The 56113-nt window shown below is 72.3% G+C and carries 52 protein-coding genes (2 of these 52 cut by a window edge); 25 read left to right on the forward strand and 27 right to left on the reverse strand.

The features are described 5' to 3' along the window. From ACT01A_RS09815 to ACT01A_RS09835, 5 genes are all read left to right on the forward strand, one after another. Nucleotides 1-1825: the 3' portion of a hypothetical protein gene (locus ACT01A_RS09815; RefSeq protein ID WP_445152065.1), read on the forward strand. The gene continues 68 nt to the left of window position 1, outside the view; only the last 1825 of its 1893 coding nucleotides appear in the window; its start codon lies beyond the left edge, outside the window; the stop codon is at nt 1823-1825. A 23-nt stretch (nt 1826-1848) separates the two neighbouring features. Beyond that, nucleotides 1849-2301, forward strand: coding sequence for a hypothetical protein (locus ACT01A_RS09820; RefSeq protein WP_445152066.1), 453 nt, complete (start codon nt 1849-1851; stop codon nt 2299-2301). A gap of 22 nt (nt 2302-2323) precedes the next feature. After that, nucleotides 2324-4486, forward strand: coding sequence for a DEAD/DEAH box helicase (locus tag ACT01A_RS09825; RefSeq protein WP_445152067.1), 2163 nt, complete (start codon nt 2324-2326; stop codon nt 4484-4486). Nucleotides 4487-4563: 77 nt separating this feature from the next. Beyond that, on the forward strand, nt 4564-5775 hold the full coding sequence (locus ACT01A_RS09830) for a class I SAM-dependent methyltransferase (protein WP_445152068.1): 1212 nt from the start codon (nt 4564-4566) through the stop codon (nt 5773-5775). Then, entirely contained in the window at nt 5775-6806 is a 1032-nt protein-coding gene (locus ACT01A_RS09835; RefSeq protein ID WP_445152069.1) for an AbrB family transcriptional regulator, read from the forward strand. Before ACT01A_RS09830 ends, ACT01A_RS09835 begins: the two co-directional genes overlap by 1 nt. Here ACT01A_RS09835 and ACT01A_RS09840 read toward each other — a convergent pair. Continuing rightward, entirely contained in the window at nt 6803-7264 is a 462-nt protein-coding gene (locus ACT01A_RS09840) for an Lrp/AsnC family transcriptional regulator (protein ID WP_445152070.1), read from the reverse strand. The genes ACT01A_RS09835 and ACT01A_RS09840 overlap by 4 nt on opposite strands. 67 nt (nt 7265-7331) lie before the next feature. Here ACT01A_RS09840 and ACT01A_RS09845 point away from each other — a divergent pair, with 67 nt between their 5' ends. Then, a complete protein-coding gene (locus ACT01A_RS09845) occupies nt 7332-8195 on the forward strand; it encodes an EamA family transporter (RefSeq protein ID WP_445152071.1) in 864 nt (287 codons plus the stop codon). On the opposite strand, the gene ACT01A_RS09850 is transcribed toward ACT01A_RS09845, so the two are convergent. Then, nucleotides 8126-8941: a helix-turn-helix transcriptional regulator gene (locus ACT01A_RS09850; protein ID WP_445152072.1), complete on the reverse strand. Its 816-nt coding sequence runs from the start codon at nt 8939-8941 to the stop codon at nt 8126-8128. The genes ACT01A_RS09845 and ACT01A_RS09850 overlap by 70 nt on opposite strands. Before the next feature lie 82 nt (nt 8942-9023). Here ACT01A_RS09850 and ACT01A_RS09855 point away from each other — a divergent pair, with 82 nt between their 5' ends. Next, a complete protein-coding gene (locus ACT01A_RS09855) occupies nt 9024-9842 on the forward strand; it encodes an SDR family NAD(P)-dependent oxidoreductase (RefSeq protein WP_445152073.1) in 819 nt (272 codons plus the stop codon). A 5-nt stretch (nt 9843-9847) separates the two neighbouring features. On the opposite strand, the gene ACT01A_RS09860 is transcribed toward ACT01A_RS09855, so the two are convergent. Beyond that, nucleotides 9848-10243 carry an ATP-binding protein gene (locus ACT01A_RS09860; protein ID WP_445152074.1) on the reverse strand — a complete coding sequence of 132 codons (396 nt, stop codon included), beginning with the start codon at nt 10241-10243 and terminating at the stop codon, nt 9848-9850. 59 nt (nt 10244-10302) lie between these two features. Next, a complete protein-coding gene (locus ACT01A_RS09865; RefSeq protein WP_445152075.1) occupies nt 10303-12159 on the reverse strand; it encodes a beta-propeller domain-containing protein in 1857 nt (618 codons plus the stop codon). 97 nt (nt 12160-12256) lie between these two features. Here ACT01A_RS09865 and ACT01A_RS09870 point away from each other — a divergent pair, with 97 nt between their 5' ends. From ACT01A_RS09870 to ACT01A_RS09880, 3 genes are read left to right on the forward strand one after another with little or no spacing between them, the layout of a single operon-like run. Continuing rightward, nucleotides 12257-14209 carry a glycerophosphodiester phosphodiesterase family protein gene (locus ACT01A_RS09870; RefSeq protein ID WP_445152076.1) on the forward strand — a complete coding sequence of 651 codons (1953 nt, stop codon included), beginning with the start codon at nt 12257-12259 and terminating at the stop codon, nt 14207-14209. A 21-nt stretch (nt 14210-14230) separates the two neighbouring features. Further along, complete coding sequence (gene atzF / locus ACT01A_RS09875; RefSeq protein ID WP_445152818.1) at nt 14231-16087, forward strand: allophanate hydrolase; 1857 nt, start codon at nt 14231-14233, stop codon at nt 16085-16087. 31 nt (nt 16088-16118) lie between these two features. Next, nucleotides 16119-16436, forward strand: a complete 318-nt coding sequence (locus tag ACT01A_RS09880) for a hypothetical protein (RefSeq protein ID WP_445152077.1) — start codon at nt 16119-16121, stop codon at nt 16434-16436. Here ACT01A_RS09880 and ACT01A_RS09885 read toward each other — a convergent pair. Further along, nucleotides 16433-17026: a TetR/AcrR family transcriptional regulator gene (locus tag ACT01A_RS09885; protein WP_445152078.1), complete on the reverse strand. Its 594-nt coding sequence runs from the start codon at nt 17024-17026 to the stop codon at nt 16433-16435. The genes ACT01A_RS09880 and ACT01A_RS09885 overlap by 4 nt on opposite strands. 143 nt (nt 17027-17169) lie before the next feature. Between ACT01A_RS09885 and ACT01A_RS09890 the strand changes: the two genes are divergently transcribed. From ACT01A_RS09890 to ACT01A_RS09905, 4 genes are all read left to right on the forward strand, one after another. Next, the gene (locus ACT01A_RS09890; protein ID WP_445152079.1) at nt 17170-18639 is read left to right on the forward strand and encodes an MFS transporter; all 1470 of its coding nucleotides are present in this window, start codon (nt 17170-17172) and stop codon (nt 18637-18639) included. Between the two features lie 63 nt (nt 18640-18702). Then, nucleotides 18703-19482, forward strand: coding sequence for a hypothetical protein (locus ACT01A_RS09895; protein ID WP_445152080.1), 780 nt, complete (start codon nt 18703-18705; stop codon nt 19480-19482). Between the two features lie 33 nt (nt 19483-19515). Further along, nucleotides 19516-19854, forward strand: coding sequence for a TraR/DksA family transcriptional regulator (locus tag ACT01A_RS09900; RefSeq protein WP_445152081.1), 339 nt, complete (start codon nt 19516-19518; stop codon nt 19852-19854). Nucleotides 19855-19881: 27 nt separating this feature from the next. Next, nucleotides 19882-20172: a hypothetical protein gene (locus ACT01A_RS09905; RefSeq protein ID WP_445152082.1), complete on the forward strand. Its 291-nt coding sequence runs from the start codon at nt 19882-19884 to the stop codon at nt 20170-20172. Nucleotides 20173-20184: 12 nt separating this feature from the next. On the opposite strand, the gene ACT01A_RS09910 is transcribed toward ACT01A_RS09905, so the two are convergent. The 11 genes from ACT01A_RS09910 to cdd all read right to left on the reverse strand — a co-directional run bounded on the left by ACT01A_RS09910 (nt 20185) and on the right by cdd (nt 32616). Continuing rightward, complete coding sequence (locus tag ACT01A_RS09910) at nt 20185-20964, reverse strand: aldehyde dehydrogenase family protein (protein WP_445152083.1); 780 nt, start codon at nt 20962-20964, stop codon at nt 20185-20187. A 6-nt stretch (nt 20965-20970) separates the two neighbouring features. Further along, nucleotides 20971-22473 carry an aldehyde dehydrogenase family protein gene (locus tag ACT01A_RS09915; protein WP_445152084.1) on the reverse strand — a complete coding sequence of 501 codons (1503 nt, stop codon included), beginning with the start codon at nt 22471-22473 and terminating at the stop codon, nt 20971-20973. Between the two features lie 6 nt (nt 22474-22479). Further along, a complete protein-coding gene (gene deoC, locus ACT01A_RS09920) occupies nt 22480-23376 on the reverse strand; it encodes a deoxyribose-phosphate aldolase (RefSeq protein WP_445152085.1) in 897 nt (298 codons plus the stop codon). A gap of 17 nt (nt 23377-23393) precedes the next feature. Continuing rightward, the gene (locus ACT01A_RS09925; protein ID WP_445152086.1) at nt 23394-24632 is read right to left on the reverse strand and encodes an ABC transporter permease; all 1239 of its coding nucleotides are present in this window, start codon (nt 24630-24632) and stop codon (nt 23394-23396) included. Next, nucleotides 24629-25876 carry an ABC transporter permease gene (locus tag ACT01A_RS09930; RefSeq protein WP_445152087.1) on the reverse strand — a complete coding sequence of 416 codons (1248 nt, stop codon included), beginning with the start codon at nt 25874-25876 and terminating at the stop codon, nt 24629-24631. Before ACT01A_RS09930 ends, ACT01A_RS09925 begins: the two co-directional genes overlap by 4 nt. Beyond that, nucleotides 25873-27417 (reverse strand): ABC transporter ATP-binding protein, encoded by a 1545-nt coding sequence (locus ACT01A_RS09935; protein ID WP_445152088.1) that lies wholly within the window; start codon nt 27415-27417, stop codon nt 25873-25875. The genes ACT01A_RS09930 and ACT01A_RS09935 overlap by 4 nt, the downstream gene beginning before the upstream one ends. A 36-nt stretch (nt 27418-27453) precedes the next feature. Further along, nucleotides 27454-28515 (reverse strand): BMP family lipoprotein, encoded by a 1062-nt coding sequence (locus tag ACT01A_RS09940; RefSeq protein WP_445152089.1) that lies wholly within the window; start codon nt 28513-28515, stop codon nt 27454-27456. Between the two features lie 75 nt (nt 28516-28590). Continuing rightward, nucleotides 28591-29595: an adenosine deaminase gene (gene add, locus ACT01A_RS09945; RefSeq protein WP_445152090.1), complete on the reverse strand. Its 1005-nt coding sequence runs from the start codon at nt 29593-29595 to the stop codon at nt 28591-28593. Continuing rightward, a complete protein-coding gene (locus tag ACT01A_RS09950) occupies nt 29592-30899 on the reverse strand; it encodes a thymidine phosphorylase (protein ID WP_445152091.1) in 1308 nt (435 codons plus the stop codon). The genes add and ACT01A_RS09950 overlap by 4 nt, the downstream gene beginning before the upstream one ends. Then, nucleotides 30896-31705, reverse strand: a complete 810-nt coding sequence (locus ACT01A_RS09955; protein WP_445152092.1) for a purine-nucleoside phosphorylase — start codon at nt 31703-31705, stop codon at nt 30896-30898. The genes ACT01A_RS09950 and ACT01A_RS09955 overlap by 4 nt, the downstream gene beginning before the upstream one ends. After that, nucleotides 31702-32616, reverse strand: coding sequence for a cytidine deaminase (gene cdd, locus ACT01A_RS09960; RefSeq protein WP_445152093.1), 915 nt, complete (start codon nt 32614-32616; stop codon nt 31702-31704). The genes ACT01A_RS09955 and cdd overlap by 4 nt, the downstream gene beginning before the upstream one ends. A gap of 52 nt (nt 32617-32668) precedes the next feature. On the opposite strand from cdd, the gene upp reads away from it, so the two are divergent. From upp to ACT01A_RS09985, 5 genes are read left to right on the forward strand one after another with little or no spacing between them, the layout of a single operon-like run. Further along, nucleotides 32669-33292, forward strand: coding sequence for a uracil phosphoribosyltransferase (gene upp, locus ACT01A_RS09965; RefSeq protein ID WP_445152094.1), 624 nt, complete (start codon nt 32669-32671; stop codon nt 33290-33292). A gap of 21 nt (nt 33293-33313) precedes the next feature. Further along, on the forward strand, nt 33314-34018 hold the full coding sequence (locus ACT01A_RS09970) for a TetR/AcrR family transcriptional regulator (protein WP_445152095.1): 705 nt from the start codon (nt 33314-33316) through the stop codon (nt 34016-34018). Beyond that, nucleotides 34015-34611: an ATP-binding cassette domain-containing protein gene (locus ACT01A_RS09975; RefSeq protein WP_445152096.1), complete on the forward strand. Its 597-nt coding sequence runs from the start codon at nt 34015-34017 to the stop codon at nt 34609-34611. Before ACT01A_RS09970 ends, ACT01A_RS09975 begins: the two co-directional genes overlap by 4 nt. Beyond that, nucleotides 34608-36311 (forward strand): YhgE/Pip family protein, encoded by a 1704-nt coding sequence (locus tag ACT01A_RS09980; protein ID WP_445152097.1) that lies wholly within the window; start codon nt 34608-34610, stop codon nt 36309-36311. The genes ACT01A_RS09975 and ACT01A_RS09980 overlap by 4 nt, the downstream gene beginning before the upstream one ends. Before the next feature lie 3 nt (nt 36312-36314). Further along, on the forward strand, nt 36315-37283 hold the full coding sequence (locus ACT01A_RS09985; RefSeq protein ID WP_445152098.1) for a zinc-binding metallopeptidase family protein: 969 nt from the start codon (nt 36315-36317) through the stop codon (nt 37281-37283). A gap of 4 nt (nt 37284-37287) precedes the next feature. On the opposite strand, the gene ACT01A_RS09990 is transcribed toward ACT01A_RS09985, so the two are convergent. Further along, entirely contained in the window at nt 37288-38439 is a 1152-nt protein-coding gene (locus ACT01A_RS09990; RefSeq protein ID WP_445152099.1) for an acyl-CoA dehydrogenase family protein, read from the reverse strand. An 86-nt stretch (nt 38440-38525) separates the two neighbouring features. On the opposite strand from ACT01A_RS09990, the gene ACT01A_RS09995 reads away from it, so the two are divergent. Then, on the forward strand, nt 38526-38777 hold the full coding sequence (locus ACT01A_RS09995) for a MerR family transcriptional regulator (protein WP_445152100.1): 252 nt from the start codon (nt 38526-38528) through the stop codon (nt 38775-38777). Here ACT01A_RS09995 and ACT01A_RS10000 read toward each other — a convergent pair. Next, on the reverse strand, nt 38774-39895 hold the full coding sequence (locus tag ACT01A_RS10000) for a chromate transporter (protein ID WP_445152819.1): 1122 nt from the start codon (nt 39893-39895) through the stop codon (nt 38774-38776). The two genes, ACT01A_RS09995 and ACT01A_RS10000, sit on opposite strands and share 4 nt — an antisense overlap. A gap of 44 nt (nt 39896-39939) precedes the next feature. Here ACT01A_RS10000 and ACT01A_RS10005 point away from each other — a divergent pair, with 44 nt between their 5' ends. Then, entirely contained in the window at nt 39940-40149 is a 210-nt protein-coding gene (locus ACT01A_RS10005; protein WP_445152101.1) for a hypothetical protein, read from the forward strand. Here the strand turns inward: ACT01A_RS10005 and ACT01A_RS10010 are convergent. The 5 genes from ACT01A_RS10010 to ACT01A_RS10030 all read right to left on the reverse strand — a co-directional run bounded on the left by ACT01A_RS10010 (nt 40146) and on the right by ACT01A_RS10030 (nt 45238). Then, nucleotides 40146-40523 carry a hypothetical protein gene (locus ACT01A_RS10010; protein WP_445152102.1) on the reverse strand — a complete coding sequence of 126 codons (378 nt, stop codon included), beginning with the start codon at nt 40521-40523 and terminating at the stop codon, nt 40146-40148. The two genes, ACT01A_RS10005 and ACT01A_RS10010, sit on opposite strands and share 4 nt — an antisense overlap. Nucleotides 40524-40595: 72 nt before the next feature. After that, on the reverse strand, nt 40596-41345 hold the full coding sequence (locus ACT01A_RS10015) for a collagen-like triple helix repeat-containing protein (protein ID WP_445152103.1): 750 nt from the start codon (nt 41343-41345) through the stop codon (nt 40596-40598). Between the two features lie 11 nt (nt 41346-41356). Beyond that, a complete protein-coding gene (locus ACT01A_RS10020; RefSeq protein ID WP_445152104.1) occupies nt 41357-42979 on the reverse strand; it encodes an AMP-binding protein in 1623 nt (540 codons plus the stop codon). Continuing rightward, nucleotides 42976-43743: a crotonase/enoyl-CoA hydratase family protein gene (locus tag ACT01A_RS10025; RefSeq protein ID WP_445152105.1), complete on the reverse strand. Its 768-nt coding sequence runs from the start codon at nt 43741-43743 to the stop codon at nt 42976-42978. Before ACT01A_RS10025 ends, ACT01A_RS10020 begins: the two co-directional genes overlap by 4 nt. Next, nucleotides 43733-45238 (reverse strand): acetyl-CoA acetyltransferase, encoded by a 1506-nt coding sequence (locus ACT01A_RS10030; protein WP_445152106.1) that lies wholly within the window; start codon nt 45236-45238, stop codon nt 43733-43735. Before ACT01A_RS10030 ends, ACT01A_RS10025 begins: the two co-directional genes overlap by 11 nt. Before the next feature lie 89 nt (nt 45239-45327). Here ACT01A_RS10030 and ACT01A_RS10035 point away from each other — a divergent pair, with 89 nt between their 5' ends. From ACT01A_RS10035 to ACT01A_RS10045, 3 genes are read left to right on the forward strand one after another with little or no spacing between them, the layout of a single operon-like run. Then, on the forward strand, nt 45328-45948 hold the full coding sequence (locus tag ACT01A_RS10035) for a TetR/AcrR family transcriptional regulator (RefSeq protein WP_445152107.1): 621 nt from the start codon (nt 45328-45330) through the stop codon (nt 45946-45948). Nucleotides 45949-45977: 29 nt separating this feature from the next. After that, the gene (locus ACT01A_RS10040) at nt 45978-46187 is read left to right on the forward strand and encodes a bleomycin resistance protein (RefSeq protein ID WP_445152108.1); all 210 of its coding nucleotides are present in this window, start codon (nt 45978-45980) and stop codon (nt 46185-46187) included. Next, entirely contained in the window at nt 46187-47074 is an 888-nt protein-coding gene (locus ACT01A_RS10045; RefSeq protein ID WP_445152109.1) for a thioredoxin, read from the forward strand. Before ACT01A_RS10040 ends, ACT01A_RS10045 begins: the two co-directional genes overlap by 1 nt. A gap of 9 nt (nt 47075-47083) precedes the next feature. Here the strand turns inward: ACT01A_RS10045 and ACT01A_RS10050 are convergent, their stop codons facing one another. Beyond that, nucleotides 47084-47869 (reverse strand): oxidoreductase, encoded by a 786-nt coding sequence (locus ACT01A_RS10050; protein WP_445152110.1) that lies wholly within the window; start codon nt 47867-47869, stop codon nt 47084-47086. Nucleotides 47870-47971: 102 nt separating this feature from the next. Next, on the reverse strand, nt 47972-49474 hold the full coding sequence (locus ACT01A_RS10055; protein ID WP_445152111.1) for an MFS transporter: 1503 nt from the start codon (nt 49472-49474) through the stop codon (nt 47972-47974). Nucleotides 49475-49570: 96 nt separating this feature from the next. Between ACT01A_RS10055 and ACT01A_RS10060 the strand changes: the two genes are divergently transcribed. Then, entirely contained in the window at nt 49571-50524 is a 954-nt protein-coding gene (locus tag ACT01A_RS10060; RefSeq protein ID WP_445152112.1) for a helix-turn-helix transcriptional regulator, read from the forward strand. Here ACT01A_RS10060 and ACT01A_RS10065 read toward each other — a convergent pair. Together ACT01A_RS10065 and ACT01A_RS10070 are read right to left on the reverse strand one after the other, a co-directional pair. After that, a complete protein-coding gene (locus ACT01A_RS10065) occupies nt 50508-53600 on the reverse strand; it encodes an HD domain-containing phosphohydrolase (protein ID WP_445152113.1) in 3093 nt (1030 codons plus the stop codon). The genes ACT01A_RS10060 and ACT01A_RS10065 overlap by 17 nt on opposite strands. A 142-nt stretch (nt 53601-53742) precedes the next feature. After that, nucleotides 53743-56113 carry the 3' portion of a hypothetical protein gene (locus tag ACT01A_RS10070; RefSeq protein ID WP_445152114.1) on the reverse strand. The gene runs 830 nt beyond the window's last position, so the window shows 2371 of its 3201 coding nt (coding positions 831-3201); its start codon lies beyond the right edge, outside the window — the gene reads right to left on this strand; its stop codon occupies nt 53743-53745.

The following is a 56113-nucleotide window of genomic DNA, read 5'->3' on the forward strand; positions in this document are numbered from 1 at the left end:
CGCCACGGGCATGGCCGGGATCGCAACGGCCATCCTGATGGTCGGGATCCTGGGCTATCGCAAGCACCCCGGGAAGGACACGCCCCTGCGGCGCCTGTCTCAGTTCTCCGAGCGCGTCTCCGGGCTGCCCGGCTGGGCGGCGCTTCCGCTCGGCGTCGGCGGCGGCTCGCTGCTCATCGCGCTGCTCGGCATGTACTGGGACATCTCCCTGCACATCGACCAGGGGCGCGACGCCGGCCCGCTGGCCAACCCCGCGCACTACCTGATCCTGGTCGGCCTCTACGGCGTGTTCGCCTCGGGCTGCCTCGCGCTCGCCCTGCCCGACGAGAAGCCCGGCCCCGCCGCCATCCGCATCACGCGCGACTGGTACGTCCCGGTCGGCGGCGTGCTGATCGCCGCCTGCGGCGGCTTCGCGCTGCTCGGCTTCCCGCTGGACGACATGTGGCACCGGATCTTCGGCCAGGACGTCACGCTCTGGGGCCCGACGCACCTGATGCTCTTCGGCGGCGCCGGCCTCACGCTCATCGGCCAGGCGATCCTGCTCGCCGAGGGCCTGCGCTTCCGCGGCGCGCCCACCGACGGCGGTTTGCGCGACTCGCAGTTCTTCGTGGCCCTGCGCCGCGTCGGCCTGATGGGCGGCCTGCTCATCGGCCTCTCCACCTTCCAGGGCGAGTTCGACTTCGGCGTCCCGCAGTTCCGCATGGTCTTCCACCCGATGCTGCTCGCGCTCTCCTCGGGCATGGCGCTCGTCGCCGCGCGCGTCTGGATCGGCAAGGGCGGCGCGCTGGCGACGGCCGCGATGTTCCTGATCGTCCGCGGCGCGATCGCCCTGATCGTCGGGCCCGTCTTCGGCGAGTCCTCGCCGACGCTGCCGCTCTACGTCGTCGAGGCGATCGCCGTCGAGGGCGTCGCCCTGGCCACCGGCCGCAACCGCCCGCTCACGCTCGGCGTCATCGGCGGCCTGCTCTGCGGCACGATCGGCTTCGCCGCCGAGTGGTTCTGGGTCAAGGAGTTCTTCCCGCTGCCCTGGAACGACGGCATCATGCCCGAGGCGGTCCTCTGCGCCGCGCTCGCCGGCACCGCGGGCGGCGTGCTCGGCGGCCTGCTCGGCGCGGGCCTGCGCTTCCAGCTCCCGTCGCAGACCGTCTGCCGTGCGGCCGTCATCGGGTCCTTCATCGCCATCGCCGGCCTCACCGCTTACGGGCTCTCTACCACCAAGCCGACGAACCAGACCGCGACCGTCCAGCTCCAGGACGACGGCGGCGACCCGGCGCACCGCCACGTGGTCGGCACCGTCACGCTGAACCCGCGCAGCGCGGCCGACGACGCCGCCTGGGTCACGGTCACCTCGTGGCAGGCCGGCGGCATGAAGGTCGACCGCCTCGAGAAGGTCGCCGAGGGCGTCTACCGCTTCCGCGTCCCGGCCCCGGTCTACGGCGACTGGAAGACGGTCCTGCGCGTCCAGAACGGCCGCACGATCATGGGCGTGCCGATCTACATGCCGGCGGACTCCGCGATCCCGGGAGCCAAGCTGGTCCCCGCGAGCGCGAGCTTCACGCGCCCGTTCGTCGCCGACCACGAGCTGCTGCAGCGCGAGCGCAAGGACGACATCCCGGGCTGGCTGTGGACCACCGCCTGCCTGATCGTGCTCTTCCTCTCGCTGATCTTCATGGCGTCGCTGGCGTGGGGCGTCGCCCGCGTGGCGCGCACGGGCAACGACGGCGACGGCACCTCGCCGCCGGCCGAGCCCGCGCGCACGGCTGAGGACCGCGCGGCGCGCTTCCGCCGCGGCGGCCGACGGGTCGCCAGCGCGCCAGGAACCTGAAAATGGGGTAGAACGGGGTTGTCATGAGCAGCCACGCTGGACCGTCCTCGTCCCAGACGCCGTCCATCGGTCCGACTCGCCACGCCGGAGCCGCCTTCTTGGTGGTCGTGATGGCGGTCGGATCGATCGTGATGTGGCTGGTCTCCCCCGTCGCCTGGCTGTGGATCGCCTCACGGATGACCGACTCCAGCCAGCCGTCGCTCGGGCCCTACGTGCTCGTCCTGGTCGGCATGGCGCTGACCGCGGTCGTGATCGGCAAGGGCCTGGGCAAGGTCAACCGCACGCACATGCGGCTGACCGGTCGCCTGTCGGACAAGCGCGAGACGCGCAGCTGGAACAAGTCGATGCGCGGCGAGCGCGGACGCACGCACGACCGCGGCGTCCTGGAGCAAGTAATGGCCATCTCCGTCAGCTGCGCGCTGGTCCTGTTCGGCATCTGGTTCTTCGCCTTCGCGGGCTCGTCGCTGCCGTCGTAATCAGGTCACTAGCCTGAAGGGCGTGGAGCTGGCTTCCGGGGACCCCAACGTCGACCTGCGCCGGGGCCCCGACGGCAAGCCGATCGTGGTCCTCGGCTTTCCATACGACCCGCACATCGTCGCGCTCGTGCGGCAGATCCCGCATCGTCGCTTCGACTGGGACACGCGCGAGTGGTGGGCGCCGGTGGACGATTGGGCGGCGGTGCACGTCGCCGAGGTCCTCAAGCGCTTCCCGAAGCTGACGGCGTCGACGCAGGTCACGATCTGGCTGCGCGGCGTCGGCGAGCGCTGGGTCGGCCGCGTGCGCACGACGCGCTACGACGGCAAGGGCTGGTGGATCCTGGACACGCGCGCCGGGACCGTGCCCGAGGCGTTGTTGAAGGACTCGGTCGAGCACGAGGGCATGCTGCTGGCGCCGCTGACGCGCGAGGGCGCCGAGGCGCTCGGCGAGGCGCGCGGCGCGAAGCTCGACGGCGCCGCGCTGCGCTGCGTGCTCGCGCTGGAGCACGGCGGCGAGGCGCCGCCGGCCCGGCTCAGCCTCAACGTCGCCGTCGACGGCGAGTCGTTCCTGCTGGAGACGCTCTGGGATCCCTCGATCGGCGATGCCTTCGAGCGCCTGCCCGGCACCAGTGACGGCGGGCGGAGTCTTCCCCTCGACCCCTGGGTCGTCCACCACCTCGACGGCTTCCTGGCCCAGCACGGCGTCGCGGTCGACGCGCCCGCCGAGTCCGCGCTGGAAGACCTGCGCGAGGAGGCGATCGAGGCCCAGGCCCAGATCCGCAAGTCCAAGGCGACCGAGGCCGAGCCGCTGCCCGGCGTGCCCGAGAAGCTCGGCGGCGAGCTGCAGCCGTTCCAGTGGGCCGGCGTCCGCTACGTGCTCGAAGCGCGCCGCGTCTTCCTCTCAGACGAGCAGGGCCTCGGCAAGACCGTCCAGGCGCTCGCGGCGCTGGAGGCCGAGGAGGCCTACCCGGCGATCGTCGTCTGCCCCGCGTCGCTGAAGCTCAACTGGCTGCGCGAGACCAAGCGCTGGCTGCCGCACCGCTCAATCGAGGTCGTCGAGGGCGGCGTCGCGGTCCCGAAGACCGGCGACATCACGATCATCAACTACGAAGTTGTAGGCAAGCACTTCGAGACGCTCGCCCGCATGCGCCCCGCGGCGATGGTCGTCGACGAGTCGCACTACTGCAAGAACCCGCGGGCCAAGCGCACCCAAGCGGTCCGCAAGCTCGCCGAGGCCGTCACCCGCGGCGGCCTGCGCGTGGCGCTGACCGGCACGCCGGTGCTCAACCACCCCGAAGAGCTGATCTCGCAGCTGCGGATCATCGGGCGGCTGGACGAGTTCGGCAGCGGTGCGCGCTTCAGCCGCCAGTTCCAGGGCGTGCTGACCGAGGAGCGTCTGCACTGGCACCTGCGCAAGTCGTGCTTCGTGCGGCGCCTGAAGAGCGAGGTCCTGCCGCAGCTGCCGGCCAAGCGCCAGACGATCGTGCCGGTCTCGCTGGACAACGAGCGCGAGTACCGCGTGGCCGAGCGCGACGTGGTCGAGTGGCTGCGCACCCAGCCGCTGGAGCTCAGCGACCTCAACGCCAAGATCGCCGCGACGCTGCGCGCGGAGCGCCTGGCGCAGCTAGGCGCGCTGCAAAGGCTCGCTGCGCGCGGCAAGCTCAACGCCGCGCTGGCGTGGATCCACGACTTCCTGGCCTCCGGTGAGCCGCTCGTGGTCTTCGCCCGCCATCGCGAGGTCCAGGAGGCGGTGCTGGAGCGCTTCCCGGACGCCCTGCACCTCTTCGGACGCGACTCATTGCAGGACCGCGAGAACTCCGTGCAGTCCTTCCAGAACCCCGACGGCCCGCAGCTGATCGTCTGCGCCACGCGCGTCGCCTCGCAGGGCATCACGCTGACGCGCGCCTCCAACGTCGCCTTCCTCGAACTCGAGTGGACCCCCGCGCTGCACGACCAGGCCGAGGACCGCTGCCACCGCATCGGCCAGCGCGACGCCGTTACCGCCTGGTACCTGCTGGCCGCCAACACCATCGACGAGACGATGGCCGCGCTGATCGAGCGCAAGCGCGGGGTCATCGCCGCCGTCACGGATGGCAAGCGCATCGACGGCGAGAACGTCGTCGAGGGCGTCATCCGCCACCTGCGCGGCGAGGAGCCTTACCGGCACCTGCGGCCGGTGGCGTAGGTCAACAGCGACGCTGCAAATCAGCGCCACGTCAAAAAGTCGTTGCGTCGCGAACGGTTTTGGCTAAGTTCTAGGCCATGGCCTTCTCACGTCCTGCTCCGCTCCGCGAGGAGCTGGCGCGTGCGCTCCCGGATCGCCCCTTCGAGGTCGCGTTCTGGGACGGCAGCACGCTGCCGGCCACCAACGGGTCTTCGCTGACCACGTTTCGCGTCAAGTCGCCGACCGCCCTGGCCCACGCGCTGCGCGCCCCCGGCCAGCTCGGCCTCGGCCGCGCCTACGTCTCGGGCGCCCTGGACGTCGACGACATCGACGCCGCGATCGACGTCCTCGACACCTGGAAGCCGCCCGCGCTCGACACCTCGGCCAAGCTGAAGCTGGCCGCCGCCGCGCTGCGCTCGACCGGCTTCATCGCGCCGCCCAAGCCGCCGCAGGCCGAGCTCGTCCCGCAGGGCCGCCGCCACTCGATCGAGCGCGACAAGGCCGCCGTCCGCCACCACTACGACGTCTCCAACGAGTACTTCTCGCTCTTCTTGGACGACACGATGACCTACTCGTGCGCGATCTTCTCCCGTGGGGCCAAGACGCTCGAGGAGGCGCAGTGGACCAAGCGCGAGCTGGTCTGCACCAAGCTCGGGCTGAAGGCCGGAGAGCGCGTGCTGGACGTCGGCTGCGGCTGGGGCGCGTTCGCGATCCACGCCGCCAAGGAGCACGGCGTGCACGTCACCGGCATCACGCTCTCCGAGCCGCAGGCCCAAGAGGCCCGCAAGCGGGCCGAGGCGGCCGGCGTCAGCGACCAGATCGAGATCAAGGTGATGGACTGGCGCGAGCTGGACGCCGAGCCGTTCGACGCGATCTCCTCGATCGGCATGGTCGAGCACGTCGGCTCGGGCAACATCGACAACTACGTCGCGGCGTTGTACGACTTCCTCAAGCCCGGCGGTCGCCTGCTCAACCACGGCATCGGCCGCCTGCGCTGGAACGACCCGGAAGCCGGCCCGTTCTCGGAGCGCTACGTCTTCCCCGACGGCGCGCCGCTGCACGTGTCCCGCATCCTCCAGGCGGTGGAGAAGAGCGGCCTGGAGCCCACGCACGTCGAGGGCTTCCGCACGGACTACGCCGAGACCCTCAAGCATTGGGCCGACCGCTTCGACGCCAACCTGCCGCGGGCGATCGAGCTCGGCGGCGAGGAGCGCGTCCGCGTCTGGCGCCTCTACCTGCGCACGGCCCGCCGGGGCTTCGAGACGGGCTTCTTGTCCGTCTTCCAGGTGCTTGCCACACGCCCCTCTTGATGGCGCGATGGCTCGGGCTGGCGGCGATCACCCTCGCCGCCAGCCTGGCCTTCGACCTGATCTCGCTGCCGTCGCCGTTCCTCTTCGGCGCGCTGCTCGTCGGGCTCGCCGTCGCCCTTGCGCGGCCAGGCTCGCTCGACATCCCCGACCCGCTCTTCACCGCCGCCCAGGCGCTGGTCGGCGTCGCGCTGGGCGCCTACCTGAAGTCCTCTTCGCTGTCGGCGCTGGGCAACGACTGGCTGCCGGTCGCGCTCGTGTCAGCCGCGACGCTCGCGGTCTCGCTCGCCGCCGGCCTGGCGATGGCGCGGCTGACCGAGCTGGACCGCGCGACCGCGGCGATGGGCATGGTCGCCGGCGGCGCGTCGGGCATCGTCACGATGGCCCGCGACCTCGGTGGCGACGACCGCCTCGTCGCGTTCATGCAGTACTTGCGCGTGCTGGTCGTCGTGCTGCTGACGCCGATCCTGGTCGCCGTCGCGTTCCCAGGCGACAGCGGCGGCGGGACGGCGAGCGTGACCGGCCTGCCGCTGATCGGCGACGCGCGCGACTGGCTGGTGACGATCGGCCTCGCGCTCGTGGGTGCGGCCGCCGGCCGCCTCGTCCGCCTGCCCGCGGGTGCCCTCCTGGGCCCGATGATCCTCGCCGGCGCGGTCACGCTCAGCGCGCCCGACGGCTGGTTCGTCGTGCCGACCGCGATCCAGGACGCGTGCTTCGCGGTCATCGGCCTACAGGTCGGCTTGCGCTTCACGGTCCAGACCGTGCGCCAGACCGGCCGGCTGCTCGTCCCGGTGCTGCTCTCGGTCCTCGTCCTGCTGCTCGCCTGCTTCGGCCTGGCGATCCTGCTCGACGCCACCACCTCGGTCTCGCTGCTGGACGCCTACCTCGCCACGACGCCCGGCGGCCTCTACGCCGTCCTGGCCGCGGCCGTCGGCGCCGGGGCCAACACCACGTTCATCGTCGCCGTCCAAGGCCTACGGGTCGTGGTGATGGTGTTGCTCGCGCCGATCGCCGTGCGACGCCTGATCGCCTAAGCGTCGACCGCCACGGCCCGGCGCGGCACCGGCGAGGTCTGCATCACCGACGTCGTCGTCTGCCCGAACACGGTGAAGCGGTCGATGACCTCCTCCAGGTGCTCGACGTCGCGGACGTGGACCTTGGCGAAGAAGCAGTCCTCGCCGGTGATGCGGTGGCACTCGACGACCTCGGGCGTGGCGCGCGCCAGGTCGGCGACCTTTGCGATCTGGCGCGGCGCGGGCCGGATCCGGACGATCGCGCTGAGCGCGAAGCCCAGCGCACGCGGGTCGACGTCGGCGTGGAAGCCGCGGATGACGCCGTCGTCGGTCAGGCGGCGCACGCGCTCGGCGACCGCCGGCGGGGAGAGGCCGACGCGGCGTCCCAGCTCGGCCAACGACAGCCGCGCGTCCCGCTGCAACTCGACCAGCAGCCGATGATCGGTCTCATCGAGATCTGGCAATCGATTCGACGGCATCTACACGAGCGTACCGTCGTTCGACCCTTCCCACACGCCTTCGACCACGCGATCGTATCGGGGACCGATGCGGTACTTCGCAGTCAGCGCCGTCTTTCACTACCTCGGACCCGCGTTCGCGGTCCTGCTGTTCGCCCGTGTCGACGTGCTCGGCGTCGCGTGGCTGCGGATCGTGGTGGCTGCCGCCATCTTCGCCGCGTGGCGCCGGCCGTGGCGGCGCGTCGGGCGGATCGACGCGACGCTCGCGGCCTGGGGCGCCTGCCTGGCGCTGATGAACTGCTGCTTCTACCTGGCGATCGACCGCCTGCCGCTGGCGACCGTCGCCGCGATCGAGTTCCTGCCGGTCATCGCGCTGGCCGCGCTCGGCGCGCGCACGTCGCGCAACCTCGCGGCGCTGGCGATCGCGGTCGCCGGCGTCTACCTGCTGACCGGGATCCACTTGGAGGGCGGCGCGCTCGGCCTCGCGCTCGCCTTCGCCAACGCCGCGTTGTTCGCCGCCTACATCGTGCTTGCCGACCGCGTCGCCAAGCGGCCGGGCCTCGACGGCATCGACGGCCTCGGCATCGCGATGCTGCTCGCCGCCGCGGTCGTCACGCCGCTGACGGCCTGGGCGGCGATCCCGGCCTTCGGCGACCCGATCGCGCTGGCTTCCGGCCTCGGCGTCGGCGTCTGCTCGTCGGTCATCCCCTACGTGTCGGACCAGCTCGCGCTGACGCGGATGGCCCGCGCGACCTACAGCCTGATGGTGTCGCTCCTGCCCGCGATCGCGACCGTGATCGGCGTGGTCGTCCTGACGCAGATCCCGTCGGCCGCCGAGGTCGCCGGCGTGGCGTGCGTGGCGATCGGCGTCGCGCTGCACGCTCAGCCGGAGGCCCCGCCCTCGCCCAGCCGGGCCAGCGCCATCTCCGAGGCCGAGCCCGGCTCGGCGTAGTAGGCGATGATGAACTGCCCGGGCGCGTCCGGGACCGACAGCACCTGGCGGTGCAGCGCCAGCGCACCGGCGGTCAGATGCGTGAAGCGCTTGACGTCGTTGCGCGTCGCGCGGACGTCCTGGATCGCCCACAGGACCTGGAACTCCGCGCTCCCTGCCTCCAGCTCGGCGACCAGCGCGCCGAGCGCCGGATCGTCCAGCGCCGCGCCGACCGCCGCGCGCAGCGAGGCCACCGCCTGCTGGGCGATCACGTCCCAGTCCGCGTAGAGCCCGCGCGCCGCGGGGTCGAGGAAGATGTCGCGCACGAGGTTGCGACCGGGCGCGAACAGCGGCGACAGGGCACGCGCCAGCCCGTTGGCGGCCAGGACGTTGAAGCGCCGTCCGCGCAGGTAGGCCGCGGCGCCCGACCAGCCGTCCAGCAGGTGCTGCACGCCGGGACCGACGGCCTCGGGCGCGGTCACGACCGCCGGCCGCTCCTGCGCCCGCGCCAGCTCGTGCAGGTATTCCGTGCCCTCGGCGTCCAGCGCCAGCGCGCGCGCCAGCGCGTCGAGCACCTGCGGCGACGGGCGCCGGTCGCGACCCTGCTCCAGCCGGACCAGATACGGCTCGCTGACCCCGGCCAGCGCGGCCAGCTCGTCGCGCCGCCGCCGCGGGCCGAGCGCGGCCACGCCGGCCTGTAGCGGCGAGACCTGCCCGCGGCGCGCCTTCAGGAACGCCCCGAGCGCGTTGTCGGCGTCGAGGGCCATCGTCCCTCGCAGGGTAGGCGCCTCAGGGTGCACCCTGCGAGGGTCCTGGCTGAGCCGCGCGCCACCCGGCACCGTCCAGGGCATGAGCACGAGCAAGACCTGGTTCATCACCGGCGCCTCCCGCGGCTTCGGCCGCGCCTGGGCCCAGGCCGCGCTGGAGCGCGGCGACCGCGTCGCGGCGACCGCCCGCGACACCTCCACCCTCGACGACCTGGCCGACCGGCACGGCGACGCCCTCCTCCCCCTCACCCTCGACGTCACCGACCGCGCCGGCGCCTTCGCCGCCGTCCACGCCGCGCACGAGCGCTTCGGCGCCCTCGACGTCGTCGTCAACAACGCGGGGTACGGGCTCTTCGGCGCGATCGAGGAGGTCAGCGAGCCCGAGGCCCGTCAGCAGTTGGACACCAACCTGCTCGGCCCGCTGTGGGTGACGCAGGCCGCGCTGCCGATCCTGCGCGCCCAGGGCGGCGGCCGGATCCTCCAGGTGTCCTCGATCGGCGGCATCGCCGCGTTCGGGCTCCTCGGCCTCTACCACGCCTCTAAGTGGGGCCTGGAAGGCTTCAGCGAGTCGCTCGCGCTGGAGACCGCGCCGCACGGGATCCGCGTCACGCTCGTCGAGCCCGGGCCCTACGCCACCGACTGGTCGGGCGCCTCGGGCCAACATGCCACGCCGCTGCCCGCCTATGACGCGATCCGCGAGGCCCGCGCCGCCCAGCGCAGCGCGCTCACCCCGCCCGCCGCCGCCGCGACCGCGCCGGCGATCCTCCGTCTCGTGGACGCCGACGAGCCGCCGCTACGCCTCTTCCTCGGGCCGTTCCCGCTGCCCGTCGCCGAGCGCGCCTACGCCGATCGCCTCGCCACCTGGCGCGCGTGGGCGCCGGTCTCCGACGCGGCGGTCTAGGACGACTAGCCGCCGGTGACGAACAGCATCGCCAGCCGCGCGCCGGCCGCGGAGCCCGCGCTCAGCTCGACGGCGTCGGCGACCGAGGCGATCGTCGGCAGCCCGAGCCCGAGGCCCGGCGAGTCCGGGCGCGGCAGCGGGCCGAAGCCGTCGTCCTCGACGACGATCCGCAGGCGCCCGTCGTCCAGGACCCGCGCGTCGACGCGGATCTCGCCCGGGTCGCGGTCGCGATAGGCGTGCAGGACCGCGTTGGTCGCCGCCTCGGAGACCGCGAGGCGCACGTCGCTCAAGCGCCCGTCGGGCACGCCCACCTGCTGGGCGTACTGGGTGACTTCGCTGCGCAGGAAGGCGACCTGCTCTGGTGTCGCCGACACCGCCCAGCGTCCGGGCTCGGGCGCCATGGCAGGGGGTGTAGCCCGGCAGCGCCCGTGTCATGCACGCCCGTGCCCCGGATTGCGCGTCAGCCGGTGAAGGACGCCGCAGCGATCGGCGCCAGCGTGTCCAGTCGCGCGGCCAGCAGGCCCTGCCACGACAGCAGGTAGACGCGGTCGCCGATCACCAGCGAGCGGGCGACGCTCACGTTCGCCTCGGTGCCTGCCGCCGCTGCCGGGCTGACACGGCCGATCTCGCGCAGCTCGGTCGCGCTCGCCTTCAGGCCGACGGCGCCGTCGAAGTCCGACGTCCAGAGCGGCAGGACCACGGTCTGGGCCGGCGCCCACCACAGGAACGCGTGCGGGTCGACCTCGGCGGGGCTGCTCGCGTTGCCGTAGACCGCGTGCTGCACGCGCTTGGGGAGGGCCAGGTTGGAGACGTCGAAGACCGAGACCTGCGTGCCCTGGACGCGGCCGCGGTCGTCGGCCTCCTGGCCGACGCCGAGCAGCAGCCCGTCGCCGATCGGGTGCAGGTAGGCCGAGTAGCCGGGGATCTTCAGCTCGCCGGCCACGCGCGGCTTGGCCGGGTCGCCGAGGTCCAGCGTGTACAGCGGGTCGACCTGGCGGAACGTGACGACGTAGCCGGTGGCGCCGACGAAGCGCACCGCGTAGATCCGCTCGCCCTGCCCTAGCCCGCTGACCTGGCCGACCTGGCTCAGCGCGCCGCTCGGGCCCGGCTTCAGCACCGTGACGCTCGACTGCGCGGGCGTCGACTGACCGCCCTCGGGCAGCCACGACGGCTCGTCGGTCGAGGCGACGCGCAGCGCGCCGTCCTGCTCGGACATGGCGTAGGAGTTGAGGACGAAGCCGGGGACCGTGCCGGAGCCCGCGTAGGTGGTGGTCCCGTCGTCGGCGGCGGCGAAGCGGTGGATCTCGGTGGTGAACTTCGGCGGGACGTCGGTCGCGTCGTCCAGCCCGCGCACGTACTTCTGGCTGGCGACGTAGAGCGAGGTGCCGGAGCCGTAGACGGTCTGCGCGCCGGCCATCACCGCGTCGCGGTCGACGTTGTACAAGCCCTTGTCGAGGTCGACGGTCAGGACGGTCAGCAGGCTGAGGCCGGAGAAGACGTCAGGGCGCCGGACGTCGTCGCACGGCACCACGCCGCGCCGGTAGGTGCGGCCGGTGAGCTTGGAGCGAATCGTCGTCGCCGGCAGGAACGTGCGCAGCGGCGCCTTGTCCAGCGCGACCGGCTCGCCCGGCGTCGGGGCGACCTCAGGCGTCGCCGAGACCACGATCCGCGCCGTGCCGCCGGTCATCCGCGCGTCGACGTATTGGCCGGGGACGTCCATCGTGCGCGCGACCTTCGGCGCCGCCGGGTCGGTGACGTCGACCTCGGTCAGCGTGGTCTGCGAGCCGGCGCCGCTGAGCACGAGCAGGCGCGTGCCGCGCAGCAGCAGGTCGTGCGCGGTCGTGGTCTGCGTGAGCGGCAGCGTGGCGATCACGCGCGGGGCGTCGCCGGTGACGTCGACCACGCGCAGGGCGCCCTCGACGGCCGCGTAGACGACCTTGCCGTCGGTCTTGACGACGTCGGGCTCGTCGATCCCCGCCTCCTGCACGTTGGTGGTGGAGAACTCGGTGGTCTTGCCCGCGCTGGCGCTGTCCTCGACGCCGTTGGCCGACGTCGGCGCCGCGGCGACATCGTCCAGCGGCCGCGGTGTGGGCCGCGCGACCACGTCGATCGCGACGCCGCCGACCGCGCGCACCGGCACGCCAACCCCGCCCGCGCGCTGGGCGTTCTCGCGCGCGTAGCCCAGCAGCGCGCGGCACGACGTGAAGGCCACCAGCTTGGGGCGCTTGGCCTTGGCCGGCGCGGCGTCCGCCGCCGCGGGCGCGAGCACCGCCAGGAGGACCAGCACCGATACCCAGGAGATCACGGAGCGACGCATCGTTCACCGAGCGTACTCATCAACGTCACCGAGCGGTCACCGAAAGGCAACGGGCCGGTCACTCGGTTGGGTGGGCGCTGGCCCGAAGGTTGGTGACATGAACAGGTCCAACACCATCCGGGCGGCTGCGACCGCCCTCGCCGCCGCGGCCCTCGCGGGCGGCGCCACCGACGTCGCGTCTGCGACCACGACCGCCGTCGCCGGCTTCGACGCCGAGGCCCACCGCGGCGGCCGCGGGCTGCGGCCTGAGAACACGCTCGCCTCCTTCGGCAAGGCGCTGCAGCTCGGCGTCACGACGCTGGAGCTCGACACCGGCGTCACCAAGGACGGCATCGTGGTCGTCAGCCACGAGCGGCGGATCTCGCCGCTGGAGTGCGGCGGCGACCCCACCAACAAGTACATCGGAAAGCTCATCCGCGAGCTGACCTACGCGCAGCTCAAGACGCTGGACTGCGGCGTGCGCGGGGTCAACGATGCACTGCGCGCCACCCAGGAGCAGGTGCCCGGCACGCGGATGCCCAAGCTCTCGCAGGTCTTCGCGCTGGCCAAGCGCTACGGGGCCAAGGACGTGCAGTTCAACATCGAGACCAAGCTCGACCCGACCGTGCCCGGCGACACGGTCGGCCCGGACGCCTTCGCGCGCAGGGTGATCAAGGAGATCCAGAAGGCGCACGTCCAGAAGCGGTCGTTGTTGCAGTCCTTCGACTGGCGGACGCTGAAGGTCGCCCAGAAGGTGGCGCCGTCGCTGCGGACGGTCGCGCTCGCCCAGCCGTCCAACGTCTTCCCCGGCTCCAAGTGGACCGCCGGGATCAAGATCACCTCCAACAAGCCGTTCGACGACGGCTCCGCCGCGACGGTCGTCGCCAAGCAGCTGCGCGCCGACGTCCTCTCCCCGGTCGCCACGTCCACGACCGCGAAGCTGATCAAGACCTCGCACAACCTCAAGACGCCGGTCGTCCCGTGGACGGTCAACGAGAAGCCCGACATGGTGAAGTTGATCGACGCGGGCGTCGACGGCCTCATCAGCGACTACCCGGACCGCCTGCGCGAGGTGCTGGTGGCCAAGGGGAGCGACGTCGCGGACCCGATCCCGGCGCCGTTCGACGTCGAGGCCCACCGCGGCGGCCGCGGCGAACGGCCCGAGAACACGTTGGCGTCGTTCGGCCACGCGCTCGACCTCGGCGTCGACACGCTGGAGCTCGACACCGGCGTCACCAAGGACGGCGTCCTGGTCGTCTCCCACAACCGGGCGATCAACCCGGCGCACTGCGTCGGGCCCTACGGCAACCAGCTGATCAAGGACCTCACCTTGGCCCAGATCAAGGAGGAGGACTGCGGCCACCGCGACGCGGGCTTCCCCGGCCAGGTCGACTCCGGCGTGCAGAAGATGCCGACGCTCCAGGAGGTCTTCGACCTCGTCGCCCAGCGCGGCGACGACCGCGTCCGCTTCAACATCGAGACGAAGATCTCGCCGACGGTCGACGACACCGCCCCCTATGACGTCTTCACCGCCAAGCTGGTCAAGGCGATCAAGGACAACAACCTGGAGGACCGGGCGATGATCCAGTCCTTCGACTGGCGCACGATCATGCTCTCCAAGCGGCTTGACGCATCGATCGAGACGGTGGCCTTGGTCTGGCAGTACGCCGGCGCCGACTGCGACGACATCGCCGACGAGTGCTCGCTGGAGGCCGTGATCGGCGATCCGTCGGTGACCTCGCCGTGGACCGGCGGGTTGGACTGGTGGGACTTCCGCGACCTCGGCGCGCTCGCCCGCGCGGCGAAGGCCGACGTGGTCTCCAGCAACTGGCAGGTCCACGACCCGACCCAGGACCGCTTCGACTCGTCCGATGAGTACCTGAAGACGGACCCGGCGATCTATCACGGCCCGACCGTCCCGCAGCTCCAAGACCGTGGCCTGAAGGTCGTGCCCTACACGGTCAACGACGAGCCGACGATGCAGCGGGTGATCGACCTCGGCGTCGACGGGATCATCAGCGACTACCCCACACGCCTGCAGCTGGTGGCCAAGCGCAACGGGCTGGAGTGAAAGTCTCACTCTGAAGGGACGATTGGCGCGGTCCCCCGTTGGTCGTACGATGCCGACATCGTCGCCACGGGGGACAGCACCGAGCCGACCGCTCAGCGCGCGGTCCGCGCTGCGTACGCGCGGATCGCCGCGGCCGACCGGCCCGAGGTGTGGATCACGCTGCGCGCCGAGGCCGACGTCCTGGCCGAGGCCGCGGCGCTCGACGCGCTGCCGGCCGCGACGCGCGCGGCGCTGCCGCTGTTCGGCGCGACGCTCGCGGTCAAGGACAACGTCGACGTCGCCGGCCTGCCGACGACCGCGGCGTGCCCGGCCTACGCGTACACGCCGTCGGAGTCCGCGCCGGCGGTGCAGCGCCTGGTCGATGCGGGCGCGCTCGTCCTGGGCAAGACGAACCTCGACCAGTTCGCCACCGGGCTGGTCGGGACGCGCTCGCCCTACGGCGCGGTCCGCGACGCCCACCGGCCGGAGTTCGTCAGCGGCGGCTCGTCGTCGGGCAGCGGCGTAGCCGTGGCGCTCGGGCTCGTCGATCTGGCAATCGCCACCGACACCGCCGGATCGGGCCGCGTCCCGGCCGCGTTTGGCGGCATCGTCGGGATCAAGGCCACGCGCGGCGTCGTGCCGGTGCGCGGCGTCGTCCCAGCGGCGCGTGAGTTGGACTGCGTGACGATCTTCGCCCCAGAGCTGACGGCCGCTGAGCGCGCGATCGCGATCATGGCCGGCCCCGACGCGCAGGACCCGCTGTCGCGCACGTTCCCCGACGACGCGCCGCTGGCCGCGCCGCCGGCTCCGGTCGTGGCGGTGCCCGACGCGGCGCAGCTCGGCGATCTGACCGACGACGCGCGCGCCGCCTTCGCCGCCACGGTCACGCGGGTGGGCGCAGCAGGCGCGGAAGTCGTCGGGATCAACCTGGAGCCGTTCCTGGAGGCCGCGCGGCTGCTGTACGACGGCGCGCTGGTCGCCGACCGCTACGCCGCCGTCGGTGAGTTCATCGACGACCATCCCGACGACGTCGACCCGACCGTCGGCGCGATCATCCGCGCCGCCGGCGACATCACCGCGACGCAGTACCTGCGCGACGTCGAGCGCGTCGAGCGACTCAAGGTGAAGGCCTTGGACGCGCTGAGCGCAGCGGGCGTCCACGCGCTGCTGCTGCCGACGACGACCGCGCAGCCGACGATCGCTGCGGTTGCTGCCGACCCGGTCCAGACCAACCGCCGCCTGGGCATCTACACCAACTTCTGCAACCTGTTCGACATGGCCGCGGTCGCGGTGCCCGCGGGCACGGCCGACGGCGGCCGGTTCGGCGTCATGGCGCTCGCCCCGGCCTTCCACGACCGGGTCGCGGTCGACGTCGCGCGCCTCGCGGAGGCACCACCGCCGCCGCCCGACGACGACGGCGAGCTCGTGGCGGACGCGGCAGCCGAGACCGCGCCCGCCCACGCCGGACCCATCCTCGGCCCGCCTGCCACCGAGCTGCTCGTCATCGGCGCGCATCGCCGCGGCCAGCCGCTGCACCATCAGCTGACGACGCTCGGCGCGCGCTTCGTCGCGACCGTCCGCACCGCGCCGGCCTACCGCATGTACGCGCTCAACACCGAGCCGCCCAAGCCCGGCCTCGTCCGCGTCTCACCTGGCAACGACGGCGGCACCGGCATCGAAGGAGAGTTGTACGCCTTGCCCGCCGCTGCCCTCGGCAGCTTCCTCGCCGCCCTCCCCGCCCCCATGACCCTCGGCGCCGTCACCCTCTCCGACGGCCGCACCGTCGTCGGCTTCGGCTGCGAATCCGCCGCCCTCGCCGGCGCCCCCGACATCACCCACCACGGCTCCTGGCTCGCGTACCTGGCCGCCACGGGCGCCGCCGCCGAGCTGCCGGCCTGAGGCCACCGGATCGCGGGTACGCCCCGCCGCGATGTCCAGCGCCCTTCGCACTGCGCTCCCGTTCGCGGCCTTCGCCGTCTTCATGGGGTACTTCACGCTACGCGCGCGCCGCGACGGCACGTCCACGCGCGAGTGGATCAACCGGCGCAACCGCCGCGCCTTCACGACGCCGCTGAAGCCGGGCTGGTGGATCCCTTACGTCGTCTTCGCGGCGGCGGCCTGGACGGTGATGTTCGTCGTGTCCGGCTTCAAGCTCGTGCTGCTCGCCGCGCTGCCAGTCGTCGTGCTCTGGGTCCCGCTGATGACGCTCGCGTTCCGCTGGTTCTACGGGCGGACGGGCGAGCGCTAACGCTCGCGCAGGCCGTCGAGCGCCATGTCGAGGATGCGCTCGATCTGACCAGGGTCGGCGGTGCGGATGGCGGCGATGCCGGAGACCATGCGGCCGACGTCGGAGAAGGTGGTGTCCTTGCGCGCCTCGCCGGACTCCTGGGCGCGGCCTAGGAGCATCTCGCCCGCGGTGAAGATCGCCTCGCGACAGGCGACGAAGACCGGCGCGTCGGCGTCGACGGCGTTGGCCATCTCCTCCATCAACGCGCGCTTGGTCGCGGCGTAGCGGACGAACTGGCACAGCCAGGTGACCAGCGCGTCCCAGGGGTCGAGGTCGCCGAGCTCGTTGGCCTTGGCCGACATCTCCTCGACCTCGTCGACGTAGACGGCCTCGAGCAGCGCCTGGCGGGTCGCGAAGTGGCGGTAGAGCGTGCCGATGCCGACCTCCGCGCGCCGCGCGATGTCCTCTAGCGACGCACCGGTGCCGTCCTGCTCGAAGGCGTCCCCCGCGGCGCGCAGGAGCTTCTCGTAGTTGCGGCGCGCGTCGGCTCGCTTCGGGCGCTGGGCGAAGCCGGTGACCTGGTCGGCTGGGGTGATCGTGCTGTCGGACATCGAACTGCTTTTTCCTCTTCTTGCGAAACGGAGGCACCCTCCGCTATAGTTGTCCTTAGAAGCGGAGGCAGCCTCCGCCTAATTCGGAGGACGCCTCCAGTTTAGCGCCCTCCCGCAAGACCCTCAAAGGAGCACCTCTCCCCATGTCGTTCCCCACGACCTGGCGCGCCGATGCGCGCCGGCCATCTTCTGCTGCGCCCGGCGGCAACCTCGTGCTGGGCCTGATCCTTGCGGCGTACCTGATGATCGTCCTCGACGTCTCGGTGATCATCACCGCGCTGCCCGACATCCACTCCGCCCTCGGCTTCTCCTCCGAAGGCCTGACCTGGGTCCAGAACGCGTATGCGCTGACCTTCGGCGGCCTGCTCCTGCTCGGCGCCCGCACGGGCGACATCCTCGGCCGGCGCCGCACGTTCATGGTCGGCATCGCGCTGTTCACGTTCGCGTCGCTGCTGGCCGGCCTGGCGCAGTCGTCCACCTGGCTGCTCGCGACCCGCGCGCTGCAAGGCGTCGGCGCCGCGTTCGCCGCGCCGTCGACGCTCGCGCTGCTGACCACCACGTTCCGCGAGGGCACCGAGCGCACCCGCGCGCTGGCCTGGTACTCGGCGGTCGCCGGTGGTGGCGGCAGCGCCGGCCTGGTCCTCGGCGGCATGCTCACCGACTGGGTGTCGTGGCGCTGGGGCATGTTCATCAACGTGCCCGTCGGGCTGGTCGTCATGTACCTGACGCCGCGCTACCTGCCTGAGACCGAGCGCAAGCCCGGCCGCTTTGACCTGACCGGCGCCGTCACCTCGACGGTCGGCATGGTCGCGTTGGTGTACGGGTTCGTCAACGCCGCCGCTCACGGCTGGGGCGACACGGTCACGGTCGCCTCGTTCGCGCTCGGCGCAACCTTGTTGGTGTCCTTCATCCTCAACGAGATGAAGGCCGAGCAGCCGATCACGCCGCTGCGCCTGTTCGCCTCACGCGAGCGCTCCGGCGCGTACGTCGCGCGGCTGCTCGTCGTCGGCGCCATGTTCTCGTCGTTCTTCTTCATGACCCAGTTCCTGCAGGGCGTGTTGAACTACAACCCGCTGCAGGCCGGAATCGCGTTCCTGCCGATGACCGCCGTGATGTTCTCGATGGTCCGGATCGTGCCGCGGCTGACCGCGCGCGTCGGGTCGATGACGGTCCTGATCGGCGGGCTGACGCTCGCGCTGACCGGAATGATCTGGCTGAGCCGCCTGTCGGACGCCACCGCGTTCTTCCCCGGGATCGCGCTGCCGCTGGCGCTGCTGGGCACCGGCATGGGCATGGCGCTCACGCCGCTGACCGGCGCCGGCATCGCGGGCGTGGACCCCGAGGACGCGGGCGCCGCCTCCGGCGTCGTCAACGTCGCCCAGCAGCTCGGCGGCTCGCTCGGCCTCGCCATCCTGGTCACGGTGTTCGCCTCGGCGCAGGACGCCGCGGGCGGCGCGACCGCCCACGCGCTGGCGCACGGCGTCTCCTCGGCGCTGACCGGCTCCGCGGTCCTGCTGGCCATGGGCCTCAGCGTCGTCGTGGTCGTCATGCACGGCGAGCGGATCCCCGCGCTCTCCCCGGCGCGGCTACTGGCCCGGGTGGCGGCGCGCTAGCGCCCCACCCAAACCGGTGGGCACCGCTCACCGCCACGGGTCGAGCACGCGTAGCATCCCCGCGTGCTCGACCTCCCGCCCTCGACGCTGCCCACCGCCCCGGTCGCCGAGATCGCGACCTACGGCTCGACCACGGTCTGGGTCGACCCCGTCCGAGGGGTCCTCGTGCGACGCGGGACCACGACCACCGCGCTGACGATCGCGGCCAAGGGGTTGAAGGACCTCGACCTCGGCCCCGTCGCCGACGGCACGCCGACCGCGGTCTACGTCCGCTGCGCGCCCGGCTGCAAGGTGTACGCCTTCTCGCTGAAGGCCGGCGCCACCGCTACCGTGCGCCCGGTCGCCGCCGCGGCGGGCGGGCGGCTCCCCACGCTCTGGAAGGGGATGCTCGCCTTCCATCGCTCGCGCTGGGTCTACACCGCCAGGCTCGGCTCCTCGGCGCCCGCCAAGAAGCTGATGGGCGACACGAGCTTCCACGACATGGAGCTGGGCCCGAACGAGCTGGCGTTCGCGGGCGAGTACCCCGACGAGGGCAACGGCATCACCGAGGTCGACCTGGTGCCCTTGAGGAGGATGCGCGGCCTCTGGTTCCCGGTCGACCAGCAGGTGATCGGCGAGGGCTCGGCCGCGGGCTACGGCGGGCTGACCGCCGACGACGACGGGACGTTCGCGTGGGCGCGCGCGTCCCGCGTCGGCTGCGGGAGGCCCAAGCGCGTCGTGCGCCACGGCTCGTTCCGCCACGTCGGCAGCACCGTCCCGCGGTCGGGCGCGCCGCTCGCCGCCCGCTTCGCCGATCCGGACGTCCCGGCCACGCCGACGTCGGAGGACTGCGGCGACGAGTAGTGCCCGGTCGGCCGTTCCGGGTAGCCCTCGCCCATGGACGAGATCGACCTCGATGCCGTGGAGCAGGTCCTGCGTGAGCGCGCCGACGCGCTCGACCTGCGCCTGACCGGCATGGCGGCCCCGCCCGAGCGGGGCAGCGGCATCTCGTTCGGCAAGCGCGTCGGCGACGGCACCACCGAGGCGGTCCGCCGCCTCACCGAGGTCGGTGTCGGCGGCGCGCTGGAGACCAAGCAGCTGCGGGTCCTACGCGCGCTGGAGAAGCTCGAGGCCGGGACCTACGGGATCTGCGACTCCTGCGGGCAGCCGATCGCCCCCGCCCGACTGCGCTTCGCGCCCGAGTCCGTGCTCTGCATCTCCTGCGCACGTCGGTGAGTCCGAACCACTGATTACCATCGCGCGATGCGCAGCGATGTGGAGGTTCGCGCGCCGGGTCAAGAGGCCGAGCACCTGCGGCGCGTGCTGCTGGAGCTCGGCGTCGACGAGGTCCGCGCGGCCCGTAACGGCCTGAAGGTTTCGCTGCGCTCCGCGCCCGCGGCCTTGCGCGGCGTCGCCGGCACCCTCGGCGCCTGGGTCGCCGACGGCGCCGAGCCGGTGACCCTGACGCTCGACGACGAGCCGCTGCTGGTCACCGGCCTGCTGGACGACGACCAGCGCCGGGCCGTCGACCGCTGGATCGCCCGGCGCGCCTGAGCGGCAACTCGCCTAGGCCCCGACCGGATGCCAGGCGGTGCGCAGCTCGGTGAGCGCCTGAAGGCGCGCCAGCGAGGAGCCGTCGTCGCCGCGCAGAACGCGCTTGAGGGTCTCGGACGCGAAGGTGTCGATCTGGACGGCCAGCTCGGCGTCGCCGGTGAGGTCGATGATCGCGTTGACGTCGCGGTGGGAGGCGAGGGCGGGCACCAGCTCGGTGGCGCGGCCGGAGATCAGGTTGACGACGCCGCCGGGGACGTCGCTCACCCCGAGGACCTCGCCGAGGTCGAGGCCGGGAAGCGGGTCGTTCTCGGGCAGCGCGACGACGACCACGTTGCCGGCGGCCAGCGGCGCGGCGATCGCCGACACCACGCGCGCCAGGGAATCCTCGCCGCCGCACGCCACCGCGACGACGCCGGTCGGCTCCGGCGTGGAGATCGACAAGAACGGCGCGGCCACCGGGTTGACGCCGCCGAGGACCGCGTGCAGCTTGTCGGTCCAGCCCGCGTAGTGCACGAGCGCGTCGACCGCTTCGCCGACGTCGCCGTCGAACTCCCGCGCGCGGGACTCCAGCGCCTCGGCCGCGCGGTAGAGGATCTGCCCGCGGTTGTACGCGGTCCGCCCCGCCCAGCCGGCGGCCGCGCCGCGCGCGACCTTGACCGCGTCGCGGACGTCCTTGCGCGAGCCGCGCGGAACGTTCACGCCATCAACCACATCATGTCGCCCGGACTCGGTGCGCACGAAGGCGCCGCCGACGTACAGCTTGTAGGTCTTGGTCACCGCTCGCCGCGCCATCGTCGCTCACGCCTCCTTGACGTACGGCCGCAGCCCGGCCGGCCCGCCCTCGCGGCCGAAGCCGCTCTCCTTGAACCCGCCGAACGCCGCCGTCGGGTCGAAGTGGTTGTAGGTGTTCTGCCAGACGACGCCGGCCTGTAGCGCGGACGTCACCTGGAAGGCCTTGGACCCCTTGTCGGTCCAGATCCCAGCGGCCAGGCCGTACTGCGAGTTGTTGGCCTTCTCGATCGCCTCGGCGTGCGTGCGGAACGTCGTCACCGTGAGTACCGGCCCGAAGATCTCCTCGCGCGACACGCGGTGCGCGGGCGAGGCCTCCGTGAACAGCGCCGGCGCGAACCAGTAGCCGCGATCGGGCAGCGAGCACGACACTTGCCGCAGCCCCGCGCCCTCCTGCACGCCCGCCTGCACCAGCTCGTCGATCCGCGCCAGCTGCGCGGCGGAGTTGATCGCGCCGACGTCGGTGTTCTTGTCCAGCGGATCGCCGACGCGCAGGTGCTGCATCCGCGCCCACAGCTTCTCGACGACCTGCTCGGCGACCGACTCCTGTACGAGCAGTCGCGAGCCGGCGCAGCAGACGTGGCCCTGGTTGAAGAAAATGCCCTGGACGATCCCTTCGACCGCCTGGTCGACCGCCGCGTCCTCGAAGACGATGTTGGCCGACTTGCCGCCGAGCTCCAGCGTCAACCCGATGTCCTTGCCCGCCAGCGCGGCCTGGATGTCGCGGCCGACGGCGGTCGACCCGGTGAACGCGACCTTGTCGACGTCGGAGCGCACCAGCGCCGCGCCCGCGCTCCCGTCGCCCGGGACGATGTTGACGACGCCGTCGGGCAGCTCGGCCTCTTGGATGATCTCGGCCAGCAGCAGCGCCGTCAGCGGCGTCGTGTCGGCGGGCTTCAACACCACCGTGTTGCCCGTCGCCAGTGCCGGCGCCAGCTTCCACGCGGCCATCAACAACGGGAAGTTCCACGGGATGACCTGGCCGACGACCCCGCGCGGCACGACGGCGCGGCCGGGCAAGCCGTACTCCAGTTTGTCCGCCCAGCCCGCGTAGTAGAAGAAGTGCGCCGCGGCCAGCGGGATGTCGACGTCGCGCGACTCCTTGATCGGCTTGCCGCCGTCGAGCGTCTCGACGACCGCCAGCTCCCGCGCGCGTTCCTGGATCAGCCGCGCGATCCGGAAGACGTACTTGCCGCGCTCCAGACCCGGCAGCTTCGCCCATCCGGCCGCCGCGCCACGGGCCGCCTCGACCGCCCGCGCGACGTCGGCCTCCGACGCCTGCGCGATCTCGGCCAGCGGCTCCTCGGTCGCCGGGTTGATCGTCGGCGCGTAGTTGTCCGCGTCGACGAACGACCCGCCGATGAACAGCCCGTAGCGGTCGCGCAGCCGGACGTGGTCGGTCGACTCCGGCGCGGGCGCGTAGTCCCAGCGGATCGGCGCGCGGTCGGCGGCCGCGGTCGGCCCGCCCGTCGCGTGGCCGTTGGTCGCGGTGCGGTCTTCGGTCGTCGCCATCGCCAACTACTCCTTCGAGAAGTCCTCGGCGCGCCCGTAGCGGCCGGTCTGGGTCTTCGCGTACTGCAACAACAAGTCGTTGAGCACCGACGAGGCGCCGATGCGCAGCAGGTCCGGCGTCAGCCAGTCGTCGCCGAGCGTCTCCTTGACCAGCACCAGGACGCCCAACGCGCTCTTCGCCGTCGACACCCCGCCCGCCGGCTTCATCCCGACGATCCTGCCGGTCCGATCCACGTAGTCGCGGATCGCCTCCAACATCACCAAGATCGTCCCGGGCGTCGCGCCGCCGCCGGGCGCCTTGCCCGTCGAGGTCTTGATGAAGTCCGCGCCCGCGTCCATCGCGAGTATCGACGCGTGCCGGACGTGGTCGTAGGACCCCAACTCGGCGGTCTCCAGGATGACCTTCAGGTGCGCGGCGCCACAGGCGTCGCGGATCTGCTCGATCTCGGAGGTCACGGTCGCGTCGTCGCCGCGCAGGTAGGCGTCGCGCGAGATCACCATGTCGATCTCGTCGGCGCCGTCGGCGACCGCCTGACGGACCTCCTCCAGCCGCGTCGCCAGCGGCGTCTGCCCGGCGGGAAAGCCCGTGGCGACCGAGGCGACGTGCACGCCCGTGCCCGACACCGCGTCGCGCGCCGCGCCGACCATCGTCGGGTAGACGCAGACCGCCGCGCACGACGGGACCTCGGGGAACTGCGGCGCGGGCGTCACCGCCTTGGCCGCCAGCTGGCGCACCTTGCCGGGCGTGTCGGCGCCCTCGAGCGTCGTCAGGTCCAGCATCGAGATCGCCAGCAGCAACCCCTGCCGCTTGGCCTCGCCCTTGATCGAGCGCTTGCCCAGCGCCGCCACGCGCTCTGAGACCCCGACGCGATCGACGTGGGGCAGCGTCCTCATCGCCGTCATACCGACGATGGTAGGCCTTATTTCCCTTCGCGCGTGTACGGCACGCCATCCGCCGCCGGCGGCTTGGACTGGCCGACCAGCCCCGCGACCGCGATCAGCGTCAGCACGTAGGGCAGCGCCTGGAAGAGCGTCGCCAGCTGCGGCGAGAACTCCGGCAGCCGCTGCGCCAGCGCCGACGAGAAGCCGAACAGCAGCGTCGCCGCCAGCAGCCCGCCGGGTCGCCAGCGCCCGAAGATCAGCGCGGCCAGCGCGATGAAGCCACGGCCCGCGGTCATGTTCTGGGAGAACGAGTGCACGAAGCCGATCGACAGGAACACGCCGCCGAGCGCCGCCAGGCCGCCGGAGGCGATCACCGCGGCGTAGCGGATCCGGAAGACGCCGATGCCGACCGTCTCGGCCGCCTTCGGGTTCTCGCCGACCGCGCGCAGCCGCAGGCCGACACGCGTGCGGAAGATGACCACCCAGATGATCACCACGGCCAGCAGCGAGCCCCACACGAGCAGGTTGAGCTGGTCGATCGCCTGGCCGATGAACCCGAGCGAGTCGGTGTGCAGCCGGACGTCGGGGACCTGCGGAAGGTCGTCGGGCGTCCCGTTCTCGCCGTAGGTCTCGACGTACATGTAGCCCGTCAAGCCCAAGGCCACGAAGTTCAGGCCCGTGCCCGAAACGATCTGGTCGGCGCGCAGCGAGATCGCGAAGACCGCGTGCACCGCCGCCAGCGCCATGCCCGCGCCGACGCCGATCAGCAGGCCCCAGACCCACGAGCCGGTCTTGTCCGCGCCGTAGGCCCCGAAGAACGCGCCCATCAACATCATGCCCTCAAGCGCGAGGTTGACGACGCCGGAGCGCTCGGAGACCAAGCCGCCGAGCGCCGCGAACGTCAGCGGCGCCGCGTAGCGCAGCATCGCCGCGGTCAGCGCGCTCCAGGAGACCACGACCTCCAGGTGCGAAACGCCCGACTTCGTCGCCCCATAGGCGCCGACCGCGCCCAGGACGCACGCGGCGACCGCGCCGCCGCCGATGCGCTTCTCGCCGCCGCGCCAGGCGACGACGCCGAGGACGACCCCGACGACGGCCAGGACGATCGACGGCACGATCGTTCGGACCTCGAACGGCGGCAAGGTGATGACGAACGCCAGCAGGCCGAGCGCGACGCCGCCCCAGCCGATCCAGCCCTCGCGCGTGACCTTTGCGCGCGTGCCGTCAGCCGGCGCGCGCAGCGCGTTGTTAATGCGGTCGGTCGCCGGGGTGCTCATGCCGTCGCCTCGGCGGGCTCGCCGGCGCCGGCCGCCGCCGCGCGCCGTCTCCGCGGCCGCAGCTTGTTGTAGATCATGAGGATCAGCACGTCGGCGGAGACGAACAGGACGACGAGGCCCTGGATGACCGTCGTCAGGTTCTGGGCCAGCTCGGGCTCGAAGACCGCGGGATCGAGGTTGCGCACCGACGTGCCGTTGACCAGCGCGCCGAACAGCAACGCGGCCAGGCACGTGCCGATTGCGGTGTTGCGCCCCAACAACGCGACCGCGATGCCCAGGAACGCCAGCTGCGTGCCCTGGATGTCGTTGGTCGCCAAGTGGAACTGCCAGCCCAGCACGTCCAGCGACCCGGCCAGGCCGGCCAGCGCGCCGCAGGTCGCCATGACCAACACGTAGGTCCTGCCGACCTTGATGCCGGAGTACCGGGCGGCCTCCGGGTTGAAGCCGACCGCGCGTGCCTCGTAGCCCTTGGTCGAGCGGTTCAGCAGCACCCAGTAGACGAACGCCGCGGCGAGCGCGACGAAGATCCCGATGTGCAGGCCCTGCAGCTCCGGGTCGCCCCAGAAGACGTGCAGCTTGGCGGCCGGCACCACATCGTTGGAAATCGGCACATCGGGCTGCTCGGAGTTCTGGAGTGGCCCGCCCAGCGAGAAGAGGTAAACGCCCAGCCAGATCGCGATCCAGTTGAGCATGATCGTGGTGATGACCTCGTTGGCGCCCGTGAACGCGCGCAGCGCGCCCGCGATCGACGCCCACGCCGCGCCCGCCAGCGTCGCCAAGAACATGCACAACACGACGTGCGGCAGGTGCGGCATGCCCTCCCACGAGGACCCCGACCAGACCGCGACGACCGAGCCCACGATGTACTGGCCCTGGCCGCCGATGTTGAACAACCCGGCGCGGAAGGCATAACCGACGGCCAACCCCAACAAGATCAGCGGGCCGGTGATCAGCAGCGTCTGCTGGAGGTTGATCGCCGCCGTGTCGCGCTTATCGCCTGACGTCCACGGGAACAGCCACTGCAAGCCGGTGCCGTCGAAGATCGCCTTGTAGGTGTCAAACGGGTTGTGCCCCGTGACGAGCACGACGAGGCCGCCGACGAAGAACGCGAAGAGGACCGTCAGCACCGGGGCGAGCACGCCGCCGGCCTTCAGCGCCGTGGTCAGGCGCGCGCCGACGGTCGCGCCGTGGCCGAGGTCGTACTCCGGCTGGGCGGAGGGCGGCGGCGGCGTGACGTCGCTCATGCCCGGGCCGTCCCGCTGCCGCTGCCGGTCATCATCAAGCCCAGCTCCTCATCGGACGCCGTCGGCGGCAGCTCGCCCACGATGCGCCCGTCGTAGATCACGAGGATCCGGTCCGCGAGCGAGCGGACCTCGTCCAGCTCCAGCGAGAACAAGAGGATCGCGCGGCCCGCGTCGCGCTCGGCGAGCAGGCGCTTGTGCACGAACTCGATCGCGCCGACGTCCAGGCCACGCGTCGGCTGCGCGGCGATCAAGGCCTCCGGGTTGCCGGAGATCTCGCGCGCGATCACGACCTTCTGCTGGTTGCCGCCGCTGAGCGACCGCGCCGGCGTGGCGGGCGTGCCGCCGCGCACGTCGAACTCGTGCAGCAGCTTCGAGGCCGCGCCGACGATCCGCTTCGGGTTCAGGAGGCCGAAGCGGGTGTCGCGCCGGTAGTCGTTCAGGGCCAGGTTCTCGGCCAGCGAGAAGTCGAGCACTAGGCCGCGCGCGTGGCGGTCCTCGGCGATGTGGCCGACGCCAGCCTCGCGGGCCGCGCGCGGCGAGCAGTTGGTGATGTCCTTGCCTTTGAGGCGGACGTGGCCGGCGTCAACCGCCCGCAGGCCGCTGATCGCGTCGATCAGCTCGGTCTGCCCGTTGCCGTCGATGCCCGCCACCGCGACGATCTCGCCGGCGCAGACGTTGAGCGACACGCCGTCGACGGCGGGCAGACCGCGCTCGTCGGTGACGTGGAGGTCGTCCAGCTCCAGGAGCGGGGCGCCGGGCTTGCCGGGCTCCTTCTCCACGCGCAGGACGACGTCGCGGCCGACCATCATCCGCGCCAGCGACGCCTCGTCGGCGCCGGCCGTGTCGATCGTCCCGATCGTCTTGCCGCGCCGCAGCACGGTCACGCGATCGGCGACCTCGAGGACTTCGTGAAGCTTGTGGGTGATGAAGACGACCGAGGTCCCGGCGTCGCGCAGCCCGCGCAGCACCTCGACCAGCTCGGCGGTCTCCTGCGCGGTCAACACCGCGGTCGGCTCGTCCAGCACGAGGATCTTCGCGCCGCGGTCCAGCGCGCGCAGGATCTCGATCCGCTGCTGCATCCCGACCGAGACGTCGGAGACGCGCGCGTCGGGGTTGACCTTGAGCCCGTACTTCTCCGAGAGCTCGCGCGTGCGGCGCTTGGCCCCCGCGACGTCGAGCAGGCCGTTCTTGGCCTTGCCCTCGTTGCCGAGGACGAGGTTCTCGGCCACGGTCATGACCGGGATCAGCATGAAGTGCTGGAACACCATGCCGATGCCGTGGTCCATTGCCTCACGGGGCGAGCTGATCGAGACCTCCGCGCCGTCGACCAGAATCTCGCCCTCGTCAGGCGTCAGCATGCCGTAGACCACGTTCATCAACGTGGACTTGCCGGCGCCGTTCTCCCCCAGCAGGGCGTGGATCTCCCCACGCCGGAGCTGGAGGTCGACGGCGTCGTTGGCCGTCAGCGCGCCGAAGCGCTTGGTGATGCCGCGGAGCTCAAGGGCGAGCTCCGCGGCACCGGATGCGTCAGGTGGCGTCACGATGTGCGCCAGGGTACGACTCGGATTCGATCCGGCCTACTTGACCGTGTCCGGCGGCTCGACGGAGCCGTCCTTCAACTTGGCCGTGACCTCGTCGACCTGCGACTGGTACTTGCTGCCGGCCGCGCTGATCTTGCCGAGGCCCGCGCCGTCGTTGGCGACCTCGAAGGTCGTGTTGACGCCGCCGGTGAACTTGTCGTCCTGGACCTGCTTGATCGTGTCGAACACCGCGACGTCGACCTTCTTGACGGCCGAGGTCAGGATGTGGTCGCCGAGGTAGGCCTGGTCGGCGTCGACGCCGACGCCCTGCTTGCCCTTCTCCTTGGCGGCGTCCAGCGCGCCGAGGCCACACTGGCCCGCGACCTGGAACACGACGCCGGAGCCACGCGCGATCTGCGACAGCGCGATCTCCTTGCACTTCGCCTGGTCGACGAAGTCCTGGGAGTAGCCGTTCAGCGTCTTGATCGACGGGTTGGCGGCCTTGGCGCCCGCCTGGTATCCGGCGATGTAGTGGTCGACCGGCGGGATCTTCTGGCCGCCGACCGACGAGATCGTCGTGATGTTGTTGTCCTTGGCGTACAGGCCGGCGAGGTAACCCGCCAGGTAGCCGGACTGCTGCTCCTTGAAGAGCAGGCCCTGGACGTTGGCCGGCTTGCCCTTCAGGCCGGTCGCGTCGACGTCGATGACGGCGAACTTGGTGTCCGGGAACTTCTTGGCCACCGTGCCGACCGCATCAGCCATCAGGAAGCCGACGCCGATGACGAGGTCGTACTTCTGCTGGGCCAGCGTGGACAGGTTGGGGACGTAGTCAGCGTTCGACTTGGACGTCAGGACGCGGGTGGTGGCACCAAGCTGGGCCTTCGCGTCCTCCAGGCCCTTGTTGGCCAACGAGTTGAACGAGCGGTCGTTAAGGCCACCGATATCGGTGACGAGCCCGACCTTCACGGCCTTCTTGGCCGGAGCCGCCGCGGTGGAGGTGGTGCCAGACGACGCGGACCCGGAGTCGTTGTCGTCATCGCTGCCACAACCAGCGGCGAAGATGAGGATGCCGGCAGCGCCGATGGCGGCGATTGCCTGACGGGTGGAACGTGCGCGCACTTGCGAGGAACTCCCTCTGGGATTGAACGGGACTGCGGAGGGACAGTGCGACCGACCCTTGGCCGCCGCGAGAACTTACAGATCCGCGCGGCGGTCAGGTTGGTTGACCAGACCTTCTGTGTCCGAGAAGGCCGCATTCAGCGCGGTTTCGGTGATCTCGCGGAGGTCCGCAAGCGAGCATCCGAGTCGGTCGTGCGCCAATTCGTACTCGCGGCCGATCGTGGTGCCGAAATACGGTGGATCGTCAGATCCCAAGGTGACGGGCACCCCGGCGGCGCGCAGCGCGCCGAGCGGATGCGCTTCATAGGTGGGGAACACGCCAAGGACGACGTTCGAGGTCGGGCAGACCTCCAGCACGATCTGACGTTCCGCCAGCTCGGCGACGAGGTCAGGGTCCTCGACCGCCCGAACACCGTGAGAAATTCGCACGACGCCGGGGAGCTCGAGCGCCGCGCGGATCGACTCCGGGCCCGCGTGTTCACCCGCGTGGACGCTGCAGCCCAGGCCGGCCTCGTGGACGATCGCAAACGCGCGGGCGTAGTCGGAGGCCGGGAAGTTGGCCTCGTCGCCGGCCATGTTGAACCCGACGACGTAGGGGTGGCCGAGCGCGACGGTCCGGCGGGCGACATCCTCACAGTCGGCGACGCCGAAGTTGCGGACGATCGAGGAGATGATGCGGCCGGTGATGCCGTGGTCGCGCTGGGCGTCGTCGATCCCCTGCGCGATGCCGGCGAGGTGCTCCTCGTCGCTCAGGCCGACGTTCTTACCGTGGTCGAGGCTGGCGATCAGCTCGACGTAGACCGCGCCCTCTGCCGCGCAGGCGGCGAGGTACTCATAGGTGACGTCGCGGTAGTCGGCGCCGGTGCGGATCGCGGCGGCGGCGAGGTCGTAGGACTCCAGGAAGTGCAGGAAGTCGTTCCACGCGAACGAGCCGTCGGGGTTGAAGAGGCGCTCGGTCGGCAGCTGCACCCCGTTGCGAGCGGCCAGGCGGCGGATCAGGTCCGGCGTGGCGGTGCCTTCGAGGTGGACGTGGAGCTCGGCCTTCGGGATCGCGGCGACGTCAGGCGTCAGCGGGCTCATCGCAGGACCTCCGCGACGACGGGCCGGGGCTCCGGAGCGGTCTCGCCCACCGTGATCGCCTTTCGCACCGCGTCCTCTGCGGCCTGCGCCGCCGCCTCGTTGCGCGCGTGGACGACCGCCAGCGGCTTGCCGCCGCGCCCGACCGCCGCGCCCGGCGACGCGACGTCGGCCAGGCCGACCGCCGGGTCGATCGTGTCGGACTCGACCTTGCGCCCGCCGCCAAGCTCCATGACGACGAGCCCGAGCGCGCGGGTGTCGTGGGCGGTCACGATGCCCTCTTCTTGGGCGTGGACCTCGCGGATCACCGGCGCGACGTCGAGGTACGCGTCGGGGTTGTCCATGATGTCGCTCGGACCGCCCAGCGCGTGGACCATCGCGCCAAAGCGCTCGGCCGCGGCGCCGGAGCGCAGCACGGCCTCGGGGTCGGCGTCGCTCAGGCCGCCGAGGTCGAGCAGCGCGCGGGTCAGCGCGAGCGTGACCTCCATCAAGCGCGGATCGGCGTTGGCCGGGTCGGCGAGCATCGCGATCGACTCGCGAACCTCCAGCGCGTTGCCGGCGGTGCGGCCGAGGACCTCGTTCATGTCGGTCAGCAGCGCGACGGTCGGCAGGCCCGCGGCGACCGCGACGTCGACCAGCGCACGGGCGAGGTCGCGGGCGTCGTTGTAATCGGACATGAACGCGCCGTTGCCGTGCTTGACGTCCATCACCAGCCCGCCGAGCCCGGCGGCGAGCTTCTTGGACAGGATCGAGGAGACGATCAGCGGGATCGCCTCGACCGAGCCGGTCGCGTCGCGGATGCCGTAGAGCTTGCGGTCGGCGGGCGCGAGGTCGTCGGTCTGGCCGCCGATCACGCAGCCGACCTCGCGCACCACGCGGGCCATCGTCGGCCCGTCCGGCGTCGCGTTGTAGCCCGGGATCGTCTCCAGCTTGTCCAGCGTGCCGCCGGTGTGGCCGAGACCGCGGCCGGAGATCATCGGCGTCGCGCCGCCGCACGCGGCGATCAGCGGGGCGAGGATCAACGAAACCTTGTCGCCCACGCCGCCGGTCGAGTGCTTGTCGAGCACCGGCTTGTCGATGTCCGACCAGTCCAGGACCGTGCCGCTGTCGCGCATGCCGAGCGTGAACGCGGGCAGCTCGTCGGCGTCCAGACCGCGGAAGAAAACGGCCATCGCGAACGCGGCGCACTGGGCGTCGGAAAGCGTGCCGTCGCCGATGCCGTTGGCGATGAACTCGAGTTCATCGGCGGTGAGCGTCTTGCCGTCGCGCTTGTCGCGCAGCAGCTCCTTAACCGGCCGGACGCTCATGCCTGCGCCTCCACGAAGCGCCGCAGCACCCGTTGCAACTTCTCCGCCGCGACGGCCGCGTTCTGGAGCGTGTGCTCGTGGCTGAGCTTCTCGGTGCCCATCCCCTCCGCGAGGTTCGTGATCGCCGAGACCGCGGCAACCCGCAGCCCGCAGTGGCGCGCGACGATGACCTCGGGGACCGTCGACATCCCGACCGCATCAGCGCCGAGCGTCTTGAACGCGCGGATCTCGGCGGGCGTCTCGAACGACGGCCCGGAGACCGCGAGATAGACGCCCTCGTGCAGCTCGACGTCCTCTCCCTCGGCCGCCGCCCGAAGCCCAGCTCTCAGCTCCAAATCATAGGCATCGCCAAGCGGGACGAAGCGCGGTCCGAGCGCGTCGTCGTTGGGTCCGGTGAGCGGGTTGGCGCCCATCAGGTTGATGTGGTCGGTTAAGGCCATCAGGCTGCCCGGCCCGGCCTCCGGATTCAGCGACCCGGCGGCGTTGGTCAAGACGATGGACTCGGCGCCGAGCGCGCGGACGGTGCGCACCGGCACGGCGAGGTCGCTGACCGGGATGCCCTCGTAGAGGTGCGCGCGCCCCTGGAGCACGACGACCGGCGTGCCTTCCAACGTGCCAAGCACGAGGCGCCCGGCGTGCCCGGCGACGCTGCCGACGGGAAAGCCGGGCAGGTCCTTGTACGGGATCGCGGTCGCGTCTTGGACAGCGTCGGCCAGGCCACCGAGGCCCGAGCCGAGGACGAGCCCGAGGCGCGGCGCGACGAACCCGTCGCCGGCGGCTTCGCGGATGACATCGACAGCGGTCACGACTGCGCTTCCTCCAGGTCGAAGGCGTACGGGAGCAGGTCGGCGAGCGTGACGGTCTTGCGCACGCCCTCCGGCCCGGCGAGGTGGATCGGCGTGTCGGCGGAGGCGAACTCCGACAGGCGCTGGCGGCAGCCGCCGCACGGAACGATCAGCTCGGTGTCGGCCATCACGACGGCCTCCTCGATGCGGTGGCCGCCGGCGGTCACCAGCGCGCCGATCGCCGCCGCCTCGGCGCACGCGCCTTGCGGGAACGCGCCGTTCTCGACGTTGGCGCCGAAGTGCAGCGCGCCGGTCTCGTCGCGCAGCGCGACGCCGACGTGGAAGTTCGAATACGGCGCGTAGGCGCGGTCCATGGCCGTGCGCGCGAGCGACACCATGCGGTCGGTCGCCGCCCCCTGGGCGAGCAGCATCGCCGCGTAGCCCGTGGCGACCACGTCCTCGTCCTTCATGTCGAGGACCGCGCGCAGCTCGGCGACCTTGCGGTGCTCGTCGCTCAGGTCGGAGTCCGCCGGCGCGACCGCCTCCAGCTCGACCCACGTGCCGAGCCCTTCGACCGCGTCGAGGTGGATCCGCACGTCCTCCCACAGCAGCAGGCGGCGGAACTTCTCGACCACGACGACCGTGCCGAGCGCCGCGTCCAGCGCGATCGCCAGCGCAGTCGGGTCCGGCACCGCGACCAAGTGATAGGCGCTGGTCCGCGCCGTCGCCTCGTCGGCGCGCGCATAGGCGATCAGCGTCGCGCCGTCGTCCTCCTCGCGCAGCTTCAACCGCCCTTCGCGCGCCGCGAAGTACGTGTCCTTCTGGCGCAGGATCCCCTGGTCGGCGGCGCCGTGGCGCAGCGCGGCGGCCAGCGTCGCCTCCGGATCGCCGTCGCGGGCCTTCAGTTCGACATTGCGTCTGGGTGCGTCCATGTCGCCGGGCCAAGCTACACGGTCCGTTGCATCGTCTAGCGTTCGCGCCTAGATGGAAGGACTTCGCGTCGTCGACCACCCCGTGATGGCCCGCGCGGTCACCGAGCTGCGGGCCAAGGGCACGTCCCGGTCCGCGTTTCGCGCCGCGATGGCCGACGCGTCGTCGATGCTCGCCTACGAGGCGCTGCGCGACGTGCCGACCCGCGAGGTCGACGTCGAGACGCCGCTGGAGTCGACGACCGGCTCGGTGCCGACGTCGGTGATGGTCGTCGCGGTCCTGCGCGCCGGCCTGGGCATGGTCGACGGCTTCCTGCGCTACGTGCCGGATGCGTCGGTCGCCCATCTCGGCATGCGCCGCAACGAAGAGACGCTGCAGCCCGAGGACTACTACGAGTCGCTGCCCGAGGGGATCGAGTCCTCCGCGGTGTTCGTGGTGGACCCGATGCTCGCGACCGGCGGCAGCGCGACCGCGGCGCTGACGCGGATGCGGACCAACGGAGCGAAGGACCTGCGGCTGGTCTCGCTGATCGCCGCGCCGGAGGGCGTCGCAGCGGTCAGGGCCGCCCATCCCGATGTCCCGATCCTGACCGGCGTGCTCGATCGCGGGCTGGACGGACGCGGATACATCCGGCCGGGCCTCGGCGATGCCGGGGACCGCCTGTTCGGGACCGACTAGGACGGGGAATCCTTAGGCGCCATGAGCGACGACGACGAACACGCCGCCGCACCCCTACCGCTCTCGGGCGGATCACCTTCAACCCAGCAGCTGCCTAAGGGCCGCCACGGCCTTTCGCGCGCGTTCATCGCGTCCAACCAGCGCGAGCGGCTGCTGGATGCGATCGCCAACGTGGTCGCCGACAAGGGCTACTCCGCGACGCGCGTCGCGGACATCACCGAGTACGCCGGGGTCTCGCGCAAGACGTTCTACGAGCTGTTCGACGACAAGGAAGACTGCTTCCTGGCCGCCTACGACGCGATCACCGCGTTGTTGATGGACCGGATGGCGCACGGGCTGGGCGCGGTCGCCAAGGCGACCTGGGAGGAGCAGGTCAGCGCGCTGCTCGGCGAGTTCTTGAGGTTCTTGGCCGCCGAGCCGGCGTTCGCGAAGATGTGCATCGTCGAGGTGCTGGGCTCCGGGCCGCGCGGGCTGGCGCGGCGCGACGCGGCGATCGAGGCGTTCTTCCCGGTCGTCGACCAGATCCCGCGCTCGCAGCCGGGCGCCGACAAGTACCTGTCCAAGATGACGCCGGTGTTCGTGACCGGCGGGATCCTCGAGGTCGTCTACGCGGCGATCCGCCGCGGTGAGACCGCGACGCTGCCGGAGCTGGAAGAGGACCTGACGCGCCTCGCGTTCCGCTCGTACCTGTACGGCAAGGAGTGGGAAGCCCGGCGAGAGCCGTGAGCGCCGACGACGACCCCGCTGAAGCCCCGCCGCCCGTTCTCGTCGCCGAAGACCTGCTGGCAACCGGTTCGCGCGGCGTCGTCTTCGGGCCGGTGTCGCTAAGCGTCGCGCCAGGCGAGGTGGTGGCCTTGGTCGGGGCGGGCGCGACCGGGCGGACGTCGTTGTTGTTGGCCTTGGCCGGGCGCTTCGCCGTCGCGGGCGGACGGCTCTCGGTGGCCGGGGACGTCGCGATCGCGCGGGCCGGCAACCTGTTGGAGTTGGACGAGGTCTGGACCGTCGGCGAGGCGATCGCCCAGCGCGCGCTGCTGTCGCGGCGCCCGCCCGCGCTCGTCGCCGACCTCCCCTCCGCCCTCCCGCTCCACGCCCTCACCCCGCTCCAACGCGCCCTGCTCGACGTCGCGCTCGCCGCCAGCGAAGGGCGGGCGGTGATCGTGATGGACGACGTCGACCGCGGGCTGACGCCTGAGGACGAGGCGCACGTGTGGGCCGCGCTCGTCGCGTCGGGCGCGGCGGCGGTCGGCGTGACCACCGACGCGGGCTCGGCGCGCGCGGCGGGGGCCACGATCGTGTCGCTCACGAGGGCGCACGCGTGAACGCCTTGCGCCTCGCGCTCTTCGAGCTGCGCCGCTTCCGCGGGTCCTTGCGGCGAGCGGGGCTGGCGTTCCTGCTGATCGTGCCGTCGCTCTATGCGGGCGTGTACCTGTGGTCGAGCTGGAACCCGTACGGGCACCTGGAGAAGATCCCGGTCGCCGTGGTCAACCAGGACCGTGCGGTGAAGGCTGAAGACGGTACGGACGTCCACGCGGGCGCGGACTTCGTCGATCAGCTGAAGGCCCAGCGGCAGTTCGACTGGCACTTCACGGACGCTGATGACGCGCACGAGGGGCTGAAGTCGGGCGACTACCTGTTCACGATCACGGTGCCCGCCGACTTCTCCAAGCGGCTGTCGAGCGTCGCGGGCGGAACGCCGCAGCGCGCGTCGCTGAACGTCCAGCTCAACGACGCCAACAACTACATCGTGGGGATCATCGCCGCGACCGCGCAGAGCGAGTTGCAGTCCCAGGTCAACGCCGCGGCGCAGACCGCCTACCTGGAGTCGGGGCTCGGTTCGCTGGCGCAGGTGCGGTCGCAGCTGAAGAAGGCAGCGGACGGCGCGAGCGACCTGCACTCCGGCGCGCGCAAGCTCTCGTCGGGCCTGAACACGCTGGAGTCCGGCGCGGGCGACCTGGCCGACGGCGCCGACCAGGTCGCCGGCGGCACGCAGGAGCTCGCGGACGTCGCCGACGCCGCGTCGTCGGCGGCCACGCGCGCGCGGTCGCGGGCCAAGGCCGCGGTCGACGCGCTGCTCGCCGACCACCCAGAGCTGAAGGACGACGCCGCGGTCAAGCGGCTACAGACGGAGTCGGCCACGACGACCTCCGAGCTCGACGACGCGGTCAAGAAGATCGACACGCTGAACTCCGGCGCGCACGAGGTCGCCTCCGGCGCCAAGAAGCTGCAATCCGGCCTTGATGACGCGCACGACGGCGCGCGCCAGCTCTCCTCCGGCGCCAACACGCTGGCGTCCAAGTTGAAGGACGGCTACCAGCAGATTCCCTCGGCCAGCGCGAAGGACCGCGCGCGCGACGCCGATGTCCTCGCCAACCCGGTCGCGGTCAAGGCCACCAACCTGCATCCGGCCGGCGTCTACGGGCGCGGCGTCGCGCCGTTCTTCCTGTCGATCGGGCTGTGGGTGTTCGGTCTGGTGGCCTACATCCTGCTGCGGCCAGTGGGCGGCGAGGCGCTGCTGGCCTCCGGGCTGCCCTCGCGGACGATCGCCGTGGGCGCGTGGCTGCCGGCCGCGATCGTCGGCATCGGCGCCGCGACCGTGATGTTCGGCGTCCTGGAGCTGCTGCTCGGGCTGGACGCCGACCAACCCGTCTTGCTCTTGGCGCTGCTGTGGTTGGCCGTCGCCTGCTTCACCGCGATCGTCCACGCTCTGCGATTGGCGTTCGGCGCGGTCGGGGAAGTGCTGGTGTTGGTGTTGCTCGTCCTCCAGCTGGGCGGGGCGGGCGGCCTCTACCCCTTGCAGATCGCGCCCGGCTTCTTCGACCTCGTTCATCCTGTGCTCCCCATGACCTACACCATCGACGCGTTCCGCCACGCCATCTCCGGCGGCGAGCCGGGGATGCTGACGCGCGACCTCGTCGTGACCGCCCTCTTCCTCCTGCTCGCGCTGGCCGCCTCCACGGCCGCCGTCTCGCACCAGCGCCGCTGGACGATCGGGCGCCTGCGCCCCGAGCTGGAGCTGTAGGCCTTGCGCTCCTGGACCTGCGGGGTCTGCGGGCAGCTGGTGTTCTTCGAGAACACCAAGTGCCTGCGCTGCGGCAACCCGCTCGGCTTCGACTGGGCGATGCGCGAGCTGTGGACCCGGCCCGAGGAGCCGCGCTGCGCAAACTTCGACGCGATCGGATGCAACGGCCTGGCGGCCAACGCGGGCGAGCTGTGCTTCGCCTGCCGGCTCACGCGCACGCGACCCAATGACGATGACTCGATCGGCATCGGCCAGTGGGCCGACGCCGAGCGCGCCAAGCGACGGCTGCTGTTCGAGCTGGGCGAGCTGGGCCTGCCAACCGACGGCCTGTCGTTCGATTTGCTCTCCAGCGCGCACGCGCCGGTGACCACCGGGCACCTCGACGGGCTGGTCACGCTCGACCTGGCCGAGTCCGACGACGCCGAGCGCGAGCTGCGCCGCGTGCAGATGGGCGAGCCGTACCGCACGTTGTTGGGGCACATGCGCCACGAGGTCGGGCACTTCTACTTCCCCGTGTTGGTCGACACCGACGAGCGCCGCGCGATGGTGCGGGCGTGCTTCGGCGACGAGCGCGCCGATTACCAAGAGGCGCTGGACCGCCACTACGCCTCTGGCCCGCCGGCCAACTGGGCCGAGTCCTACGTGTCGGCCTACGCGACGATGCACCCGTCCGAGGACTGGGCCGAGACCTTCGCGCACGTCCTGCACCTCCACGACACGCTTCAGACCGCGCGCGAGTACGGCGTCCGCGTCGAAGGCCCGCCCGGCCGGCCGGACCTGCACGCCGAGCCGGTCGTGATCGAGGGCCAGACGGGGCTGCGCGAGGTCCTCGACGACTGGCTCGGATTGACCTACGCCTTGAACGCGCTAAACCGCTCGCTGGGCTACGACGACCTCTACCCCTTCGTGTTGACGGGGCCGGTGATCGAGAAGCTGGACCTGATCGACGACCTCGTGGCCCGGCGGCGCTAGCGCGCTACAGCCACCCCTTCGCCAGCGCCATCAGCAGCGCGTCGTTGGCGCCCTCGCCGATCTGGGTCTGAGGCGCGTCGCGCCGCAGGCGCGCGAGCTCGTCGCCGGCGGCGAAGGAGCGCGAGGCAGCCAGGCGCGCGGCGCGGTCAACGGCCCAGACGGCGGTGTCGGAGGCGACGACCTTGGCGGCGGTCGACAGCTCGCGAGCGTCCTCGGCACGGGCGTCGACGGCCTGCGCCGCCTGCGTGACCAAGGCGGAGACCGCGGCGCGGCGGGCGACGAGCTCGCCGACGCGCAGCTGGGCGTGGGTGTGATCGCCCAGGACGCCGTCGCCGATCTCGCGGCCAGTGGACTCGTCGACCGCGCAGGCCAGCGCGCGATCGATGATCCCGAGCGCCCGACAGGCGACGTTGACGCGGCCGACGTCCAGCGCGTCGAGCATCTGGCGCGCGCCCGCGCCGGACTCGTCGCCGAGGAGCTCGGCGTCCGGCGCGTGGTGGTCGGTGAAGGCGTAGGTGGCGGACTCCACACCGCGGTAGCCGAGCTTGTCGATCTCGGCGACCTGCCAGGTCGCGCTCTCCCGACCCGTCGCGGGCAGGATCACGCACGAGGGTTTGTCATCGCCCTCGACGTTGACCATCATGAAGATCACGTCGCTGGAGACGCCGCCGGCGACCCAGCGCTTGTCGCCGTCAAGAACGAGGCCTTGGTCGGCGCCTCCGCCCGCGCGCCGTGCGGTCGTCTCGATGCGGTGCAGGTCGCTGCCGGCCTGCGGCTCGGTGATGGAGAAGCTGGCCAGGACCTCCCCGCGCGCGATCGGCGGCAGCCAGCGCCGCTGCTGCTCCGGCGTGCCATGGCGGGTCAACAGCGCGGTCGCCAGGCCGGTCGGGTTGACCGCGCCGGTCAGCGAGATCCAGCCCTGGGAGAGCGTGCGCCAGGCCGGGACGAGATCGGCCACGCCGAGTCCGGGTCCGCCGAACTCGCGCGGCACCAGCGCGGCGGTGAGGCCGAGCGCGACGAGGCGCTCGTGCGCGGACGCCGGCAACGCGTCCTCCGCATCCCACGCGGCCACGTGGGGCAACACGGTGTGCTCGACGAACGCGCGCACCGCGTGGTGCAGGTGGGTGGCGTCGGGATGCAGGAGCGTCGTGCTCATGCGGCGAGCCATACCCATGTCCATGTGGTGGCCAAGCGGCCGCCAGCACCCTATGATGCGCAGCAATCGTTCGCGGTAAAGAGCCCTTGAGCAGAATCACGGAAGAACTGCTGTCGGTCGCCGAGATCGCCCAGAGGACGGGCGTGGCGGCCTCCCACGTCCGCTTCTACGAGCGCGAAGGGCTGCTGCCGACCGGCGTGCGCCGCCCCGGACGCCCGACGCGCTACCCGGCCTGCGTGGTCGAGCGCATCGAGATCATCGGCGAGGCGCGCCAAGCGGGGCTCACCCTAAGTGAGATCCGCGAGCTGTGGGCACTTCCGGCGCTGAGATTTGGCTAACCGCTGAGGACTTCTGCTAACGCGCCCGCAACGCCCGCGGCGAGGAGGACCCCGACGACCCCGCGTTTGGCGACCAGCAGCGCGACGGCGGCCGCCACGAGGATCGCGACCTGCCAGCCGTGGTCGAGCGCGAGCGCCAGCGGGACCGCCGACCCGAGGATCGCGCCGAGCGCCGCGGGCGCGGCGCCGTCGATGAACGCGCGCGCGTCGCGGTTGCGCAACAGCGCGTGGAAGCGATCGGCACCCACGACGATGAACAGGAACGAGGGCGTGAAGGCGATCAGCGCGGCGAGCAGCCCGGCACCGACGCCGCCGGCCGCATAGCCGACGACCGCGATCGTCTGCGTGACCGGGCCCGGGGTCACCTGACCGAGCGCGACCGCGTTGAGGAACTCGCTGCCGGTCATCCAATGGTGGGTGTCGACGGCGTCGCCCTGCATCAGCGGGATGATCACGAAGCCGCCGCCGTAGGAGAGCGCGCCGACCTTCAGCGCGGTCCACGCCAGGCCGCTGCCGAAGACGCCGGCGACGATCGGGACGTACGCGCTCACCGCGCGGCGGTTGATCGCCAGCGACGCCACGCCGCAGGCGAGCAGGACGAGCACGAGGTACGGGCCGACGGCCGCCGCGGCGACGGCGCCGAGCGCGATCAAGGTGATGACCTTGGGTCGGCGCCGCTCCTCCGTCGCCCGCTGCCAGCTCGGGCCGATCAGGTCCAGGCCGGCGCGCACCGCGACCGCGGCGACCGCCGCACCCGCGCCGAGGCCCGCGCCCTTCAACGCCGCGGGTGGGTCGTCGGCGAGGAAGAGCGCGGCGAGGACCAGGATCAGGACGAGGCCCGGGACGATGAAGCAGACGCCGCCGACCAGCGCGCCGACGCGCCCGCGCAGGCGGTTGGCGCAGTAGATCGACAGCTGCGTCGACGCCGGCCCGGGCAGCAGGTTCACCGCGGCGATCGCGTCCTCGAAGTCCGGCGCGGGGATCCATCCGCGGCGGGTGACGCAGAGCTCGCGCAGAAGCGCGATGTGCGCGGGCGGCCCGCCGAAGCCGACGCAGCCGATCCTTCCCCACTCGCGGGCGATCGTGGTCAGCGGAACGGATGTTGAGGAAGTCTTCAGGCTGCGCCCATCAGGTCTTCAGCTTGGCGGCCGATGATCCTGTCATGGACGCAGAGCTAACCACCGACCAGGCACGGGAGATTCACAACCTGCGCCGGCGCCACCCGGGCGCCGAGGTCCGCGTCCACGAGCGCCCGTGGGGTGTGCTCGTCGAGGTCCGGCGCCGCGGTCACGTGGTGACCCTGGAGCGCTTTGAGTTCGGCACCGGCGCCGTGATCCACGACGCGCCGATCCCGCTGCGTCGCGCGGCCTAGCGCTCCAGCCGCTCGATCGCGCGGAGCAACAGCCAGGCGCAGACTTCTTGCGAGGACATCGCGAACCCCTGGCGTGGGAGGAGGCTCAGCACCTCGCGCCGGAACGCGATCGCCGTCGTCTCCTTCGGCCGGTGGCCGGTGGCGTCGCTCAGCAACGCGACCGCCAGCGCCCCTTCGTCCCCGCACTCCCAGTGCGCGTTCAACACGCCGCGATCGTCGACGACGTCCACGCTGACGTGACCGTCCTCCTCCCAGCCCGCGACGTACAGCCGCCCCGGCTCGTCCAGCGCCGCGACCCGCGGCCGACACGCCGCACGCCTCGCGGGCAGGTCCACCTTCAGCTTCCGATCGCTGCCACTCCGTCGCCGTCGCATGCCTCGCAGCTTGCGCCCCGATCCTGAAGGCGATCGAAGGCGTTGCTGAGCGATCGCTGAGAAGCTGCGGCGTCAGCCCGCGGCAGGCTCCAGGCTCAGGCCGAACAGCGCGTCGCCGGGCGTCAGCGTCCCGCCCCCGAGGTCGGACCCGACGTTGACGCGCAGCCAGATCGGCGTCGCGGGCGGGATGGTGGCGGGGCCGTCAGCCGTGCAGCTGCGGCCGTTGGTGATCGTGCAGGAGATGAGCGGGGCGATCTCGGTCGTCTCGGACGCGTAGAGCAGGACCTCGACGTGGCCGGTGGCCGGGATCGCGTTCGTCATCCGGACCGCGAGGTGCCGGACCGTGAGCGCGCGGTCGGGCGACAGCGTGCTGACGTCGGACGGGCTGATGGCGACCGCCGTCGTGCCGGTCACCGCGCCGCGCCGGTACGCCGCCGAGCCGCTGCCCGCCGCCGGCAGGCTCGTCAGCCGACCGGTCAGCAGCGCCGAGCCGGTCGCGCCGTCGAGACCGGTGAGCCCTTGTGCGCCGGGCTCGCCCTTGGGCCCTGAGTCGCCCTTCAGCCCGGTCGCGCCAACCGCGCCGGTCGCACCGACCGCGCCCGTTGCGCCGCGTGCGCCCGTCTTCCCAGCCTTCGACGTGATGTAGGTCTTGGTCGCTTTGCTGAGCTTTGCGGGCGTCACCGCAGCCTTGCGCAGCTGCGTGGAGCCGACGCTGTTGCGCGGCAGCGCGGTCGCCGCGTAGGCCCCACCGCCGAGGGCGACGAACACGGCGACGGAGGACATCACGTTGGCGTACGTCAACCGACTGCGAAGGTTCTTCATGGCGGGCGAGCCTACTGCGACGGCGGCAGCTCCCGCTTGAGGATCTTGCCGGTCGGATTGCGCGGGAGCGTGTCGAGGAAGACGACGTCGCGCGGGACCTTGTAGCGGGCGAGATGGCCGCGGACGTGGTCGCGGACCGCGTCAGCGTCGAGGGGCTCGGCAGCCGGGTCCAGGACGACGTAGGCGGCGAGGCGCTGGCCGAACTGGTCGTCGGGGACGCCGACGACGGCGACCTCGACGATCGCGGGATGGGCGGCGAGCAGATCCTCGACCTCGCGCGGGAAGACGTTCTCGCCGCCGGAGACGATCATGTCGTCGTCGCGGCCGTCGACGAAGAGGCGACCGTCGGCATCAAGGTGGCCGACGTCGCCGGTGGACATGCGTCCGTCGACCACCGCCTTGCGCAGGCCCGCGTCGGTGTAGCCCTCCATCCGCAGCTGGGAGGCGACGAAGATGCGGCCGGTCGCGCCGGTCCCCACCGGGCGGTCCTCGTCGTCCAACAACATCAGGTCGGTGCCCATCGGCGGACGGCCCGCGGTACCGGGCGCGGCGCGGAGGTCCTGCGGCGTGGCGATCGACGCCCAGCCGGTCTCGGTCGACCCGTAGAAGTTGAAGACCACGTCGCCGAGCGCGTCCATCGCGCGCGTCGCCAGGTCGCCCGGGATCGCGGAGCCACTCAATGGGATTGCTTTGAGTGACGACAGGTCGTACTGCGCACGCGTCGTCTCGGGCAGCTGCATGATCCGCTGCAACATGGTCGGGACCATCGGCGCCGACTGCGCGCCGTGCTGCTCGATGACGCGCAGCGCTTCCTCCGGGTCGAACTTGCGCCGCAGGACGATGGTGCTCGGCAGGGCGAGCCCAAGCGTGAAGTTCAACAGCCCCCAGCCGTGGAAGAGCGGCGCGACGATGTGGTGGACCTGGCCGGCCCGGAACGGCAGGCGGTCGAGGATCCCGACGACCGCGGTCAGCGGCGCGCCCTGGCGCGACGCGCCCTTCGGCACACCGGTCGTCCCGGACGTGAGGATCACCAGACGACCGGTCTCGGCGGGCGCCAGCGGAGCACCGCGGCCGTCGCGGACGCGGCCCAGGTCGGCCAGCGTGGGACGGCTGCCGGTCTTCTCGCCCTCGCCGACGTAGCCGATGAACCGTCGTCCAGGCAGCGCGTCGTCGTCCAGCAGCGCGTCGAACTCCGCGTCGGAGATCAGCGCGACGCCGCCCTCGCGGGCCAGCGTGTCGGCGAGCTGCGGTCCGGCGAAGTCCGTGTTCAACAACAAGATGGTCGCGCCGATCTTCGAGCACGCCAGCAGCGCCTCGACGAACGCGCGCCCGTTGCGGCACAGCACGCCGACCGCCTCGCCCGGCCGGATCCCGGCGTCCAGCAGCGCGCGGCCGATCGCGTCGGTGCGACGGTCGACCTCGGCGAACGTGAGCATGCCCTGCTCGTCGTAGATATAGGGCTTGCTGCCGTAGGCGCGCGCCGCGGCGACGAAGCCCGCCGCCGGGACCGGGCCGTAGGCGCGCAGCGCGCGCGCCTTGTGCACCATCCGATCCAGGCGTGGCGTGAGGATGCCCGCGTCGACCAGCGCCTTCGCGCCGCGCGCCGCGTCGGAGAGCGCGGCGGCGGCGCTCACTGCCCCGTCCACACCGGATCGCGCTTCTCGGCGAACGCGACCGCGCCCTCGCGCGCGTCGGCGCTGATGATCACCGGCCCGGCGATCTCGCCCTGCCGCGCCCAGAAGTCGTCGCCGTCCCACGCGTCCAGCTCGTCGAGCACCAACTTGGTGGCCTTGGTCGCCAGCGGCGCGTTGGCCGCGATCTGCTCGGCCAACGCGATCGCAGCATCGAGCGCTTGACCGTTCTCCACGACGCGGTTGACCAACCCCAGCTCGTAGGCGCACGCCGCGTCGATCGGCGCGCCGGTCAGGGCCAGCTCCTTCGCCACGCCGCGCCCGACGCGCCGCGCGAGCTGCCGCAGCCCGCCGGCCACCGCGACCAACCCGCGACGCACTTCTGGGATGCCGAAGGTCGCTGAACGGCCCGCCACGATCAGGTCGCACGCGACGGCGATCTCGAAGCCGCCCGCCAGCGCCGGACCCTCGACGGCCGCGACCAGCGGCTTGTCGGAGGACTTCTGCGTGATGCCCGCGAAGCCGCGGACCGGCACGCCCGGGAACTCCCCGCGCGCGAAGGCCTTCAGATCCATGCCGGCGCTGAAGTAGCCGCCCGCGCCGGTGACGACGCCGGCGCGCAGCTCCGGATCGGCGTCCAGCTCGTCGAGCGCCGCCGCGACCTTCTGCGACATCTCCAAGTTGAAGGCATTGCGAACCTCCGGGCGATCGAAGGTGATCACCTGGACGTGGCCGCGCCGCTCGACGCGGATGGGGTCAGAGGACATCGAAGCTCCGATCGGGGTACAGGCGGACGCGGGCGCCGAGGAAGCGCTCGCCGGTCATGGCCGCCATGACGGCGGGGTCGTCGGTCTTGCCGAGCGCGCGCGTGCCGTCGTCGGCCAGCGCGAAGAGGATCCCGTAGCTCGGGGCGCCGTCGCGGTCGTAGATCAAGGTGCAGGTCTCGGCGACCGCGTCGATCTCACCGGGCTCGACGACGGCACGCGGCGTCGGCGCGTCGACCGCAGGATCCAGCGAGGCGAACGCGCGCCGCGGCGGCCGGTTGCCGTACAAGCCGAGCGCGTGCTTGGTCGCGTACCACCCCAACGCGGTGCTGAGCCCGACCGCGCCGGGAGGCGCGTCGCGGAGCTGGCGCGCGACGGCGACGATCCCGTGCGTGGCGTAGTTGTTGCCCGGGCCGCCGAAGAACGTCAGGCCACCGGTGCAGGTCAGCGGCCGCCCGGGGTCGTCGAGCGGCAGGCCCAACTCGGTGGCCGCGAGCTGCACGGCGGCCGGGAAGCAGGAGTACAGGTCGACCGGGCCGAGGTCGGCGGCGGTGATCGCCGTGTGCTCGAAGAGCGCCTCGCCGCAGGCGCGGATCGCCGGCGAGCGGTCCAGCGCGCGGCGCTCGCTCATGAACCACTCGTCGGTCGCGCGCGCGCCCGCGTGGACGTAGACCCAACGGTCTTCGGGGACGCCCAGCTCGGATGCGACCGCCGCCGAGGCCAGCACCACCGCCGCGCCCTGGTCGACCTGGATGTTGGAGTTCAACAGCTTGGTGTAGGGGAAGGTGATCTGACGGTTGGCGGCGCTCGGCGTCGCCAGCTCGTCCGTGGTGTAGGCCTTGGGCGACCACGCGGCGGGCTGCTCGGCGGCGACCGCGCTGAAGCGCGACCAGAGCCCGGCGATCGTCCGCAGGTGCTCGGCCGGCGTACGGCCCGACGCGGCGCGGATCGCGTTCTCGATCAAGGGATAGGCCATGATCGGCGCGATCATCCCGACGGCGGCCTCGGCCTCGGTGGACGCCGGCTGCTCACCTTCAAGCACCTCGTCGGCGGCGCGCTCGGGGTCGGGCGCGGGCCAGTCGGGCGCCTCGCCGGTGCGCGCCAGCCGCGCGACCGTCGAGAGCGACTCAGCGCCGCAGACGATCGCGGCATCCAGCGTCCCGGCCTGAATGCGCTCGGCAAGGACATTAACCAGCAGCTGCGGGCCGTTGCCGCCTTGCAGCGAGGACCGCAGCGTGGGGACGTCGTCGCCCAGGCCGAGGAGCTCGGCGACGCGACGGCCGGGGTCGCCGTCGGGCCACGCGGCGGGCGGCACGGCGCCAACCGCACCAACACGCTCCAGCAGCGCGGCCGCGGCCGCGCCGGAGTCCTCCAGCGCGTCGCGGACGGCCTCGGCCATCAGGGCCGCCGGCTCGGTCGAGCCCTCCTCCCCAGGGCGGCGAGCGACCTCCCCCAGGCCGATGAGGACGGGCGCGTTCGGATCGCTGACGTCGGGCATCGCGGCGGCAGGCTACACAACTGGAACGATCTGTTTCAAGAAGAACGGACTGGTTCTGGTTCGCGTCGTGTGCGACGATCTGAGACGCGATGAGCGCTGAGACCGGCCGCGTCTGGGGCGGCATGACGACCGCCGAGCGCGAGGAGCGCCGCCTCGAGCAGCTGCTCGAGGCGGGCCTCGAGGTCTTCGGCGTGCGTGGCTGGTACGGCACGACCGTGCTGGATCTGTGCCGCACCGCGAAGCTCAGCCAGCGCTACTTCTACGACCACTTCGCCAGCCGCGAGGCGCTGTTTCTTGCCGTCGTCGATCGGATCGCCGAGCACGTCGAGGCGCTGGTGCGCGTCGCCTCGACGGCCGAAGGACAAACGCCCGCCCAGCGCACCGAGGGCGTGCTGACCGCGCTAGCCGAGTACTTCACCGCCGACCCGCGGATCGTGCGTGTGGCGCTGGTCGAGTCGTTTGCGACCGAGGAGCTACGGGCGCGGCGTGCGGCGCTGCTCGCGTCGTTCTCGGCGCTGGCCGCGGGGCTGATGGCGACGCTCGAAGAAGGCGCTAACGCCGATCCGCGCAGCCTCGAGCTGAGCGCGCTGATTCTCTCCGGCGGGATCGCGGAGGCGCTGGTCGCATCGGCCAGCGGGCGCGCGCCGGCCGATGCGCGCGAGCTGGTCGCGCACCTCACGCGGCTCTACACCGCAGCCGCGGCGTTGTAGCGCGCGCGGCGCGGTGAGATGCTCGCGCCATGAGCGACATCGCGGAGCTGGCCGAGCTGCTGCACGAGACCTCGATCCGCCACGGCGCGTTCGAGGCCGTGACCCCGCCGCACGACTGGTGGGACTGGTACGCGGCCTACATGGTCGCCCGCCGCGACGGCGCGGAGCCGGACGCCGCCTCGGCAGCCGCCGACCGCTACATGGCCACCGAGAAGGGCATCGTCGCCAAGCAGGGCTGATGCCGGCCGCGCGCGATGCTCTGGAGGCGGCGCCCGCGGCGGCGTGGCTCGACGGGCCGGTGTCGCTCGGCGGCGGCGTCGTGCTGGTCGACTTCTGGACCTACTCGTGCGTGAACTGGCTGCGCACGCTGCCCTACCTGGCGGCCTGGCACGCGCGCTACGAGGAGCTCGTGGTGATCGGCGCGCACGCGCCGGAGTTCGGCTTCGAGCACGACCTTGCCAACGTCCGGCGCGCGGTCGCCGAGCTGGGTGTCGAGTACCCGGTGGTCATCGACAACGACTTCGCGATCTGGCGTTCGTTCGACAATCACTACTGGCCGGCGGCTTACCTGCTGGACGGCCGCGGCGACCTGGTCTTCCGCCACTTCGGCGAGGGCGCCTACGCGGAGACCGAGCGCGCGATCCAGGCCGCGCTGGGCCTCGACGAGCCGCTCAGCGCCGACGCCATCGTCGCCGACGGGCTCACGCTGGCCGCCGACTGGGACGCGCTGCGCTCGCCCGAGACCTACGTCGGTGCCGCCCGCGGCGAGCGCCGCACGACCGACACGCCGGGCGATCTCGCGCTCAACACCTGGTCCTTGGCCGGCGACTGGGCGATCGGCCCGGAGTCCGCCACCCTGCGCAGCGCGTCCGGCGCCATCGCCTACCGCTTCGCGGGCCGGGACCTGAACCTCGTGCTCGGCGGCCCGGCCCGCTTCACCGTCACGGTCGACGGCGCGCCACCCGGCGACGCGGCCGGCGTCGACGTTCCGCCCTCCGGAGAGGGCGAGATCACCGCGCCACGCATGTACCAGCTCATCCGCGCGCCGGGACCGACCATGGAGCGGACCGTCGAGGTCACGTTCCACGACACGGGCGCGACCGCCTACGTGTTCACGTTCGGCTGACGCCAAGTTCTACATCGTCTTGACGAGCCCACCGTCGATCACGAAGTCCGAGCCCGTGACGTTGGCGGTACGCGGCGAAGCCAACAGCGCGACGAGCGTGGCGACCTCGCGCGGCGTGCTGAAGCGCCCGGTCGGGATGCCGCCGGTGATGACCGAGTCGCGCACGTCCTGGGCCGAGCCGCCGGTCGCCGCGGCCACCGTCGCGGCCACGCCGCTGTCGCCGAGCCACAGGTCGGTCTCCACCGGCCCGGGCGAAACGTTGTTGATGCGGATGCCCTTTGGCGCCAGCTCCGCCGACAGGGCCTTGGAGAAGTTCAGCAGCGCCGCCTTCGCCGCGCCGTAGTCGATCACGCCGCCGTCGGGCTGAAAGAAAGCGTTGACCGACGCGACGTTGACGATCGCGCCCGGCTCGCCCCGGCGCACCATGTCGGCGACGACCGCGCGCGTCGCCCGGACGGCCGCGTAGAAGTTGATGTTCATGGACGACTCGAAGTCGGCGTCGTCCAAGGCGAGGAAGCCGTCGAGGCGGATGCGCGCGGCGCCGACGTTGTTGACCAAGATGTCGACGCGACCGTGCGTGGAGACCGCGAGGTCGACCAGGCGGCCCGGGCCGTCCGACGAGGCGAGGTCGACGTCGAGCGCGGTCACGCCGTCGAGCCCACGCAGCGGCTCCGCGTTGCGCGCGCCGGCCACGACGCGCGCGCCTTCTGCCAGCAGCTCGTGGACGACGGCAAGGCCAATGCCTTTGCTGCCTCCGGTGACGACGGCGACACGATCGGCGAGTTCCAGGTCCATGGCGGTGACGCTATCGGCCCTGTCCAACGACGAAGGGCGCGACCGCGAGCGGCCGCGCCCCTTGGCGCCGGGGGAGGTGAGAGGTCTTCGGGGTTCGGGAGGTCAGTGCCCGCCGGCGCGCGCGTGGCGGGGCAGCCAGGCGACGGTCAACGCGGCCGCAGCTAGGAGGCCGACCGAGACCAGGAGCGCGTGGTCGGCTGCGCCGACGAAGGCGGCGGGACCGTGAGCCGCGCCGACGGCGTCGAAGAGGACGGTGCCGACGATCGCGATCCCGATCGACATGCCGAGCTGCTGGATCGACTCGAGCAGGCCGGAGGCGGAGCCGAGCTGGTGGGGTTCGACGCCGGCCAGGACGACGTCGAACATCGGCATGAAGATCATGCCCATCCCGAAGCCGGTCACCGCGAGCGGCGCGGCGACGTCCCAGGCGCTCAGCTCGGCGCCCTGGGCGCGGAGCACGAGGTCGACCGCGACCAGCCCGGCGGCCATCGTCCCCAGGCCGATCCACAACACGATCCGGCCGAGCTTGGCGACCAGGACCGCCGAGGAGATCGAGCCGCCGATCGCGGCCAGCGGGATCGCGCAGGTGGCGATGCCGCAGGCCAGCGGCGAGAAGCCGAGGCCGTTCTGGAACATCACGTTCAAGGCCAACACCATCCCGCCCATCGCGCCGATGAACGTCGCGACCAGCGCGAGGCCGCTGACGTATGGGCGACGGCGCAGCAGCGACGGCTCGACCAAGGTGGTGGCCTTGTTGCGGTGACGGCGCGCCTGGAGCGCCGCGAACGCGCCCAGCAGCGCCAGGCCGCCGATCGGCATCGCCACGCACCACGCCGGCCAGCCCAGCTCGCGACCTTCGACCAGCGGGTAGACGATCGCGAAGCCGCCGGCCATTGCCAACAGCACGCTCGGCAGGTCGAGGCGCCCGCCCGGCGCGACCGGCGCGGTGTCCGGAAGCGCGCGGCGGCCGATCGCCAACGCCGCCAGGCCGACCGGCACGTTGATGAGGAAGATCGCGCGCCAGCCGGTGTTCAAGATGTCCGCGTCGACGATCGCGCCGCCGAGCAGCGGGCCGGCGACGGCCGCCAACCCCATCACCGGACCGAAGATCGCAAACGCGCGCTGCTGGCCTTCGTCGCCGAACAGCTCGCGGATGAGACCGAAGCACTGCGGGACCATCACCGCCGCGGCGAGGCCTTGCAGCGCGCGGGCGCCGATCAGCGCGTCGGGCGACGGCGCGACCGCGCAGAGGACCGAGATGAAGGTGAACGCGGCCATGCCGCCGAGCAGGACGCGACGCCGGCCGAGCAGGTCGCCGAGGCGCCCGCCGAGCAGCAGCCCGGTCGCCATCGCCAACGTGTAGGCCGCGGTCACCCACTCGATCGTCGCGTACGAGCCGCCGAGGTCGAGGCGGATCGCGGGCGCGGCGGTCTGGGCGATCGTCGCGTCGAGGAGGTCCATGACCGACGCGGCCAGGACGACGGCGAAGCCGGTCCAGACGGCGCGGGCGGCGGCGGGCGAAGCCTGTGCGCGGGCGGGCTCGGTGGCGACGGTGGCAGCGTCGCCGGCCAGCGTGGCAGGGGGTTCGAGGGTCGTGGAGGTCATGCCGAGAGGCTCTCGTTCAATGCGGTCAGTTTCTGTCCGCATGACTTCTTATGCGGTCAATTTGAGTCCGCATGGTCTGGCACCATGCGAAGCACGATGGTTCAGACCTCCGCTCGCCTGTTGGCGCTCCTCTCGCTGCTCCAGACGCGGCGCGAGTGGAGCGGTCCCGAACTGGCCGACCGCCTCGAGGTCGGCTCGCGCACGATCCGCCGCGACGTCGAGAAGCTGCGGTCGCTCGGCTACCCGATCGAGGCCGCGCCGGGTATCGCGGGCGGCTACCGACTGGGCGCTGGCGCCGAGCTGCCGCCGCTGCTGCTCGACGACGCCGAGGCGGTCGCCGTCGCGGTCGGGCTGCGCTCCACGGCCGCCGGGTCGATCGCCGGGATGGAGGAGACCGCGATCCGCACGCTGGCCAAGCTGGAGCAGGTGCTGCCCGAGCGCCTGCGCCGCCGCGTGCGCGCGCTCGGCGACGCGACGAGCGCGTTCGCGGTGGAAGGGCCGCGGATCGACGCGGACACGCTGGCGACGATCGCGGGCGCGGCGCGAGACGGCGAGCGCCTGCGGTTCGCCTACAAGGCCAAGGACGACGCGAGCACGCGCCGGACCGTCGAGCCGGCGGCGATCGTCCACACCGGCTACCGCTGGTACTTGGTCGCCTGGGACCTCGATCGCGACGACTGGCGCACATTCCGCGTCGACCGCATCGCCGGACGCGTCGGCGCCGCGGGGCGCGGCACGCGTCGTGAAGTCCCCGGCGGCGACCCCGCCGCCTACGTCCGCCGCGCGATCCGCGCTCAGGACGCAGAAGCGGTCCGCGGTCGTGTGCGGCTATCCGCGCCCGCCGCGCTGATGGAGCGCCGCGTGCCCGGCCGCTACGCGACCGTCGAACCCGACGGCGACGACCACTGCGTCGTTACGACCACCGCGGGCTGGTCGCCGCAGTTCGTGGTCTGGATGGCGACGCTCGACGTCGACCTCGAAGTGCTCGGCCCGCCGGAGCTGGCGACGATGGCGCAGCAGATCGCGGCGCGGCTCAGAGCACCACGGTGATCGTGAAGCTCTGAGGGGCGCTGGTGTCGGCGCCGCCGTTGGCGGTGCCGCCGGTGTCGACCGCGCGGACGGTCACGGTCGCGGTGCCGAGGGCGAAGGTGGGCTGGTAGACGAGCGTGCCGTCGGGGTCGACGCGAGGCTGGACGGCGAACAGGCCCGGGTTGGTGTTGGTCACCGTGAAGGCGACCGTCTGCCCGCTCTCGTTCGCCGGACCCGGCGAGATGGCGGTGGCCCAGCCCGCGATGCTCTGCAGGGAGCCGTTGAGGACGATGCCCTGGTTGCCGCCGGCGGCGAAGGAGGGCGCGTCGTTGACGGGCGTCACGGTCAACATGAAGGTCTGCGCCGCGCTGGTGTCGACGCCGCCGTTGGCGGTGCCGCCGTCGTCGGTCACGCGGACGGTGACGGTCGTGGCACCGTTGGCGTTCGCGGCCGGCGTGAAGGTCAGTGAGCCGCCCGGGGAGACCGCGGGCGCGGCGGAGAAGAGCGCGGCGAAGGGGTTGGTCACCAGGAACGAGACGGCCTGCGCGTCCTCTTCGGGCGAGGGTCCGGCCGAGATGCCCGTCGCCCAGCCGGAGACGCTCGACGAGCCAGAGTCCTCCAACACGGTCTGGTCGGCGCCGCCGGTGAACGACGGCGCGCGGTTGGGCGCCTGGATGGTGATGGTCAACGTCTGCGGCGCGCTGGTGTCGTCGCCGCCGTTGGCCGTGCCGCCGTCGTCGACCGCGCGCACCGTGACCGTCGCGACGCCGTGGGCGCCGGCGGCGGGCGTGAAGGTCAGCGTCCCGCCCGGGGAGATCGCGGGCTGGGCGCTGAACAGCGAGGGCTCGTCGTTGTTGGCCATGAACGACACGGACTGGCCGCTCTCGTCGGCGGCGCCGGGCGAGATGCCGCTCGCCCATCCGGAGACGCTCGCCGCTCCGGAGCTCTCCGGCACGGTCTGGTCGGCGCCGGCGGTGAAGCGCGGCGCGTCGTTGACCGATGTAATGGTGATGGTGATGGTCTGCGGGGCGCTGGTGTCCTCGCCGCCGTTGGCCGTGCCGCCGTCGTCGACCGCACGGACCGTGACGGTCGCGGTGCCGTGCGCGTCGGGCGCGGGCGTGAAGGTCAGCGTGCCCGCGGGGCTCACCGCCGGCTGCGCGCTGAACAGCGCGTGGTCGTCGTTGTCCACCGTGAACGTGACGGCCTGGCCGCTCTCGTCCGCCGGGCCGGGCGCGACGCTCATCGCCCAGCCGGGGAAGACGTGCGCGCCGGCGTCCTCGGGCAGGGTCTGCGCGGCGCCGGCGGTGAAGCGCGGGGCGTCGTTGACGGAGGTGATGGTGATCGTGAACGTCTGCGGCGCGCTGGTGTCGTCGCCGCCGGCGGCGGTGCCGCCGTCGTCGACCGCGCGCACCGTGACGGTCGCGGTGCCGTGCGCGTCGGGCGCGGGCGTGAAGGTCAAGGTGCCGGCGGGGGTCACCGCGGGCTGGGCGCTGAAGAGCCCGTGGTCGTCGTTGTCCACCGTGAACGTGACGGCCTGGCCGCTCTCGAACGGGCCGGGGTCGACGTCGCTCGCCCAGCCGGGCGTCGCGCTGGGGCCGGAGTCCTCGGCGACCGTGCGGTCGGCGCCGGCCGCGAACGACGGAGCGTGGTTGGGCACCGGCGCGACGGGCGTGAGGACGACGGGCGTCGGCGCGGGTGTCGGCGTCGGCGCCGGCTCGGGCGCCGACGCGACGGGCGTGGGCGTCAGCGGCGGCAGCGTCTCGGGCGCGACGGGCGTCGCCGGGACGGCGTCGGCGGACGTGGGCAGCGGCGTCTCGGCCGGCTCCGGCGCGCTCGGCGTCGGCGTCGGCGTCGGCGTCGGCGTCGCGGGCGTGCTCGGCGCGGGCGTCGGCGTCACCGGCGGCAGCGTCATCGGGTCCTGCGGCATCACCGGCGCGTCGGCGGGCACCGTCTGCCCGTCGTCCGCCGCGCGCCGCGTCCGGTGCCGGGCGACCGCCTCGCGCGCCGGCTCGGCGCGCGTGACCTCCGCCGCCTGCTGGATCACCGCGGGGCGCGCCGCCAGCGCTTGGGCCTCGTGGCCCGGCGTCGCCGTTCCCGCCAGGCCGCTCGCGGTCGTCGCGACGATCAGGCCCGCGGCGCCCCAGACCGTGTTGGCCACCGAGGCGATCGGCAGCCGCCCGAGGATCGGCAGGTGTGCCAGCCACGACAGCGGCCCCATCACGAGCCGCATCCGGCCGAGCGACACGTTCAAGAATGCCCGCACCAGCCGCGGGTCGAACTGCGCGCCGGCGCAGCGGGCGATCTCCTCACGCCCGGCCGTCGGCGAGCCCGGGTCCTTGTAGGAGCGCGCCGAGGTGATCACGTCGAAGACGTCGGCGATCGCGACGATCCGCCCCGGCAGCGGGATCTCCTCGCCCGCGACGCCGCGCGGGTAGCCCTCACCGTCCCAGCGCTCGTGGTGGTAGCCGACCGCGTCGGCCCACTCGCCGAGCCACGGCCGCATCGGCTCGATCAGCGTCTCGCCGTAGAGCGGATGGCGCTTGAGCTGCTGCCACTCCTCCTCCGACGGCCGCCCGGGCTTGTTCAGGATCTCGGTCGCGACCTCGAGCTTGCCGATGTCGTGCAGCAGCGCCGCCCAGTTGAGCTGGTCCAGCTCGGAGTCAGACAGACCCAGCTCGCGCCCGATCATCACCGCGTAGCCGCGGACGCGCTCGGAGTGCCCGCGCGTGATCCGGTCGTGCGCGCTCAGCGTCGCGACGAGCGTCAGCAGCAGCCGCGCGGCCTCGGCGGGCGTGCCCGCGTTGGCGGCCTGCCGCGTGAGCGCGAGGCGCTCCTCGAGCTGGTTGACCCGCCCGGAGTCCATCGCCGCCTTGAACCGCGACGGCGCCTGGTCGGGGAAGACGAGCGAGAGCTGCAACAACGCGGCCAGCGGCAGCAGCCGCCGCGCGACGCGGTCGACCACCCACATGACGAGGCTGCCCGCCGCGCTCAGCCCGATCCACCAGAGCACGAAGCCCACCGTGCCGTCCGGCGCGGGCACCGCCTTGCTCGCCAGCCAGACGAACAGCACCGACGCTGCGAACGGCAGCACGAACACGCTGGCACGGATCAGCCTCGCGACCCAAGGTCGCGAAGCCCATTGCGACGATCTTTCCGCGCGCGCGTCCCCCACCCTTCCCCGTTTGATCGGGTCGCGGCCGCGCGTCTTGAGCAAACGCGAGCGTTTTCAGTCCGGCGGCCTAGCCCACCGTCGCGCTCCCGCGTGCGCTCGAGCCCGCCGAGAGCTTCGATCCGGACCCCACGGTCGCCACGGCGGCCTGGAGGGTCAGCGTGCCCTTGGCGGCGTTCGCCGGCAGGCGAAGCTTGAGCACCGTCTTGCGGAGCTTGGCGCCGCGGGCAGCGGTGCCCTGGCGAGCGACGACGGTCTTGCCGCGGCGGATGGCGACGCCGACCGCGCCGACAGCGGTGGTGGCCTTGCCGCCGATGCGAGCGGTCACGGTGACCGTCAGGTCGCGGCCCTTGCGGGTCGCCTTGACGCGAACGCGGCTGACCTTCGCGGCCGGGTGGGCCGTGTTCTTGATGTGGATGGTGCGGCGGCGGCCGTCGCGGGTGCGGACCGTCACGGTCACGCCGTCACCGATCCGCGACCAGTCGGGCTTGACGCCGACGCGGGCGCCGGCCGGGATCCGGATCGGCGCGCCCGCGAAGACCTGCGGCGCGCCGCCGACGCCCGCGCCGCTGAGCGTCAGACGCAACTGGGCGCCGCCGTCGCCGCCACGGACCTCATACGCGCCCGGGCCACTGGTCGAGACCGACGCCCCGCCGGTCAGCCCGCCGCTGAAGGCGGCGGTCAGCGAGCGGGTCACGTCGTCCTTGGGCCGGATCGCCAGCGCGAGCTCGAGCTTCGACGCGCGACCGAACTCCAGGCCGAGCGCGTCGCCGCCCTTGCCGGTCTCGAGCTTGGTCGCGCCGCTCAGGCCCGAGCCGGTCACCCGGCCGCTGTTGCCGCCGCCCGCGACGAGCGTGTCGAGCTTCCCGCCGGCGCCCGGCGTCAGCGGCAGGTCGTGCGCGACGCCGTCGTCGCCGACCAGGACCGGCGCGGGCGTCGGGTCGTCGAGGAGCGGGACGCGCACGAGGCGGTCGGCGGCAGTGCTCGCCGCCGCCGCGCGGGCGGCGCTCGCCGACGGCGCGCCCGCCCCGAAGATCATCGTCAGGATCCCTTCGGGTGACGAGGGCAGCCGCGGGCGGACAGGGAACGTGCGGTCGTCGAGGACCACGAGGTTGGCCAGCCCGCCGTGCCAGTCGAACTCCGGGAACGTCCACTGACCGTCGGCGGCGACCTGGATCACCGAGAAGCGCTCGGCCTCGGCCGCCGCCGCGCCGTCGGCGCCCTGCTCGGCGTCGGTGAACGGCGCGTTGCTGTTGTACAACCTGATCGTGAACGCGCCGCTGGGCTGCACGTCGGTGATGTCATAGGCGGTGACCGCGTGCCCGGTGCTGCCATGGGCGAGCGAGATCAGCGGCCGTGAGCCGGACCGGATCGACGTCTCGATCCGGCGGCGCAGCGCGGTCGCGCTGCTCAGCGACAGGTTCCCGCCCGTGCTCTGCTGCCACCACTGCGCCAGGTACTCGGAAGAGATCTGCGCGACGTGCTGGCTCCAGATGTAGTTCATGACCGCGGGGCTGTCGGGGATCGAGAAGACGTCGGTGCCGCCGCCCAGCGACCGCGGCGTCGGCCCGCGCCCGGTGGCGATCCGCCGGGACGCCAGCGCGAACCCGAAGCAGCTTCCGTTGGCGCCCACCAGCGCCGGGTCGGCGACCGCGAACACGATGTAGGACAACGGGTTGGGGATCGGCGTCGTCACCGGGCAGTGCGCGTTGCCGAAGGTCAGCAGCGCGCACGGGTCGGCCTGGAGGAAGAACTGCTCGACGCCGTAGAGGTCGAACCAGTGGCCGATGTCCCCGTCGTAGCCGACGTTGGGGAAGTTGAAGCCGTTGGTGTGGCGGTAGTTGGTGATCTTGAACGACGTCGCGCTGACCGTCGACCGGCCGCCCGGCGAGGTCAGGGTCAGCGGACCGCTCGTGGCCAGCGCCGGGATCACCGCGGTGGCGCGGGTCCCGCCGGCGCTGATCGTCGCCGGCACCTCGGCGCGCGCGTTGCCGAAGCGCACGCGCGATCCCGGGCAGAAGCCGCTGCCGCTCAGCGTGACCGTGTCCCCCGGCGCGAACGCCGCCGGCGCCGCGCCGGTCCACGCGCCCGCGGGCGTGTTGGCGGCATCGATCGCCGGATCGGTCTTGGTGAAGCGGACGTTCTCGGTCCCGGGCGTGCTGTAGCCGTCGGCCGTGCCGACCACCTGCACGGTCCCTGGCCCAGCCGCGGTCGTGTCGTCGCCGCGCGTGAGCGTCAGCGTCGTCGTCGCCGGGTCAAACGCCGCCGTCACGCCCGCGGGCGCCGAGTTGGTGGTGTAGGTGATCGGCGCCATGTTGCCCGCGCCGCGGGTCACGTTTAGCCGGTCGCTCAGGCTCGCGCACGGCGGCAGGACGAACCCGTCGTCCGGCGGCCCGCTGATGTCGAGCGGGAACTCCGAGGCGACGGTCAGCCCGACCGTC

The sequence above is a fragment of the Baekduia sp. Peel2402 genome (assembly GCF_052567285.1).

Bases quoted from the DNA above. Each gene is read 5' to 3' on its own strand.
- ACT01A_RS09820 (WP_445152066.1), top strand. From the start codon at position 1,849: ATGAGCAGCCACGCTGGACCGTCCTCGTCCCAGACGCCGTCCATCGGT.
- ACT01A_RS09830 (WP_445152068.1), top strand. From the start codon at position 4,564: ATGGCCTTCTCACGTCCTGCTCCGCTCCGCGAGGAGCTGGCGCGTGCG.
- ACT01A_RS09835 (WP_445152069.1), top strand. From the start codon at position 5,775: ATGGCGCGATGGCTCGGGCTGGCGGCGATCACCCTCGCCGCCAGCCTG.
- ACT01A_RS09840 (WP_445152070.1), bottom strand. From the start codon at position 7,264: ATGCCGTCGAATCGATTGCCAGATCTCGATGAGACCGATCATCGGCTG.
- ACT01A_RS09845 (WP_445152071.1), top strand. From the start codon at position 7,332: ATGCGGTACTTCGCAGTCAGCGCCGTCTTTCACTACCTCGGACCCGCG.
- ACT01A_RS09850 (WP_445152072.1), bottom strand. From the start codon at position 8,941: ATGGCCCTCGACGCCGACAACGCGCTCGGGGCGTTCCTGAAGGCGCGC.
- ACT01A_RS09855 (WP_445152073.1), top strand. From the start codon at position 9,024: ATGAGCACGAGCAAGACCTGGTTCATCACCGGCGCCTCCCGCGGCTTC.
- ACT01A_RS09860 (WP_445152074.1), bottom strand. From the start codon at position 10,243: ATGGCGCCCGAGCCCGGACGCTGGGCGGTGTCGGCGACACCAGAGCAG.
- ACT01A_RS09865 (WP_445152075.1), bottom strand. From the start codon at position 12,159: ATGCGTCGCTCCGTGATCTCCTGGGTATCGGTGCTGGTCCTCCTGGCG.
- ACT01A_RS09870 (WP_445152076.1), top strand. From the start codon at position 12,257: ATGAACAGGTCCAACACCATCCGGGCGGCTGCGACCGCCCTCGCCGCC.
- ACT01A_RS09880 (WP_445152077.1), top strand. From the start codon at position 16,119: ATGTCCAGCGCCCTTCGCACTGCGCTCCCGTTCGCGGCCTTCGCCGTC.
- ACT01A_RS09885 (WP_445152078.1), bottom strand. From the start codon at position 17,026: ATGTCCGACAGCACGATCACCCCAGCCGACCAGGTCACCGGCTTCGCC.
- ACT01A_RS09890 (WP_445152079.1), top strand. From the start codon at position 17,170: ATGTCGTTCCCCACGACCTGGCGCGCCGATGCGCGCCGGCCATCTTCT.
- ACT01A_RS09900 (WP_445152081.1), top strand. From the start codon at position 19,516: ATGGACGAGATCGACCTCGATGCCGTGGAGCAGGTCCTGCGTGAGCGC.
- ACT01A_RS09905 (WP_445152082.1), top strand. From the start codon at position 19,882: ATGCGCAGCGATGTGGAGGTTCGCGCGCCGGGTCAAGAGGCCGAGCAC.
- ACT01A_RS09910 (WP_445152083.1), bottom strand. From the start codon at position 20,964: ATGGCGCGGCGAGCGGTGACCAAGACCTACAAGCTGTACGTCGGCGGC.
- ACT01A_RS09915 (WP_445152084.1), bottom strand. From the start codon at position 22,473: ATGGCGACGACCGAAGACCGCACCGCGACCAACGGCCACGCGACGGGC.
- deoC (WP_445152085.1), bottom strand. From the start codon at position 23,376: ATGACGGCGATGAGGACGCTGCCCCACGTCGATCGCGTCGGGGTCTCA.
- ACT01A_RS09925 (WP_445152086.1), bottom strand. From the start codon at position 24,632: ATGAGCACCCCGGCGACCGACCGCATTAACAACGCGCTGCGCGCGCCG.
- ACT01A_RS09930 (WP_445152087.1), bottom strand. From the start codon at position 25,876: ATGAGCGACGTCACGCCGCCGCCGCCCTCCGCCCAGCCGGAGTACGAC.
- add (WP_445152090.1), bottom strand. From the start codon at position 29,595: ATGAGCCCGCTGACGCCTGACGTCGCCGCGATCCCGAAGGCCGAGCTC.
- ACT01A_RS09950 (WP_445152091.1), bottom strand. From the start codon at position 30,899: ATGAGCGTCCGGCCGGTTAAGGAGCTGCTGCGCGACAAGCGCGACGGC.
- cdd (WP_445152093.1), bottom strand. From the start codon at position 32,616: ATGGACGCACCCAGACGCAATGTCGAACTGAAGGCCCGCGACGGCGAT.
- upp (WP_445152094.1), top strand. From the start codon at position 32,669: ATGGAAGGACTTCGCGTCGTCGACCACCCCGTGATGGCCCGCGCGGTC.
- ACT01A_RS09970 (WP_445152095.1), top strand. From the start codon at position 33,314: ATGAGCGACGACGACGAACACGCCGCCGCACCCCTACCGCTCTCGGGC.
- ACT01A_RS09990 (WP_445152099.1), bottom strand. From the start codon at position 38,439: ATGAGCACGACGCTCCTGCATCCCGACGCCACCCACCTGCACCACGCG.
- ACT01A_RS10005 (WP_445152101.1), top strand. From the start codon at position 39,940: ATGGACGCAGAGCTAACCACCGACCAGGCACGGGAGATTCACAACCTG.
- ACT01A_RS10010 (WP_445152102.1), bottom strand. From the start codon at position 40,523: ATGCGACGGCGACGGAGTGGCAGCGATCGGAAGCTGAAGGTGGACCTG.
- ACT01A_RS10015 (WP_445152103.1), bottom strand. From the start codon at position 41,345: ATGAAGAACCTTCGCAGTCGGTTGACGTACGCCAACGTGATGTCCTCC.
- ACT01A_RS10025 (WP_445152105.1), bottom strand. From the start codon at position 43,743: ATGTCCTCTGACCCCATCCGCGTCGAGCGGCGCGGCCACGTCCAGGTG.
- ACT01A_RS10030 (WP_445152106.1), bottom strand. From the start codon at position 45,238: ATGCCCGACGTCAGCGATCCGAACGCGCCCGTCCTCATCGGCCTGGGG.
- ACT01A_RS10035 (WP_445152107.1), top strand. From the start codon at position 45,328: ATGAGCGCTGAGACCGGCCGCGTCTGGGGCGGCATGACGACCGCCGAG.
- ACT01A_RS10040 (WP_445152108.1), top strand. From the start codon at position 45,978: ATGAGCGACATCGCGGAGCTGGCCGAGCTGCTGCACGAGACCTCGATC.
- ACT01A_RS10045 (WP_445152109.1), top strand. From the start codon at position 46,187: ATGCCGGCCGCGCGCGATGCTCTGGAGGCGGCGCCCGCGGCGGCGTGG.
- ACT01A_RS10050 (WP_445152110.1), bottom strand. From the start codon at position 47,869: ATGGACCTGGAACTCGCCGATCGTGTCGCCGTCGTCACCGGAGGCAGC.
- ACT01A_RS10055 (WP_445152111.1), bottom strand. From the start codon at position 49,474: ATGACCTCCACGACCCTCGAACCCCCTGCCACGCTGGCCGGCGACGCT.
- ACT01A_RS10060 (WP_445152112.1), top strand. From the start codon at position 49,571: ATGGTTCAGACCTCCGCTCGCCTGTTGGCGCTCCTCTCGCTGCTCCAG.